At 33.2% G+C, this 57,671-nt stretch carries 54 protein-coding genes, 7 tRNA genes and 1 other annotated feature (1 of these 62 running past the window's edge); of the genes, 22 read left to right on the forward strand and 39 right to left on the reverse strand.

Features of this window, described 5'->3' with window-relative positions:
• Positions 1–236: CatA-like O-acetyltransferase (locus AC5LAX_RS07100; RefSeq protein WP_493263816.1), on the forward strand; the 236-nt coding region annotated here is incomplete at its 5' end.
• A 37-nt stretch (positions 237–273) separates the two neighbouring features.
• Here AC5LAX_RS07100 and pheT read toward each other — a convergent pair.
• Both pheT and pheS read right to left on the reverse strand, forming a co-directional pair.
• Positions 274–2,709, reverse strand: a complete 2,436-nt coding sequence (pheT, locus tag AC5LAX_RS07105; protein ID WP_288909569.1) for a phenylalanine--tRNA ligase subunit beta — start codon at positions 2,707–2,709, stop codon at positions 274–276.
• Positions 2,710–2,730: 21 nt separating this feature from the next.
• Entirely contained in the window at positions 2,731–3,756 is a 1,026-nt protein-coding gene (pheS, locus tag AC5LAX_RS07110) for a phenylalanine--tRNA ligase subunit alpha (RefSeq protein WP_018998581.1), read from the reverse strand.
• A 47-nt stretch (positions 3,757–3,803) separates the two neighbouring features.
• Positions 3,804–4,002, reverse strand: a binding site (T-box leader).
• A 325-nt stretch (positions 4,003–4,327) separates the two neighbouring features.
• Between pheS and AC5LAX_RS07115 the strand changes: the two genes are divergently transcribed.
• The 3 genes from AC5LAX_RS07115 (at position 4,328) to AC5LAX_RS07125 (ending at position 7,433) form a co-directional block, all read left to right on the forward strand.
• Entirely contained in the window at positions 4,328–5,299 is a 972-nt protein-coding gene (locus AC5LAX_RS07115; protein WP_117585056.1) for an L-lactate dehydrogenase, read from the forward strand.
• A gap of 137 nt (positions 5,300–5,436) precedes the next feature.
• The gene (locus AC5LAX_RS07120) at positions 5,437–6,669 is read left to right on the forward strand and encodes an MFS transporter (protein ID WP_288909568.1); all 1,233 of its coding nucleotides are present in this window, start codon (positions 5,437–5,439) and stop codon (positions 6,667–6,669) included.
• Positions 6,670–6,728: 59 nt separating this feature from the next.
• The gene (locus AC5LAX_RS07125) at positions 6,729–7,433 is read left to right on the forward strand and encodes a GntR family transcriptional regulator (RefSeq protein ID WP_008538976.1); all 705 of its coding nucleotides are present in this window, start codon (positions 6,729–6,731) and stop codon (positions 7,431–7,433) included.
• Between the two features lie 35 nt (positions 7,434–7,468).
• Here AC5LAX_RS07125 and AC5LAX_RS07130 read toward each other — a convergent pair whose 3' ends face one another.
• The 11 genes from AC5LAX_RS07130 to dnaG all read right to left on the reverse strand — a co-directional run bounded on the left by AC5LAX_RS07130 (position 7,469) and on the right by dnaG (position 16,325).
• Positions 7,469–8,104: a sugar O-acetyltransferase gene (locus tag AC5LAX_RS07130; RefSeq protein WP_008538975.1), complete on the reverse strand. Its 636-nt coding sequence runs from the start codon at positions 8,102–8,104 to the stop codon at positions 7,469–7,471.
• Between the two features lie 36 nt (positions 8,105–8,140).
• Positions 8,141–8,791 (reverse strand): thiamine phosphate synthase, encoded by a 651-nt coding sequence (gene thiE, locus AC5LAX_RS07135; RefSeq protein WP_288909567.1) that lies wholly within the window; start codon positions 8,789–8,791, stop codon positions 8,141–8,143.
• Positions 8,792–8,827: 36 nt separating this feature from the next.
• Entirely contained in the window at positions 8,828–9,946 is a 1,119-nt protein-coding gene (locus tag AC5LAX_RS07140; RefSeq protein ID WP_118035676.1) for a Nif3-like dinuclear metal center hexameric protein, read from the reverse strand.
• Positions 9,943–10,632, reverse strand: coding sequence for a tRNA (adenine(22)-N(1))-methyltransferase (locus AC5LAX_RS07145; protein WP_239472805.1), 690 nt, complete (start codon positions 10,630–10,632; stop codon positions 9,943–9,945). The genes AC5LAX_RS07140 and AC5LAX_RS07145 overlap by 4 nt, the downstream gene beginning before the upstream one ends.
• A 94-nt stretch (positions 10,633–10,726) precedes the next feature.
• Positions 10,727–12,112 (reverse strand): N-acetylglucosamine-specific PTS transporter subunit IIBC, encoded by a 1,386-nt coding sequence (gene nagE, locus AC5LAX_RS07150; protein ID WP_018998576.1) that lies wholly within the window; start codon positions 12,110–12,112, stop codon positions 10,727–10,729.
• A gap of 136 nt (positions 12,113–12,248) precedes the next feature.
• Positions 12,249–12,653, reverse strand: a complete 405-nt coding sequence (locus AC5LAX_RS07155) for a divergent PAP2 family protein (protein WP_008538969.1) — start codon at positions 12,651–12,653, stop codon at positions 12,249–12,251.
• 254 nt (positions 12,654–12,907) lie between these two features.
• Positions 12,908–12,982: transfer RNA gene (locus AC5LAX_RS07160), tRNA-Ile, on the reverse strand.
• A 9-nt stretch (positions 12,983–12,991) separates the two neighbouring features.
• Positions 12,992–13,067 (reverse strand) — tRNA-Asn (locus AC5LAX_RS07165).
• Positions 13,068–13,089: 22 nt separating this feature from the next.
• Positions 13,090–13,165 (reverse strand) — tRNA-Asn (locus AC5LAX_RS07170).
• A gap of 138 nt (positions 13,166–13,303) precedes the next feature.
• Complete coding sequence (rpoD, locus tag AC5LAX_RS07175) at positions 13,304–14,443, reverse strand: RNA polymerase sigma factor RpoD (RefSeq protein WP_018998572.1); 1,140 nt, start codon at positions 14,441–14,443, stop codon at positions 13,304–13,306.
• Positions 14,444–14,510: 67 nt separating this feature from the next.
• Positions 14,511–16,325, reverse strand: a complete 1,815-nt coding sequence (gene dnaG, locus AC5LAX_RS07180; protein WP_167624694.1) for a DNA primase — start codon at positions 16,323–16,325, stop codon at positions 14,511–14,513.
• A gap of 266 nt (positions 16,326–16,591) precedes the next feature.
• Here dnaG and AC5LAX_RS07185 point away from each other — a divergent pair, with 266 nt between their 5' ends.
• Positions 16,592–17,719, forward strand: coding sequence for an acyltransferase (locus tag AC5LAX_RS07185; protein WP_288909566.1), 1,128 nt, complete (start codon positions 16,592–16,594; stop codon positions 17,717–17,719).
• A gap of 38 nt (positions 17,720–17,757) precedes the next feature.
• On the opposite strand, the gene brnQ is transcribed toward AC5LAX_RS07185, so the two are convergent.
• The 5 genes from brnQ to cobU all read right to left on the reverse strand — a co-directional run bounded on the left by brnQ (position 17,758) and on the right by cobU (position 25,070).
• Positions 17,758–19,101: a branched-chain amino acid transport system II carrier protein gene (gene brnQ, locus AC5LAX_RS07190; RefSeq protein WP_118204545.1), complete on the reverse strand. Its 1,344-nt coding sequence runs from the start codon at positions 19,099–19,101 to the stop codon at positions 17,758–17,760.
• Positions 19,102–19,141: 40 nt separating this feature from the next.
• Positions 19,142–22,909, reverse strand: a complete 3,768-nt coding sequence (locus AC5LAX_RS07195) for a PolC-type DNA polymerase III (RefSeq protein WP_270517939.1) — start codon at positions 22,907–22,909, stop codon at positions 19,142–19,144.
• 15 nt (positions 22,910–22,924) lie between these two features.
• Positions 22,925–23,563: a histidine phosphatase family protein gene (locus AC5LAX_RS07200; protein WP_266286599.1), complete on the reverse strand. Its 639-nt coding sequence runs from the start codon at positions 23,561–23,563 to the stop codon at positions 22,925–22,927.
• Positions 23,564–23,599: 36 nt separating this feature from the next.
• Complete coding sequence (gene cobS / locus AC5LAX_RS07205; RefSeq protein WP_018998567.1) at positions 23,600–24,394, reverse strand: adenosylcobinamide-GDP ribazoletransferase; 795 nt, start codon at positions 24,392–24,394, stop codon at positions 23,600–23,602.
• Between the two features lie 127 nt (positions 24,395–24,521).
• On the reverse strand, positions 24,522–25,070 hold the full coding sequence (gene cobU, locus AC5LAX_RS07210; RefSeq protein WP_115150952.1) for a bifunctional adenosylcobinamide kinase/adenosylcobinamide-phosphate guanylyltransferase: 549 nt from the start codon (positions 25,068–25,070) through the stop codon (positions 24,522–24,524).
• A gap of 93 nt (positions 25,071–25,163) precedes the next feature.
• On the opposite strand from cobU, the gene AC5LAX_RS07215 reads away from it, so the two are divergent.
• Positions 25,164–26,099 carry a bifunctional riboflavin kinase/FAD synthetase gene (locus AC5LAX_RS07215; protein ID WP_008538958.1) on the forward strand — a complete coding sequence of 312 codons (936 nt, stop codon included), beginning with the start codon at positions 25,164–25,166 and terminating at the stop codon, positions 26,097–26,099.
• Here AC5LAX_RS07215 and AC5LAX_RS07220 read toward each other — a convergent pair.
• Positions 26,081–26,704, reverse strand: a complete 624-nt coding sequence (locus AC5LAX_RS07220; RefSeq protein ID WP_008538957.1) for a hypothetical protein — start codon at positions 26,702–26,704, stop codon at positions 26,081–26,083. The two genes, AC5LAX_RS07215 and AC5LAX_RS07220, sit on opposite strands and share 19 nt — an antisense overlap.
• A gap of 237 nt (positions 26,705–26,941) precedes the next feature.
• Here AC5LAX_RS07220 and greA point away from each other — a divergent pair, with 237 nt between their 5' ends.
• Positions 26,942–27,418, forward strand: a complete 477-nt coding sequence (gene greA, locus AC5LAX_RS07225; protein ID WP_008538956.1) for a transcription elongation factor GreA — start codon at positions 26,942–26,944, stop codon at positions 27,416–27,418.
• Between the two features lie 65 nt (positions 27,419–27,483).
• Positions 27,484–28,926, forward strand: coding sequence for a lysine--tRNA ligase (gene lysS / locus AC5LAX_RS07230; protein WP_370763773.1), 1,443 nt, complete (start codon positions 27,484–27,486; stop codon positions 28,924–28,926).
• A 58-nt stretch (positions 28,927–28,984) separates the two neighbouring features.
• Here lysS and AC5LAX_RS07235 read toward each other — a convergent pair whose 3' ends face one another.
• On the reverse strand, positions 28,985–29,581 hold the full coding sequence (locus AC5LAX_RS07235) for a sugar O-acetyltransferase (protein ID WP_118035687.1): 597 nt from the start codon (positions 29,579–29,581) through the stop codon (positions 28,985–28,987).
• 118 nt (positions 29,582–29,699) lie between these two features.
• Between AC5LAX_RS07235 and AC5LAX_RS07240 the strand changes: the two genes are divergently transcribed.
• Positions 29,700–30,593 carry an AraC family transcriptional regulator gene (locus AC5LAX_RS07240; protein ID WP_288909565.1) on the forward strand — a complete coding sequence of 298 codons (894 nt, stop codon included), beginning with the start codon at positions 29,700–29,702 and terminating at the stop codon, positions 30,591–30,593.
• A gap of 30 nt (positions 30,594–30,623) precedes the next feature.
• Here AC5LAX_RS07240 and AC5LAX_RS07245 read toward each other — a convergent pair whose 3' ends face one another.
• From AC5LAX_RS07245 to AC5LAX_RS07255, 3 genes are all read right to left on the reverse strand, one after another.
• A complete protein-coding gene (locus AC5LAX_RS07245; protein WP_008538948.1) occupies positions 30,624–31,241 on the reverse strand; it encodes a LysE family translocator in 618 nt (205 codons plus the stop codon).
• A gap of 75 nt (positions 31,242–31,316) precedes the next feature.
• Positions 31,317–31,715 carry a GNAT family N-acetyltransferase gene (locus AC5LAX_RS07250; protein WP_008538947.1) on the reverse strand — a complete coding sequence of 133 codons (399 nt, stop codon included), beginning with the start codon at positions 31,713–31,715 and terminating at the stop codon, positions 31,317–31,319.
• A 1-nt stretch (position 31,716) separates the two neighbouring features.
• On the reverse strand, positions 31,717–32,346 hold the full coding sequence (locus AC5LAX_RS07255) for a hypothetical protein (protein ID WP_022228298.1): 630 nt from the start codon (positions 32,344–32,346) through the stop codon (positions 31,717–31,719).
• Positions 32,347–32,471: 125 nt separating this feature from the next.
• Between AC5LAX_RS07255 and speD the strand changes: the two genes are divergently transcribed.
• The gene (gene speD, locus AC5LAX_RS07260; RefSeq protein WP_008538945.1) at positions 32,472–32,939 is read left to right on the forward strand and encodes an adenosylmethionine decarboxylase; all 468 of its coding nucleotides are present in this window, start codon (positions 32,472–32,474) and stop codon (positions 32,937–32,939) included.
• A gap of 9 nt (positions 32,940–32,948) precedes the next feature.
• Here speD and hydF read toward each other — a convergent pair whose 3' ends face one another.
• From hydF to AC5LAX_RS07290, 6 genes are read right to left on the reverse strand one after another with little or no spacing between them, the layout of a single operon-like run.
• On the reverse strand, positions 32,949–34,142 hold the full coding sequence (hydF, locus tag AC5LAX_RS07265) for a [FeFe] hydrogenase H-cluster maturation GTPase HydF (protein WP_288909564.1): 1,194 nt from the start codon (positions 34,140–34,142) through the stop codon (positions 32,949–32,951).
• 20 nt (positions 34,143–34,162) lie between these two features.
• Complete coding sequence (gene hydG, locus AC5LAX_RS07270) at positions 34,163–35,581, reverse strand: [FeFe] hydrogenase H-cluster radical SAM maturase HydG (RefSeq protein WP_288909563.1); 1,419 nt, start codon at positions 35,579–35,581, stop codon at positions 34,163–34,165.
• 31 nt (positions 35,582–35,612) lie between these two features.
• Complete coding sequence (gene hydE, locus AC5LAX_RS07275; RefSeq protein WP_288909562.1) at positions 35,613–36,686, reverse strand: [FeFe] hydrogenase H-cluster radical SAM maturase HydE; 1,074 nt, start codon at positions 36,684–36,686, stop codon at positions 35,613–35,615.
• Positions 36,687–36,705: 19 nt separating this feature from the next.
• Positions 36,706–38,448 carry an NADH-dependent [FeFe] hydrogenase, group A6 gene (locus tag AC5LAX_RS07280; protein WP_288909561.1) on the reverse strand — a complete coding sequence of 581 codons (1,743 nt, stop codon included), beginning with the start codon at positions 38,446–38,448 and terminating at the stop codon, positions 36,706–36,708.
• A 16-nt stretch (positions 38,449–38,464) separates the two neighbouring features.
• Entirely contained in the window at positions 38,465–39,706 is a 1,242-nt protein-coding gene (locus AC5LAX_RS07285; RefSeq protein WP_008538938.1) for a complex I 51 kDa subunit family protein, read from the reverse strand.
• 17 nt (positions 39,707–39,723) lie between these two features.
• A complete protein-coding gene (locus tag AC5LAX_RS07290; protein WP_288909560.1) occupies positions 39,724–40,224 on the reverse strand; it encodes an NADH-quinone oxidoreductase subunit NuoE family protein in 501 nt (166 codons plus the stop codon).
• Between the two features lie 241 nt (positions 40,225–40,465).
• Between AC5LAX_RS07290 and AC5LAX_RS07295 the strand changes: the two genes are divergently transcribed.
• The 3 genes from AC5LAX_RS07295 to AC5LAX_RS07305 are packed head-to-tail and all read left to right on the forward strand — an operon-like array spanning position 40,466 to position 43,974.
• Positions 40,466–42,388, forward strand: coding sequence for a hypothetical protein (locus AC5LAX_RS07295; protein ID WP_288909559.1), 1,923 nt, complete (start codon positions 40,466–40,468; stop codon positions 42,386–42,388).
• Entirely contained in the window at positions 42,372–43,238 is an 867-nt protein-coding gene (locus tag AC5LAX_RS07300) for a hypothetical protein (RefSeq protein WP_288909558.1), read from the forward strand. The genes AC5LAX_RS07295 and AC5LAX_RS07300 overlap by 17 nt, the downstream gene beginning before the upstream one ends.
• A gap of 1 nt (position 43,239) precedes the next feature.
• Positions 43,240–43,974 (forward strand): DUF6339 family protein, encoded by a 735-nt coding sequence (locus tag AC5LAX_RS07305; RefSeq protein ID WP_288909557.1) that lies wholly within the window; start codon positions 43,240–43,242, stop codon positions 43,972–43,974.
• A gap of 56 nt (positions 43,975–44,030) precedes the next feature.
• Here AC5LAX_RS07305 and argH read toward each other — a convergent pair whose 3' ends face one another.
• From argH to AC5LAX_RS07355, 10 genes are all read right to left on the reverse strand, one after another.
• Positions 44,031–45,455 carry an argininosuccinate lyase gene (gene argH, locus AC5LAX_RS07310; protein ID WP_018998544.1) on the reverse strand — a complete coding sequence of 475 codons (1,425 nt, stop codon included), beginning with the start codon at positions 45,453–45,455 and terminating at the stop codon, positions 44,031–44,033.
• Positions 45,455–46,669, reverse strand: a complete 1,215-nt coding sequence (locus tag AC5LAX_RS07315; protein WP_288909556.1) for an argininosuccinate synthase — start codon at positions 46,667–46,669, stop codon at positions 45,455–45,457. The genes argH and AC5LAX_RS07315 overlap by 1 nt, the downstream gene beginning before the upstream one ends.
• Before the next feature lie 77 nt (positions 46,670–46,746).
• On the reverse strand, positions 46,747–47,676 hold the full coding sequence (gene argF / locus AC5LAX_RS07320) for an ornithine carbamoyltransferase (RefSeq protein ID WP_008538911.1): 930 nt from the start codon (positions 47,674–47,676) through the stop codon (positions 46,747–46,749).
• A 23-nt stretch (positions 47,677–47,699) separates the two neighbouring features.
• Entirely contained in the window at positions 47,700–48,896 is a 1,197-nt protein-coding gene (locus AC5LAX_RS07325; protein ID WP_008538910.1) for an aspartate aminotransferase family protein, read from the reverse strand.
• Positions 48,897–48,917: 21 nt separating this feature from the next.
• Complete coding sequence (gene argB / locus AC5LAX_RS07330) at positions 48,918–49,820, reverse strand: acetylglutamate kinase (RefSeq protein ID WP_008538909.1); 903 nt, start codon at positions 49,818–49,820, stop codon at positions 48,918–48,920.
• Positions 49,820–51,025, reverse strand: coding sequence for a bifunctional glutamate N-acetyltransferase/amino-acid acetyltransferase ArgJ (gene argJ, locus AC5LAX_RS07335; protein ID WP_278402286.1), 1,206 nt, complete (start codon positions 51,023–51,025; stop codon positions 49,820–49,822). The genes argB and argJ overlap by 1 nt, the downstream gene beginning before the upstream one ends.
• A 27-nt stretch (positions 51,026–51,052) precedes the next feature.
• Positions 51,053–52,090, reverse strand: coding sequence for an N-acetyl-gamma-glutamyl-phosphate reductase (gene argC / locus AC5LAX_RS07340; RefSeq protein ID WP_008538907.1), 1,038 nt, complete (start codon positions 52,088–52,090; stop codon positions 51,053–51,055).
• A gap of 239 nt (positions 52,091–52,329) precedes the next feature.
• Positions 52,330–52,914 (reverse strand): hypothetical protein, encoded by a 585-nt coding sequence (locus AC5LAX_RS07345; protein ID WP_018998538.1) that lies wholly within the window; start codon positions 52,912–52,914, stop codon positions 52,330–52,332.
• A gap of 111 nt (positions 52,915–53,025) precedes the next feature.
• A complete protein-coding gene (locus tag AC5LAX_RS07350) occupies positions 53,026–53,946 on the reverse strand; it encodes a SufB/SufD family protein (protein ID WP_008538904.1) in 921 nt (306 codons plus the stop codon).
• 11 nt (positions 53,947–53,957) lie between these two features.
• Positions 53,958–54,677, reverse strand: coding sequence for an ABC transporter ATP-binding protein (locus AC5LAX_RS07355; protein WP_015562946.1), 720 nt, complete (start codon positions 54,675–54,677; stop codon positions 53,958–53,960).
• Positions 54,678–55,060: 383 nt separating this feature from the next.
• Here AC5LAX_RS07355 and AC5LAX_RS07360 point away from each other — a divergent pair.
• The 9 genes from AC5LAX_RS07360 to rplA all read left to right on the forward strand — a co-directional run.
• Positions 55,061–55,136: transfer RNA gene (locus AC5LAX_RS07360), tRNA-Thr, on the forward strand.
• Between the two features lie 15 nt (positions 55,137–55,151).
• A tRNA-Met gene (locus tag AC5LAX_RS07365) sits at positions 55,152–55,227 on the forward strand.
• Positions 55,228–55,238: 11 nt separating this feature from the next.
• Positions 55,239–55,314 (forward strand) — tRNA-Thr (locus AC5LAX_RS07370).
• A gap of 13 nt (positions 55,315–55,327) precedes the next feature.
• Positions 55,328–55,404 (forward strand) — tRNA-Met (locus AC5LAX_RS07375).
• A 237-nt stretch (positions 55,405–55,641) separates the two neighbouring features.
• Positions 55,642–55,791 (forward strand): 50S ribosomal protein L33, encoded by a 150-nt coding sequence (gene rpmG / locus AC5LAX_RS07380; protein ID WP_008538901.1) that lies wholly within the window; start codon positions 55,642–55,644, stop codon positions 55,789–55,791.
• A 35-nt stretch (positions 55,792–55,826) separates the two neighbouring features.
• A complete protein-coding gene (gene secE / locus AC5LAX_RS07385) occupies positions 55,827–56,045 on the forward strand; it encodes a preprotein translocase subunit SecE (RefSeq protein WP_008538900.1) in 219 nt (72 codons plus the stop codon).
• A 32-nt stretch (positions 56,046–56,077) separates the two neighbouring features.
• Positions 56,078–56,605: a transcription termination/antitermination protein NusG gene (gene nusG, locus AC5LAX_RS07390; protein WP_015562944.1), complete on the forward strand. Its 528-nt coding sequence runs from the start codon at positions 56,078–56,080 to the stop codon at positions 56,603–56,605.
• 62 nt (positions 56,606–56,667) lie between these two features.
• Entirely contained in the window at positions 56,668–57,093 is a 426-nt protein-coding gene (rplK, locus tag AC5LAX_RS07395) for a 50S ribosomal protein L11 (RefSeq protein ID WP_008538898.1), read from the forward strand.
• Between the two features lie 75 nt (positions 57,094–57,168).
• Positions 57,169–57,671: the 5' portion of a 50S ribosomal protein L1 gene (rplA, locus tag AC5LAX_RS07400; RefSeq protein ID WP_008538897.1), read on the forward strand. Its footprint extends 202 nt past the window's final position; only the first 503 of its 705 coding nucleotides appear in the window; its start codon is at positions 57,169–57,171; the stop codon falls past the right edge of the window.

The following is a 57,671-nucleotide window of genomic DNA, read 5'->3' on the forward strand; positions in this document are numbered from 1 at the left end:
GATATAGTAAGACCTGCTATTTTAGTAGGCAAGTATCGTTTGTATCCAAGAATCCCCTGCATTTAGGCATGGGGAGTATGTCAACTATTTTCACTATAGGAAAGTATTTTGAACAAGGTGAAAAAATATTATTGCCATTAGCTATTCAAGTACATCATGGAGTATGTGATGGTTTTCATTTATCAAGATTTATAAATGATTTGCAAGAATGGTTAGATAAAACAGATGAAATATAAAAAAAGGCACTACAATTGTAGTGCCTTTTTATTTTTATTAGCCACGAAGATTTGCATTGAAATCTTTTTGAAGTTTAACTACGATTTTTTCGATTGCTGGGTCAATTTCAGCATCAGTTAATGTTTTATCATTGGATTGGAAAGTCAAGGAGAATGCTAAGCTTTTTTTGCCTTCTTCAACTTGTTTACCAGTGTAAACATCAAATAAAGTGATTTGAGTGAGGTTTTGACCTGCAGCTTTAGTCATAGCTTTTTCGATATCAGCAGCATTTACATCAATATCTACGAGCATTGCAAGGTCACGGCTAGTTGCTGGATATTTTGGTAATGCTTTATATTTTAAGTCTTTAGCCATGTATTTCATAACAGTAGTAGCGTCAAGTTCAAAGATATATACAGGTTTTGTAATACCATAAGCAGAAAGTACAGCAGGATGAACTTCACCAACTGTTGCGATTACATCGCGACCTTTTTTGAAGAGAGCAGTTTTGCCTGGGTGCATAGCGTAGTGTGTACCAGCTTCAACTGTATAACGAGTTACACGAAGGTTTGCAAATAATTCTTCGATAATGCCTTTAGCATCGTAGAAGTCTACCATATCATTTGTTTGGTTCCAGCCCTGAGCATTGCGACGACCAGTGATAGCACCTGCAATTTTCACAACTTCATCTGGAAGTTCTGTTACAGGAAGTGCTTTAGGGAAGAATACAGAACCTACTTCAAATAAAGCTACATCATCATTTTTACGAGCAAGATTGCGAGCAAGATTATCAAAAATACTGCTGAGCAATGTTGTACGAACGAGAGGATATTCGTCAGAAAGTGGGTTCATGATAGGTACAGCTTTACGAAGTGGGCTATCTTGTGGAATGTTTAATTTATTGAATGTTTCTTCGTTAGTTAAAGCAAAGGAAATTGTTTCATAAAGTCCTTGGCTAGATAAGGAAGATTTTACTTTATCAATAAATGTTTGTTTTGCAGATTGAGTTCCCTGCATAGAAACGCCATTTGGAAGAGTGGATTTAATTTTATCAAAACCATGTAAACGAGCAATTTCTTCGGAAATATCAGCCATGCAAGTTACATCATTTCTCCAAGATGGAACTTTAACAGTGATTTCATCATTTTCATCTTTTGTAACATCAAAACCAACACTTGTAATGATATTAAGCATAACATCTTTAGCGATATTAGTGCCGAGATGATTATTGATTTGTTCTGGTGTGAAAGTAACATAATTAGCTTGTTTTGGATTTGGATATACATCTACAATTCCTTCGCAAACAGTGCAAGCACCCATTTCTTGAAGTAATTGAGCTGCTCTGTCGAGGGCTTTAATAGTAGTTTCGCTATCAACACCACGTTCAAAACGACCAGAAGCTTCAGAAGAAAGACCGCAAGCACGAGCAGTTCTGCGGATACATGGACCATAGAAATCAGCAGATTCTAATACTACAGTAGTAGTAGTGTCTGTGATTTCTGTTTCGAAACCACCCATGATACCAGCAAGACCAGCAGCTTTTTCGCTATCAGCGATAACGAGCATTTCACCTTTTGCTTTGCGAGAAGTATCATCAAGAGTATGAAGTTCTTCACCTTCAATAGCACGACGAGCAATTAATTTTTTGCCTGTGATTTTATCATAATCATAAGCATGCATAGGATGACCAAGTTCAATCATAACGAAGTTTGTAACGTCAACTACATTATTGATGGAACGAATGCCAGCACCTTCAAGACGTTGTTGCATCCATTCAGGAGATGGGCCGATTTTTACATTTTTAAGCATACGTGTAGAGAAACGAGAGCATAAATCAGGGTCTGCGATTTCTACAGAGAAGATATCGTTTAATTTAGTATTATCATCTTCATTAACTTTGATTTCAGGGAAATGTGGTTTGTTGCCAGTGATAGCAGCAATTTCGCGAACAAGACCGAAAACACTGAAGCAGTCTGCACGGTTAGCTGTAAGTTCAAATTCCAATACAACATCATTTAAACCTAATACATCTTTAGCAGGAATACCTACAGGAGTATCACTAGGTAAAATGAAGATACCAGTTTTTTGTTCTTCAGGTAATTTTTCAAGGTCGAGTTTTAATTCTTGAGCGGAGCAAAGCATACCATTAGAAGCTACGCCACGAAGTTTACCTTTGGAGATTTTCATGCCGTTTGGCAAATGAGCACCTACCATAGCTACAGGAACAACTTGTCCTTCTGCTACATTTTGAGCACCTGTTACAATGATGATATTTTCAGCAAGACCAACATTCATAGTGCAGATTTGTAAGTGGTCAGAGTTTTGATGTGGTTCAAGTTTTTCGATGCGACCAGTTACAACTTTTTCTAAACCTTCGCCAGGGTCTACAACATTTTCTACAGGAATACCAGCCATTGTGAGTTTATCAGCAAGCTGCTCTGGAGTTTCAGTAAAATCTATATAATCTTTAAGCCATTTAATAGAAACTTGCATTAAATATAATCCTCCTTAATATTAGAACTGACGTAAGAAACGTACATCATTATCATAGAATAAACGTAAATCATCAATGCCATAAGCGAGCATAGCAATACGTTCAACACCCATACCGAAAGCAAAACCGCTAACTTGTTTAGGGTCATAACCACTCATTTCAAGTACATGAGGATGAACCATACCTGCACCTAAGATTTCAAGCCAGCCAGTGCCTTTACATACACGGCAACCTTTACCTTTACACATAACGCAAGAGATATCTACTTCAGCACTTGGTTCAGTGAATGGGAAGAAGCTTGGACGGAAGCGAACTTTTACATCTTCACCGAAGATTTGTTGTAAGAAAGTAACAAGTGTGCCTTTGAGGTCAGCAAAGCTGATGTTTTTATCAATGCAAAGACCTTCAACTTGAGTAAACATAGGGGAATGTGTAGCATCATAATCATCACGGCGATATACATGACCTGGAGCAATGATGCGAATTGGGCTATTTGGTTCATGAGCTTGCATTGTGCGAGCCTGTACAGGAGAAGTCTGACTTCTAAGTAAGATATCTTCTGTGATATAGAAAGAGTCTTGCATATCACGAGCTGGGTGATCTTTTGGAAGATTTAAAGCTTCAAAGTTGAAATAATCAGATTCAATCTGAGGACCTTCAGCGATAGAATAGCCCATGCTAGTGAAGATATTTTTTATATTGTTTAAGGTAACAGTTAAAGGATGAAGATGTCCTAAGCTTTGACGACGACCAGGAAGCGTAACATCAATTTTTTCTGTAGCTAAACGATTTGCAAGTTCAGCTGCTTTTAATTCTTCTTGTTTAGCTGCGATTGCAGTTTCTAATTCTTTACGAGTTGTATTTACCATTTGACCAACTACAGGACGTTGTTCAGGGCTTAATTTACCCATACCACGTAAAATGCTAGTCAAAGAGCCTTTTTTACCAAGATATTTTACACGCACATCATTTAGTGCATTGAGATTAGAAGCACTATTAATATCATTAATCGCTTCTTGTTGTAAACTTTTGAGTTCTTGTTCCATGATTTCACTCCTACAAAATTTTAACAAAAATAAAAGCTCTCACCCCATGAAGGGGCGAAAGCTTGTTTCGCGGTACCACCCTAATTGATACTTAAAAGCATTAACGCTGCCAGACGCTATGACTACTTATTTTCACCATAGAAGCTCCAAAGTGAACTTCAATTAAATTTTCTTTTATTGTTCTCAGCCTAGACAATATTTTCTGTAAAAGAAATCTTAATTTACTCTCTTTATCATCGCTTAGTTATATTACAATTTTACAGTGAAAAGTATATCATAAAAATTTATTAAAAACAAGATTGAGCAAATATTGAAGATTTTTATAAAAAAATAATTTTAATTTATATTATTTTTATGTATTTTAGAGTCGATTTTGCGAATTATGGCATTTATAAAAAACAAATTAGAGATATAAAATACAATAAAGTATATGAAAACTAGCATTATTGTAAAAATCTCTAAAAAATAGAATGGATTTTGAAACGGAAAAATAATAGCGATAGAATATAGTCAAAGATAAAACGTTAGAAAAATAAGAATATTTATAAATTATAAAAGAGGTGCGGGAATTATGTTTGATGAAGGTAAAATCGTTATTATTGGTGCTAGTAATGTTGGTACAGCAGTGTTGAATAAAATTGTAGATTTCGGTTTAGCATCAGAAGTTGTATTAATTGATATTAACGAGAAAAAATGCATGGGTGAATCTTTGGATACAAGTCATGCTACAGCTTGCATTAGCAGTCATAATATCTATATTCATGAAGGTGATTATGAAGATTGCAAAGATGCTAGTATGATTATTATCACAGCTGGTCCAAGTATAAAACCAGGAGAAACACCTGATAGATTAATTTTAACTAAGACAAATTGTAAAATCATGGATAATGTAATGTCGCAAATCGTTCGTTATACAAAAGACGCAATTATTTTAGTAGTAACTAATCCTTTAGATGTGGCTACTTATTATGTATCTGCTAATTTTGATTATCCAAGAGAAAAGATAATTGGTACAGGCACTTTATTAGAAACTTTCCGTTTACGTAGAATTTTGGCTGATTATTATCATTTAGACCCAAAACTTGTACATGGCTATGTATTAGGTGAACATGGCAATTCTGGTTTTGTGGCATGGAGCACAGTGGACATTGCAAGTTTAGGTTTAGGTAATATGGATGAATTTTTTAATCGTGATTATAAATTAAATAAAGGTATGATTGAACAAAAAATCATGCAAGTCGTATATGATGTAATTAATTTAAAAGGTTGTACAAATACAGGTATTGCTATGGTAGCTTGCCGTTTTATTAAAGCTATAAAATATAATGAATATACAATTTTACCAATGTCATCTATTTTAACTGGTGAATATGGCATTCATGATGTGGCTTTGAGCTTGCCTTGTATGCTTAACAACACAGGAATTATCAAGAAATTTACACCAAAATTAACTGATGAAGAAGTAGGTAAAATGATAGCTTCTGCTAAAAGTGTAAAATTTGCTATGAAAGCTATTGAGAAAAAGACAGAAGCTGTAGCTTAAATATAATTAGATAATTTATAGATATTTATTTTAATAGCGAGGTTTTTATTTAAGTAGAAAATCTCGCTATTTTTATAAGTTTAAATTTTAAAGATAAGGTCGTGTTTTAATTGTTATGATAAGAAAGGAATAGTATTATGAATACTTTGACCAATGTAAAAAAATCACAAGGAATAATGATGTTTATTATCTTGTTATTATCTTATATAGTATTTGCATCAAATTGGGTGGCTGGTTCAAATTTATCCGAAAAGATTGTATATCATTATTTTAATGGTGAACAAGTATCGCCGATAGTTTCAGAAGTTATAAATTATACGATAACGATTGCTCGAATTTTTGCAAACTTAGTTGCAGCGTATATTTTATTGAAATTAAATCCGCGAAAGGCAAGTATTGTAGCATTAGTATTACTTTGTTTTTCTTTTGTTGCTGTATTTGCTACAAATTATTGGCTATATACTATTGCGCGTATGATTATGGCATTAGGCGGTTCTATGATAATGGTATATATGAATACTGTAGTAGCTAGATTTATAGCTAATGATGAAAAAATTATAGCAAGTGCGCTAGTTACAGCTTCGTATAATATTGGTGCAGGTTTAGTGGCTATTATTTTCTTTTTATATAAAGATGTAGTTATCAGTGATTGGCAACATACAATGTATGTATTTAGCTTATTTAGTATTTTGCTTTTAGTTTTATGGACTATGTTGGCAAAGGATTTTTCACCTAATGATGAGAATACACATCATCAAGAGGAATATAAATATAAAGATGCATTGACAGATAAATTTGTATATTGTTTTTCCATGGGTTTTGGCGGTTTTTTATTTTTATATGTAATGTCTTTAGTATCTATACCTGTAAAATTAGTTGCACATGTCAATAATGGTTTTAATGCTGAATTTATGATATTGGCAATTACTATGGGTGGTATAGTGGGGACTTTATTTAGTATTTTAATTGGCAAAGTACCTTTTGAGCGTAAGCCGTTTTTATTAGTTCATGGTATTATGATGATTATTGCTATGGCTTTAGGTTTGTATATGGCGTATATAAATCCAGGATTAGCATACTTTTTATTTGCGATTGGCGGATTTGTGATGTTTTCTCAGTATTCTGTGTATCTGAATTTTCCTCATGAATTGCCAAATATGAACCCACGTAAACTAACTATTATGTTTGGTGTGTTTTGGGCATTGGGCTATACTATTTATACTGTATTGAATTTTATTTGGAGCATTATACTTTCGTATTATGGTTGGGATTTATCCATGGTATTTTATATTGTATGTAGTTGCATATATATAATTTTTGTATTTACATTCCCTGCTTTAAAAGTTCAGACGAAAAGGGCAATTTCTTAAGCTTAGATGAGCTTTATATAGTATAATTAAGGAAATTATGCTTGTGGTGGTGAAAATATATGGATAAATTAGATATTGAAGCATGTAAAAAAGAAAATCCTTTTATCGTATTAGCTGACGTTATTTATAAACATTTAAAAAATGATATTATGCAGGGTTTATTATTGCCAGGTGATAAGATTGTTGAGTCAAAGATTGCACAGCAATTAGATGTGAGTAGAACACCTGTAAATATAGCTCTTAATAGAGCTTTAAAAGATGGTTGGCTTGAGCGACGCAGTAAAAGGTTTTTGACGGTGCGAAAGATAAGTCCACAAGAATGTTTTTATCTATATGAAGCTCGTAAATTTTTGGAAGGACAAGCTGCTTATTTGGCAGCTAAACGCATAACGAAAGCAGAACTTATGGGTTTAAAGGAAATTTTGCTAAACTTTCGCAAGGGCAATGATGAACCAATTGATGATGAATTATTTTGTAAAAATGATGAGCGATTTCATGATTTAATCGTTAAGGCTGCACATAATGATTATATTTCAGAGATGTATAAACGTATAAAACCTGATTTGCAACGATATAGATATCATTATAAACAGTTGATTATTGAACGAAATACAAATGAAAATGTCTATATGTATCATTATTCTATTTATTTAGCACTTAAAAGCAGATTGTCTGTAGTAGCTAAAGATGAGATAGAGTCAGATATTTCTAGTATGCATGGAATGATTTTTGCAGGAAATATCTTGGCTAAATTTAATTTATAAAAAAAGCCTTAGGAAAACCTAAGGCTTTTGTCATTTTATTTAAAATCATTTACTAAAACATCTTTGCGGAAATATTTTTTATCATATTCGCCGATTTCACGAATTACTTTACATGGAGAACCATAAGCTAAGCTATTAGCTGGAATATCTTTAGTTACGATACTACCTGCACCGATTACACAGTTATCACCGATTGTAACACCAGGCATAACCATTACTCCAGCGCCAAGCCATACACGGTTACCGATATGAATTGGCAAGGAGAATTGAGTACCACCAAGGCGATATTCAGGGTCTAGTGGGTGACCTGTTACACAAAGTAATACATTTGGACCACACATAACATCATCGCCGATGAATACTTCACAGTCATCTACAACTTGGAAATTAAAGTTTGCATAGAAATTTTTACCGATATGAGTGTTGCAACCATAAGCAAAATGTGCAGGTGGTTCAAGATAGATACCTTTTCCTACAGAACCTAATAATTCTTTGAGAATTTTAGTTCTTGTTTCCATATCACTAGGACGAGTATTATTGAAATCGAACATCATTTCTTTAGCATTTACACGTTGTTTTTCAATAATTTTTTCGTATTCTTGGTCAACAGGGTCTTTGTGACCATATTCACGATAAAGTAATCCAGATTTCATTTGTTCTTCTAAACGCATAGAATCATCTCCCGCTCGTTAATTTACTATATTAAATTATAATTTATTCTGTAATGTTTTTTCAATAGATTTTATTTTATTTACGATATCATCAGCACTGACAATTTCAGATACAATAGCGAATGTTTTAGCACCATGAGAAGCTACTTCGCAAATATTATGTTCTTTGATACCACCGATAGCTACAAATGGATGTTTAGCATATTTACTAGCATAATCTACATAGGAAAAACCAACAGGTACAGCATCTTTTTTTGTCTGTGTAGCATAGACAGGGCCTACACCGATATAGTCAATAATATCACCAAGTTCATTTGCTTTTTGAAGTTGAGCTTCTTCATGAGTGGAAAGACCTAAGATTTTATCTTCGCCGATTAATTGACGAACTACTCGAGGTGGCAAATCTGTCTGACCGATATGCACGCCATCAGCATTTACAGCCATAGCAAGGTCTACAAAATCATCAATGATAAATATAGCACCAGCTTCTTTAGTCATCTTTACTAATTGCATACATTCTTGATAGCGTTCAAGTGCAGGTTTTTCTTTTTCACGATATTGAATAAATTTAATGCCAGCTTCGAGCATTTTGCCTACAACTTCAATATTATTGCGACCGTTAGACATTGCTTCAGCAGTTATAGTATAGATGGGATTGTTGATAAAATGTTCCATTCCTTTACGCATGGAAAGACCTCTTTTCTAAATATAGAATTTTATTTTTTATTTTATAGTAGTGAAAACATCTGTTGCGTCATTATCAGCAGTGATTGTTATTTGCCATTTTTGTTTAATATTTTCTTCTTGCAAATATTGAGCCAAAGTTTCAACTATAGGTAATTCTGTGCCAAAATGACCTGCATCAATGATATTTATACCTAATTCTTGAGCATGTTGTGCTTCGTGATATTTAACATCACCAGTTATATAAGTGTCAGCACCTTGCATAGCAGCTTTATCTAAAAATTCAACACCAGCACCAGAGCAAAGGGCTACTTTTTTTACTAATTTGTCATTTCCTTTTACATAGCGGAAAGTATCACCAGGAAGACTTTGTTTTATGCGTTGAGCAAATTCATCAAGTGTAATAGGATTAGCGAGTTTACCAATGCGTCCAAGTCCATTTTCGTGATAAACATTTTCTGTAGGAATGATATCCCAAGCAGGAACTTCATAAGGGTGAGCTTTTAACATAGCTTTAATCACACGATTTTTTATTTTGCTAGGTAAAATGGTTTCTATGCGAACTTCTTGCACATTGGATAATTTATTTTGTTGACCGATAAAAGGATTGGAATTTTCAAGAGGTTTGAAATATCCTGTGCCATTATAAGTGAAGGAGCAATCACTATAATTATCGATAGCACCTGCTCCCGCTTTAGCTAAAGCTTCACGAACAGCATCAGCATAATCGCTAGGAACATTGACTCCTAATTTTAAAATTTCTTCACGGTAAGAAATAGTAAGTGGTTTTACTTCTGTGAGTTGAAGTTTTTGAGCTAAAACATCATTTACACCACCATAGGTAGTATCTAAATTTGTATGAGCAGCAAAGATAGCGATATTGTTACTGAGAATTTTTTGAAGCATTCTGCCAAGAGGTTTATCAGTAGCAATTTTTTTTATACCTTTGAATAAAAATGGGTGGTGAGAAATTATCATATTATAATTTTCACAGATAGCTTTATCAATTACTTTTTCTGTAACATCTAAGCAAGTCAAAATTTTAGTGATTTCTTGAGCAGGATTACCTATCAAAAGACCTACATTATCCCAATTTTCAGCGAGGTAACGTGGGGCAAGTCTATCCATAGCTTCAACTACAACTTGACATTTAATCATAATAATTCCTCCAAAGCTTTTACATAAGTTTGTAATTGATGATAATGTGCAGTATTTTTAGCAGTCTCAGATTTTGCCATGCCGTTTAAACTGCGATTGGCTTTGGCGATAAATTCAGCAATCATTTCTTTAAATAAAGTAGGTCTAGTGCGATTTAATACAGGCCCTATTTCAAGCTCAAGTTCAGTAGGTAAAGCTTGTTTTCCAGGTTTAGCATAAATTATTTGATAAATGCGACCATCTTCTTTTGCTATAGCTTCATTTTCGATATGCCAATCTATGCTGTAAAGATATTTTCTAAGAGCAGTAAATCCTTGTTGTGGTTGTAAAATTAAACCTTTTAAAGAATTTACAATTTCAGGGCAATCTTGTAATAATTGAACCATTAGATTTCCGCCCATACCACAAAATATAGCAATATCTACTTCGTTAGGTTGAAGAATTTCTAAACCACTACCTAAACGAATATCGATTTTATTCATCAATGAAGCATTGCGTACAGAACGTTTGGCTGCTAAATAAGGGCCTTCGTTTACATCACCAGCGATTGCTTTACAACATCTTCCAGTTTTTACTAATTCTATAGGTAAATAACCATGGTCAGTGCCAATATCAGCAATGATACTACCATGAGGTACGAACTTTGTTACTGTTTGTAATCTAGCACCTAAAGACAAAAAAATCATCTCCTTAAAATAAATTGATTAAATATATGATATCATGATAATAGATACAAAAAAAGCTGGTTCTATATTGAACCAGCTTTTTATTAATATTTAATTATTTTTTAGCGATTTTTTTCATATCGTCAGCAACAGCTTCAGCTTTTGTACCAACAATTACTTGAACGCTATTTCCTTTTTTGATAACACCAGCAGCACCTAGAGCTTTAAGACCAGCTTCATCGATTTTATCAATATCTTTAACATTTAAACGTAAACGAGTGATGCAAGAGCTGATAGTAGTTAAGTTATCAGCACCACCTAATTTATCGATAAAGGATTGAGCTAATTCATCTGGGTTAGCATTTTCAATAGCTTCGTTGTCAGATTCATTTTCAAAACGACCAGGAGTTGGAAGGTCGAAGTGAACGATTGCCCATCTGAAAACGATGAAGTAAATGATACCAAATACTAAACCGATTGGAATGATTAAGATAGGTTTAGTTGCAAGACCATAGTTTAATACATAGTCGATAAGACCAGCAGAGAAACCAAAGCCATGTAAAATACCAAACATATTAGCAACTGCAAGAGCAATACCTGTCATAACAGCATGGAATGCATAAAGAACAGGAGCTAAGAACATGAAAGTGAATTCTACAGGTTCAGTGATACCAGTTAAGAAAGCTGTGAAAGCGATGGAGAACATCATACCAGCAACTTTTGATTTATTTTCTGGTTTTGCAGCACTGTACATTGCAAGTGCGATAGCAGGAACACCGAACATAAAGATAAAGTAGAAACCAGCCATGAATACACCAGCAGTTGGGTCACCAGCGAAGAAACGATTTAAATCGCCTGTTGCAGTAACGCCTGTTTCTGGATTAGTGTAAGAACCAAATACGAACCAAACAAGGGAGTTGAGAATGTGATGAAGACCAACAGGAATAAGTAAACGGTTTAATACACCATAGACAAAGGCACCAGCAGCACCAGCACCAACAATCCATTCACCGATGCTATGAATAAAGTTTTGAATAGGACCCCAAATAATACCAAAAATAAGAGCTAAAACAACGAATGTTGCAGCAGTAACGATCGGAACGAAACGTCTGCCTGAAAAGAAACCTAAGAATTCTGGTAATTTAATATTGTAGAATTTATTGTAAAGTATACCAGAAATAATACCAACAATAACCCCAGCGAGAACACCCATATTTAAATCTTTATCGATAGCTTTGAGTGCTTCTGTTAATACTAAATAGCCAATAACCCCAGCAAGACCTGCCGCACCATTGTTATCTTTAGCTAAGCCAACAGCGATACCAACGGCAAAAATAAGTGCTAAGTTATTGAAAACAGCACCACCTGCTTGAGTAATAAATGGAATGTCGAAGACATCAGGTGCTCCTAAACGAAGTAAAAGAGCGGCAGCAGGAAGAACGGCAACAGGAAGCATTAACGCTTTACCTACAGCTTGAAGTTTGGAAAACCAACTGGACATAATAGTATCTCCTCCTATAAAATTTTAGCATAAAAGTTCGAATTTTCTCAATAAAAAGAAATTTATAGTATATAAAAACAAACTTTTACTTGCCCATAATATACTATAAATTTTATTTCACGTCAATATTACAACTTCAGAAAAAATTATAGAGAATGTATCCTGTAAGGATACCAATAATAGCGCCACTGATGACTTGGAAATAAGTATGACCTTCTTTTTCATGGAGGTCTGCCTTCCCTGTTAAGTGATTTAAAATAGAGGCATGTTTACCAATAGAGCGACGTAGATGAGTTGCATCAATCATAATGATAAAAGCAATAGTTACAGCTAAGATGAATAATGGAGAATTAAAATTATCATAAAAGCCGATATAAGTTGTAGTGGTAATTATAGTAGCCGTATGTACACTAGGAAAACCACCGTTACTGAAAGATAATTTCAAATCCAAAGTAGAATAGTAAATGTAATTAGTTATAAATTTTATGATAACTGCTACAAGCCAACCAATAAAAGGAACAAAAATCATACAAGACTGCATAAAATCACCTGGGTTTCTAAAAATAATTTAAGATAATTAAATTATAGCAAAGATTTAATTTAAACAAAATCATATTTATGTAAAATCAAAGATTAGGTATAAATATTAATTTTAAAATAGTTTAAGTAAATAAAAAAAGATAGATAAAAACGAAAAAATTTTCACCTATCTTTTGTTTACATTATTGAATTTTTAGTAAAAAAGGCAACAAAAAAACTTCCATATTTCTATGGAAGCTTATCATCTTTATTAAGTGGTGGGCCCACCTGGATTCGAACCAGGGACCAACCGGTTATGAGCCGGGGGCTCTACCGCTGAGCTATAGGCCCAAATAAAAATGGCTCCTTGAGTAGGACTCGAACCTACGACCGATCGGTTAACAGCCGATTGCTCTACCAACTGAGCTATCAAGGAATCTTACAATCTTGTTAGAAAATGGCTCCTCGAGTAGGACTCGAACCTACGACCGATCGGTTAACAGCCGATTGCTCTACCAACTGAGCTATCGAGGAATGTCTCATCACCAACGGAAATTATTATAATACATTATTAACTATATTGTCAACACTTTTTTTATATTTTTTTATAAACTTTTTTAAAAAATTTATAAAGCCTATTTATATAAGCAATAAATAGGCTTTAAACAAAGCTTATTCTAAGAAATCTTTTAATTTTTTACTACGGCTAGGATGACGAAGTTTGCGAAGTGCTTTTGCTTCAATTTGGCGAATACGTTCACGTGTTACACCAAAATTTTGACCTACTTCTTCTAAAGTACGAGCACGACCATCATCTAAACCAAAGCGAAGGCGAAGAACTTTTTCTTCACGTTCAGTTAAAGTATCAAGAACATCTTCTAATTGTTCTTTTAAAAGTACAAAAGATGCTGCTTCAGCAGGAGCTGGTGCATCATGGTCTTCGATGAAATCTCCAAGATGAGAATCTTCTTCTTCACCGATAGGTGTTTCCAAAGATACTGGTTCTTGAGCTATTTTCATGATTTCACGTACACGATCTACACTTACGTCCATTTCTTTTGCTATTTCTTCAGGGCTTGGTTCACGTCCTAAGGATTGGAGAAGTTGACGAGATACGCGAATTAATTTATTGATGGTTTCAACCATGTGGACAGGAATACGAATAGTACGAGCTTGGTCGGCAATAGCACGAGTAATGGCTTGACGAATCCACCATGTAGCATAAGTACTAAATTTGTAGCCTTTGTTGTAATCGAATTTTTCAACAGCTTTTATTAAGCCTAAGTTACCTTCTTGGATTAAGTCCAAAAAGAGCATGCCACGACCAACATAACGTTTAGCAATACTTACAACAAGACGTAAGTTTGCTTCTGCTAGGCGTTTTTGAGCTTCAAGATCTCCATCTTCCATGCGTTTTGCTAATTTTATTTCTTCATCAGCAGATAATAATGGAACACGACCAATTTCTTTAAGATACATTCTAACAGGGTCATCGATATTTATACCTTCAGGTATGCTAAGGTCAATATCAATATCATCTTCATCATCTTTGAGATTAGAATCATCATCTGGTCCTATATCATTACCATTATCAATGATGTCAATGCCACGTTTGGTGAATGTATCGTATAATTCGTCTATTTCATCTGGTGACATGTCAACTGATTGAAGGGATTCCATAATTTCATTGTAAGTTAAAACGCCAGTTTTTTTACCTTTATCTAATAACTTACTGATTGCGTCTAAGCTGGCAGCAGCTGCTGCTGCATTAGTATCTTTAACGGCTTTTACATTTTTTTTGGATTGAGCCATTATTACATGCCTCCTCTTAATTTATTATTATAGGTATAGGGCTTATGTCTCCAGATTTATAGGAGCTCTACGAGGATAAATTATCCATTTCCATTCGTATTTGTTGACTAATTTTTAATTCTTCTAAAAATCTACTGTCGCCATTTCGTTGTAATTCATCTGCTAAAAGGCGATGTTTTTCATAATTACTATTTAGATAATAACGACGTAAAAGTTTTAGACAATCTTCAGTGAGTTGAATGTCATCATCAGTTGTAGATTCTTCAACTAAACAATGTGAAAGTTCACTATAAGCGGTATCACTTAGTTTCTCAGCAGCATCAATATCTGTAAAAGGCTGATTATTAGCAAGTGTATTTGCTAAATATTTTAGAATTTCTCCATGAATTTTATTAGGAAATTCTTCAGCTGGTATAAGATTTAGAACATAATCTAAAATACTAGCTTCATGCCAAATTTTTTTGATGATACATCTTCCTGCCATGGTCAAAGCATCTTTTTTTTCAGAGAATGCTTTGCGTGAATTTATTCCAGGAAGATTATCTGTAGAGACATCATATGCATTAAAATTTCTTTGCGAATTTTGTCGTTGCAAATCACTGCGAATAACGCCTTCATCTATACCCAAAACATTTGATATACGAATAATATATTCATTGCGTTCGACAGTGTTTGTAATATTAGCTAAAAGTGGCATTAATTGGTTTACTGCTAAAAGCTTTCCTTCTAAAGTATTGCGGTCTGTTGATTTTAATACATATTGCAATTGATATTCCATTAGCGGAAGAGCTTTATCAATTAATGCATAAAATTCTTTGCTACCATGATGGCGTAAAAATTCATCTGGGTCTTTGCCATCAGGAATGGTGATTACTTTAACATTGGCACCATTACTGCTAGCGATAGCTAAAGCTCGCATAGTAGCAGCTTGCCCAGCATTGTCACTATCATAGCAAAAATATATATTTGGTGAATAGCGAAGAATTTTTCTACATTGTTGAGCAGTAAATGCAGTACCCAATGACGCTACAGCATTAGTAATATTATGACTATGTAATGCGATAGCATCCATATAACCTTCAACAACAATACTGAAGTTATTTTCTTTTATTGATTTTTGTGCATGATCTAAACCAAATAGCAAATGTCTTTTATTGAAAATAAGTGTTTCTGGTGAATTTAAATATTTGGGAGAATCATTTGGATTGATAATTCTGCCACCAAAGCCACAGATTTGACCATGTTCATTCATGATAGGAATGATTATGCGATTGCGAAAACGGTCATAGACTTTACCAGAATCTTTTATAGTGATTAGACCTGCTTTAGCAAGTAACTCTTTAGTAATGCCTCGTTTAGTAAAAGAGGTAAATAGTTTATCCCAAAGGTTAGGAGCAAAGCCAAGTTTAAATTTCGTAATTATATCTGAATTTATTTGGCGAGAAGAAAAGTATGCTCTACCAGCTTCTCCAAGAGAGGTACGAGTTAAACAATTATGAAAAAAAGAACCCGCCAGTTCATGTATTTTAAACAATGAATCTTTTTGTTGTTCTTGTTTGAGTTCGTCAGCACTTTTTTTCGTAGTCGGTATAGGAATATTCAATCTTTGGGCTTGTAGTTTTATGGCTTCATAATAAGAAATATTCTCTATAAGAGATATAAATTTAAATAGATTACCACCAGCATGACAACCAAAGCAATAAAAAAATCCCTGTTGGGGAACTACGGAAAATGAAGGTGTTTTTTCATTGTGAAAGGGGCAACAACCCCAATAGCGATTACCTCGTTTTTTGAGATGAACGTAACTTGAGATGACAGATAAGATATCTGAAGAAGAACGCACTTGTTCAACAAAATCATCGTGCAAGTTTTGTGTACGCATATAAACTCACCTTTCAATAAAACTATTTAATTATAGATGATTTTTGCCATAACGTAAATACATTCTACACATAATTATAAAAATCCTGCTTTATTTTTTTATTTTATTTAAAATTTTTTCGTATTTACATTTTAGGGACTTTATCTATACTATTCAATACGTATGGTTAAATATCCTGCTTTATTAGTGTATTATGTAGTAGTTATTGTATTTTGAAGATGGATTTGCTATGATGAATAAAAATAAATAATAAAAGAGGTATTCATGTGAGTATAAAAAAAGAGAGAGTGCCAGCTATTGAATATATGCGTGGAATATCCATGCTAGGCGTAGTTGGTATACATGTGGGTTCACAATACTTGATGAATAATCCCACTCCTAATTTACAATTATTGGCTTTGTATGAAATTGTAACGAGATTTTCAGTACCGATTTTTTTCTTTATCTCTGCTTTTGGCTTATTTTATAATTTAGATTTACAGGAAAAATTTAATTATAAAAATTTTATGAAGCGAAGATTTAAAACAGTGTTAATCCCTTATCTTATATGGTCTATTTTTTATATTTTGCATTATACAATAACAAATCAAACGTTGTATTTACTTCATCCATTGAATTTGATTGGCATTTTATTTTTTGGTTTAGCATGTTATCAATTATATTTTATGATATTATTGGTTTGGTTTTATGCTTTAATGCCACTGTGGATTTTTATTGTAAAAAGATTAAATATTGTATTATTAGTAGTTTTATTCGTTTTTCAAATGGCAGTAGATTATTATTCAAGCTTTTTGATGAACCCATATGGCATTCAAAATGAAATAGTTAAAGCTATTTTTATGTATCGTTTAAATTATTGGGTAATACATTATGTATTTATCTTTTTATTAGGTGGATATGTATCTGTACATTATGATGAATTTAAAATCTTCATGAGAGATAATTTGAATAAATTAAGAGCTTTTGGTTTTATAAGCTTGATTGGGTTATTAGCATATTATTATTATTGTATTTATTACAATGGTTATTCTCCAGAAGGCGCAATAAATACTGCTCATCAATTATCTCCAGCTGGTCTTGTTTATACTTTAGGTGCTAGCTTATATTTATTTGCAGAATTTCAATATGGATTTTTAGCTAAGATAGGAACAAGTTTATTTTCTTTATTAGGTAGACATTCATATTTTGTATATTTAGCCCATCCTGTGGCAATCACTTATTTAGCTTTATTTATGGCAAAATTTAATATAGTTATGACAGCTGTTAATTCTATGATTTTTTATGTATTAGTAGTATTGTTTACTTTAATTGTAGCTATAATATTTAGAAAGCTTGGCAATACGAAATATCCAAAATTAAATGAATTGACAATAGGCGTTTATCCTAAAAAATAAGAAAAGCGGTAACACAAATAAGTGTTACCGCATTTTTTTTAATCTTTTTTGATAAGAGAAATAATAACGCCAATGATAAGACCGATAATGGAAGGAACAATCCAGCCCATACCCATATCAAAAAATGGCAAAGTATTTTTATATACTTCAATAATAGCGCTGATAGTAGCTGTGTTATTTAGTCCAAAAGGTAGAGCATTTAACATATCACCGATAGCTGCAAATAAAGTGAAAAGTGTAGTTACAGAATATACATAACGGTGATAGCCAAAAATTGCACTGATAAATGCTAAGATGATAAGTGTTATAGCTAATGGATATAATAACATGAGAATTGGAATAGCTAAGAAAATGATACTAGTTAAACCAACATTAGCGATTAAGAAAGAAACAATAGTGAAGATAAAAGCATATGTTCTGTAGCTAAAAGAGTTAGGATATAATTCACTAAATGTAGTGGAACAAGCAGTGATAAGACCGATGGAAGTTTTTAGGCAAGCTATAGTAACGGTAAGAGCTAACAGAATATGACCAAATGAACCAAAATAATAAGTGGAAATTTGAGCAAGAGCAATACCACCATTAGCAGATAAAGCAAATTGTCCTAGACTGCAAGCACCAATATAAGCTAAGAAACTGTAGATAATGCCCATGAGAATTAAAACAACGATACCTGCTTTTAATGTACCATAAGCTACATCTTTTGGATTTTTTAATCCTAGATTGTGCAATGTATGAATAACGATGATACCAAAAGCAAGAGAAGCTAAAGCGTCCATAGTGTTGTAGCCTTCAGTGAAACCTTTAAAGAAAGCTTCTTGTTGATATGCTTCCTGTACAGGCATAGCATCAGGTGAACCCATTGGATTGATTAAAGCAGTTACCATTAAAATTGCAATAAATACTAAAAAGAGTGGATTTAAAATCTTACCAATCCATGTGAGAATTTTACCTGGTTTTAAAGCAAATGCTAATGCTAAAACAAAGAAAATAAGTGAAAAGATTGCTAAATAAATTGTTTGCATGGAAGCATCAACATGGCTAGATAAACCTATTTCATAAGAAACTGCTGCTGTACGTGGAATTGCAAAAGCAGGCCCAATTGTGAGATATAAAAGTACAGTAACAAAATGAGCATAAGGTTTATTAATGCGACTAGCTAAATCAAAAAGACCTTCACTACGAGAAATACCCATAGCGACAATACCTAAAAATGGAAGACCGATAGCAGTGAGCATAAAGCCGATATTAGCTAGAAAAATATTACTGCCGGCTTCTTGTCCTAGATGTACAGGAAATATTAAATTTCCTGCACCAAAGAACATACCAAATAGCATAGATCCAACTAAAATATTTTGGGAAAGTGAAAGTGTTCGTTTCATGATAAATCCTTTCTGATGAGTTTTTATTTAATTTTTGATTTTAACTGAATAAGGAAATTTGGTCACTTTCTTGTAGACCATCTAAGCAACCATGTTCACGCAAGCGTTCAACAATTGGTGTAGATAAACTAGCACGTTTTTTGAGGTCATCAATAGAAGTGAATTCGCCTTCAAGGCGAGCTTGAACGATATTATTTGCAGCCATAGTACTGATACCAGTAAGGGCAGTAAATGGCGGTAATAGAGATTTTTCATGTAAGATGAATTTATCAGCATTTGATTTATAAAGGTCTACTTTTTCTACAGAAAAACCACGAAGATACATTTCCCAAGCAAGTTCTAAAACGACTTGGAAGCCTTTATCTTTTACAGATAGTTTTTTCTGTTTTTCAAGTTCAATAATTTCGTCTAGTTTATCGCGAACAGCTAATTTACCTTTAGAAATAATATCTGCATCAAATTCAGCAGCACGAATGGAGAAATAAGCAGCATAAAAGGCAAGAGGATAGTGAACTTTGCAAAAGGCTATGCGATATGCCATCATAACATAAGCTGTGGCATGAGCACGTGGGAAGAGATATTTTATTTTTAGACAAGAGTCAATATACCATTGAGGTATACCGCCATCTTTCATGACTTTAATATCATCTTCGCTAAGCCCTTTTCCTTTACGCACTTTTTCCATAGTTTTAAAGGAAAATAATGGGTCAATACCACTGTGAATTAAATGCATCATGATGTCATCACGACAAGAAATCGCATCGGAAACAGTGCAAGTTCCTGAAGTGATTAAATCTTGAGCATTTTCAAGCCACACATTAGTACCATGAGAAAATCCACTGATGCGCACTAAATCACTGAATTTTTTAGGTTTAGTGTCATCAAGCATTTGACGTGTAAATGGTGTTCTAAATTCGGGAATACCAAATGTGCCAGATGTAGCACCGAGTTCTTCTGGTGTTACACCGAGTGCTTCTGTAGAAGAGAATATACTCATAGTAGCTGGGTCATCAAAAGGAATAGTTCTAGGGTCGCGATGAGTTATATTTTCGAGCATTTTTATTACTGTAGGATCATCGTGCCCGAGTATATCTAATTTTACTAGACGGCTACTGATAGAGTGGTAATCAAAATGTGTAGTTATCGTATTTGTCGTAGTATCGTCAGCAGGTCTTTGAATTGGTGTGAAATGATGTACGTCCATATTACGAGGGATAACCATGATACCGCCAGGGTGTTGCCCTGTGGTGCGTTTTACACCAGTGCAACCATTTACAAGACTGTTGATATAAGCATCGCGCTTTTTAATGCCTTTTTCGTCAAAGAATTTTTTTACATAACCATAAGCAGTTTTATCAGCTACAGTGGCGATAGTTCCTGCACGGAAAACATTATCTTTGCCGAATAATTCTTCAGTGTATTTATGAGCTACTGGTTGATAATCACCGGAGAAATTCAAGTCGATATCAGGAACTTTATCGCCGTCAAATCCCATGAATACAGCAAATGGTATATCATGACCATCTTTAATCATTTTAGTTCCGCAATGAGGGCAATCTTTATCTGGCATATCAAAACCACAACCATAAGTACCATCTTCAATAAATTCGCTGTGGCGACAATGAGGACAGCGCCAATGTGGTGGTAGTGGATTTACTTCTGTTATATTTGTCATAGTAGCGACAAAAGAAGAACCAACTGAACCCCTAGAGCCAACAAGATAGCCATCATCAAGTGATTTTTTTACGAGTTTATGAGCGATTAAATAAAGCACGGCAAAACCATGACCAATGATGGAATTTAATTCTAATTCTAAGCGGTCTTGTACTACTTTAGGCAGATTTTCACCGTATAATTCACGAGCTTTGGCATATGACATATCGTGAATTTCTTGGTCAGCTCCTGGTATCATAGGTGAATATAATTCATCAGGAATAGGCTTGAAGACTTCTACCATATCTGCTATTTTGCGTGGGTTGGTAACGACTGCTTCATAGGCTAATTCTTCGCCTAAATAACTAAATTCTTTGAGCATTTCATCAGTTGTGCGAAGATATAATGGCGGTTGTTTTTCCGCATCTTCAAAACCTTTGCCTTTCATTAAAATAGCACGATAAATACTATCTTTGGCATTTAAGAAATGAACATCACAAGTCGCTATGAGCATTTTATTTAATTTTTTGGCAAGCTCAGCAACTTTTAAATTGATTTTTATTAAGTCTTCATCAGTTTGTACATCAGGGAAATTTTCGTTGCGGATTAAAAAGGCATTATTGCCGATTGGTTGAATTTCAAGATAATCATAAAAACTAGCTATTTCTAATAATTTTTCATCGCTTTCATTATTTACAATAGCTCTGATTAATTCACCTGCTTCACAAGCCGAACCGATGATTACGCCTTCACGCAATTCAGAGATGATTTTTTTCGGTAATCTAGGTCTTGCTTTGTAGAGATATTTCAAATGAGATAAGGAGACCATTCGATAAATATTTCTAAGACCGATAGAATTTTTGGCTAACATGATAATGTGATTAGCTCTGCGCTGTTGATAATCATCGCCTGTCAGATATCCTTCAATACCATAAATTACTTTTATTTTATTATCTTTGGCAGCTTTCATCGCTTCTGGGAAGGCTTGGACTACACCATGGTCAGTGATAGCGATAGCAGGCCAGCCCCAACGAGCGGCAGTAGATATCAATTCTTTTGCAGATACAACAGCGTCCATATTGCTCATATGTGTATGTGCATGTAGTTCTACGCGTTTTTCGATAGCTCTATCTTCTCTTTTTGGTAATTCAGACAAACAGATATTAAGTGGCATCATTACATAATCATTGAGATAAGAGTCAAAACGGATAGAGCCTTTTATTTTGACAATATCAGCTTTTTTTAGAGCAGACATTACTTCTTCAAAGTCATCTTTATTTTTTAAGAATACTTTACAAGAAATACCGTCAGATTCATCTGCTAGGTCAAAAGTTAAAAGATTAGTTCCTGTATTGAATTCACGATTATTGATATTGAAAATACGACCGCGTAAAACGATATTTTTCATTTCGCCATCAATGCTAGTGATTTCAATATGTTCTTCAGGAATGTTATCAATCATTAATTTGCGTTCACTTTTGCGACGGAATTTTGGTGCAGGATTATCTGCATTATTAGCAGGTGGTGGCGGTGTATTATTTTTGCTGACTGTATGGTTTTGTGTTTTAGCTTGTTGTTGAAGTTGACGAAGATAAGATTCAGGGTCAAAATCAGCTAAAGTATTATTTATTGCAGGTTGTTGTTGACTATCAATGCGACAGATAACATGACAAGGGCAATGTACCATAGCTTGAACAGCTTGAGATATAGTTTCTTCAATATTATGAGAGCGTAAAATATCTTCAATATGGTCGCCTTTAAAATCTATCATGATTTTATTGCCATCAACGCTATGACTAGCTTGGTTTAAAATAGAAAATAAAGTAGGGTTACCATTAGCTGCATTTTGAACAATGATAGACCAATGGCGGGCTACTTCTTGTGGCAAGTCCACAATATCTTGATAAAAAATTACAGTGGGAATATTGCATTTTTGCGAGATATATGATGAAGCTTTAGCTAATAATTCATCAGGTATACCATTGTAAGTTTGCATGAGGATTTCCCATGAATTGTTATTTACATCAATTTCTACATGTTTAATAGTAGCTTCTTGCATGATTTTTTGTTCTTGAGCTGTTCCGGGCATAGAAGCAAGAAGCTGACGAAATTTATCGCCACCATTTTGAGGTAAAATAAGATATTTTTTTGTCATAATAAACCTCGTTAATTAAGAAAAACGACCTAATTTTGGCAATTGTGTAAGGCTAAGATGTGCTGTGCTATTTAATAACTCAACATTGATTTTATCGCCATAAAAAGTAACGATATTTACAGCTGTGTTATCTTGTCTTAAAGTCCAAATATAGCGAAGTGGCATATGCAAAGCATAAGCAAGTAAAGTGCGTAAAATTCCACCATGAGCAGTGATGGCAATAGTTTCATCAGGGTGTTTGTTTACAATATCTAATAGAGCTTCAACGCCACGTTTTTGCACTTGAGAGAAAGATTCTCCTTCAGGCATAGTCAAAACATCTGGAGTAGAAAACATAGTTTCGATTTCATTAGGCCATTTTTCATGAATTTCATCATAAGTTAAACCTTCCCAAGAGCCGAAAGAAACTTCGCAAAGGCGTTTATCTTTGATGATTGGCACATTAAATTTTTTAGCGATTATTTCTCCAGTGATATAAGCTCGTTTTAGATTACTGCTATATACTCTATCTATATGAGTAACAGGAAAATTTTCAGCTAGTTTTTCAGCTTGTGAAATTCCTTCCTGAGATAATTCAATATCAGATTGTCCCTGAAATTTTCCAGAACTATTCCAAAGTGTTCTACCATGACGAATTAAAATAAGCTTAGTCAAAGAAAATCCTCCTTAATTTTTAACTTGAAAATTAAATCATATAAAAGATTGTGCTAAGACAAAAACAAATAGAACTACTAATTCACCTATTTCTGCAGTAGCACCATATACATCACCTGTTAAACCTCCGATTAGATTTGCAACATAGCGATTGAACAAATACATAACGATTATAGTAAAGATAAGAGCAATAACGCCAATAGTGCCTAGAAGTAATGAAATGATAAATGTGAAAAGAAGAGCAAAAGCCATACTTTTTTTAGAAGAATATTCATGAAAAGCTTTGCCAAGACCTTCTTTGCGAGCATAAGGAAATAAGACTACAGCAATGCTCATGCAACAACGAGCGATAATCGGCATTAAGAATAAAGCAAATAAGCTGTTGAAAAATTGAGCATGAGTAATATAAATATTTTGATTTACCATTAAATCAGTAAACATACTATATTTGCCAATTAAGACTAGAATTAAACAAGTAGCACCATGAGCACCTACGCGACTATCCTTCATGATTTCTAAGATACGTTCGCGTTTTCTTCCTGATAAAATACCGTCCATAGTATCAGTGAAGCCATCGCAATGGAGAGCTCCTGTTAAAAAGATATTGCAAAATAGAAGGATAAAACCTATGAGATGTGCTGATAGATAAATATTAAAACTAGGCAATAAATAATATATCACATAACCCACTAGAACATATATTATACCTAAAATTGCACCAATTAAAGGGAAAAATTTAACACTGCCACCACAAGCTTTTTCAGACCAATCAAGATTTTTCTTAATAGTGATGCGTGTTAAAAATTGTAGACCCAATAAAAAATTATTCACTAAAAAATACCTCCTTAAAAATAATATGTTCGTTTCTTTATGAAAAATTTTTATTCATTCAAAAGAAACGAACTGACGAGAATAATTTATATAATAGATGAAAAAACATAAAATATAAATATAAAAATTATTTTATTTTTACAGGAATACCAGAAACAACGAGATAAACTTCAGTGGAAGCTTTAGCGATTTGTTGATTGCAAAGTCCTGCTAAATCGCGATATTTTCTAGCAAGAGCATTTTCGGGAACTATGCCAGAACCGACTTCATTAGTTACAAATACACATGTTTTATCTGTATTTTGTGCTTGTACTGCTTCAATTAGAGCTGACATCATATCCTTAGCTCCAGCAGATAATTGTTCCATAGAGTATGCTTGTGTTTGTTCACTGCAAAGATAATTGCTTAAATAAAGTGTCAAACAATCAAATAGAATTATATCGTGATGACAAAAAGCTTTATGGATAGCTTTTTCAGCGTGAAATGGTGCTTCAAAAGTTTGCCATGAACTAGGACGGCGTTGTTGATGTAATTTCACGCGATAAGCCATCTCATCATCATAGATTTGTGAGGTGGCGATATAGGCGATATCTTGACCGTGAGTTTTTACATAATCTTCGGCAAAACTGCTTTTGCCACAGCGAGCACCACCAGTTATTAAAATTATTTTGCCCATAACAAGGCTCCTTTGCGTATAGATTTATTTTTTAGATGAAGTATGTTATTCTAAATTATATATAAATTTTAAGTAGTAAAGAGGTAGAATTGTATGCAAGTTTTTTCCTCGCTTTTGGATATAAAAAATTTAAATTTGCAAGGTAAAAATTTGGCTGTTGCTTTAGGGACTTTTGATGGTGTACATATAGGTCATCAAAATGTCATAATGCAAGCTGTCAAATTGGCTAAAGAAAATCAAGGATTAAGTGCTGTATTTACCTTTAGTAATCACCCGTTATCTGTGATTGCTCCAAAGCGTAAACCTTTGATTATCAATGATACTTTAGCCAAGATTAGAGATATTGAAGCTTTAGGTGTAGATTTTTTATTTAATATTGAATTTAATCTAGAACTTTGTCAGATGGAACCAGAAGCTTTCGTTAAAATGTTGAAAGATTATTTATCTCCTAAATTTTTAGTTACAGGTCCTAATTATAGTTTTGGGGTAAAAGGATTAGGAACACCGGATTTATTAAAAGAACTTGGAGAAAAATATGGTTTTAAAGCATATATGCAACATTTTATTTATTGCCATAATAATATGGTAAGTAGCACTGTCATTCGTAAAGCATTAGCTGAAGGTGATTTAGATTGTGCAAATAAAATGTTAGGTAAGCCATTTAGCATAGATGAAGAAGTAATTCATGGAAAAAAACGTGGTCGTTTATTAGGTTTTCCAACTGCTAATTTAGCCATAAAAGCAGAACGTGCTATGGTGCCAAATGGTGTCTATGTTGTTGAGGCTTATGTGGAAGGGAAAAAATATCAAGCTGTAGCTAGCGTAGGTACAAATCCAACATTTGAAGATATCAGCCGTCGCGTGGAAGTAAATATTTTTGATTTTCAACAAACTATCTATGGACAAATCATACGTGTTGATTTTCTAAAAATGCTTCGTAGGGAAATAAAATTTACTTCTGTTGATGCATTATTAAATCAAATGAAAAAAGATGTAAAACAAGCTAAAGCTTATTTTGTGAAGGAATAATTATAATTTATTTGGAATTTATCTTTAGCAGGAGTACTAACAGCAGAAGTATCGATTTGTTTATCTGCCATTAAAGGATTTTCTGTTTCGTCAGTGGCATCATCAGGAAGATATTCAGTTGTATCTATAGGTAATTCAACTGGTAAATTAGTTATGCGGAAGCTTTCTAAATATTTATCTGTAGGTTCGACTTGAATGATGAGTTTTTCTTTAGCCTCATTTTTATAAATATAGCAAGTATTGCCTTCAAACATTTGTCTGTCTGCTTTACCAAATACTTGTTCTATTTTATAGGAAGTCATGCCAGTTTTTAATTTGTCGTTGTGATTATAAGTATCATCAACAATAATCATATCAACTATTTTTTTAGTATCATTATTTATGCCAATTTTGTTATTATTTTTATAAACATAATATGTGATTTTTTGACCCCAAAGATAGTTTTGTTCATCATAACGAGGCGTACCAAATTGAGCAATCATATCTTCATAATTATCACCTAAAGCTAAGTTGTTGTAGTGCAAATTATTTTTTGTAGGAGCAAAGGTCATACCCATAGAAAGGATACTAAAACAAAGGCAGAGAATAATTAGATAAAGTCGCATAATAAAACTCCTTTTCATTATAAATTTTTACAAGTAAAAGACAAATTTTTCTATGATATGTATAGTATAAATGTCTCAAAAACTACTGTCAAAAATTGACAAAATACCGTAAAACCTATATAATATTTGCTGATTGCAAAAAGGTAGTGTCAGGCGTTAGCTTGGCACTTCTTCTATTATTTTTAACTATTGTATGATTTTGTATAATGAATTGTATGACTGAAAGGAAGCATTAAAATGGCAGATAAGCGAGTAGTTTTGACCGAAGAAGGCTTAAAGAAGCTAGAAGAAAAACTTGAATATTTAAAAAGTGTCCGTCGTTTAGAAGTTGCTGACCGTTTGAAAGCAGCTATCGCACTAGGCGACCTTAGTGAAAACTCTGAATATGATGATGCTAAAAACGAACAGGCTTTCATTGAAGGTGAAATTCTCACTTTAGAAAGCCAGATTAGAAATAGTGAAATCATCAAAGCTGATGATAGCAATAAAGATGTAGTACATCTTGGTAATACTGTAGTAATCAAAGATATGGAATATGATGAAGATGAAACATATACAATCGTAGGTTCTACAGAAGCAGATACTACAGAAGGTAAAATCTCCAATGAATCTCCTGTTGGTATGGCTATCTTAGGAAAAACTGTAGGAACAGTAGTTCAAGTAAAAGTGCCAGCTGGTACTTTAGAATATAAAATTGTAGAAATTAAAAAATAAGAAGAGGAGGACTTTCGTTGGCAAAACAGCATATAGAAGAAAAACAACAAGATATCAATGAACTTATGCAGGTGCGTCGTGATAAGATGCAAGCTTTCATAGATAAAGGTATTGAACCATTTGGTCGTAGTTATGATGTAACTCATCATGCTCAAGAACTTTTAGACCAATTTGAAACTTTAGGAGAAGAAACTGTAGTGCGTGTAGCTGGTCGTTTAATGGCTGTTCGTGGTCATGGTAAAGCTAGCTTCACTGTTGTTTCTGACCTTAGCGGAAAAATTCAGGCATATTTCCGTCTTGATAACCTTGGCGAAGAAAAATATGGTGAATTTAAATTATTAGATATCGGTGATATCATCGGTGTGGAAGGTACTTTATTCAAAACACATCGTGGCGAAATCACTATCAAAGTATCTGATTTCTCTATTTTAGCGAAGTCCCTTCGTCCATTACCAGAAAAATTCCATGGCTTAAAAGATGTAGAAACTCGTTATCGTCAACGTTATTTAGATTTAATCGTAAATCCAGATGTACGTCAGACTTTCATCACACGTACAAAAATCATTAAATCTATTCGTAACTATTTAGATAGTCGTAACTTCTTAGAAGTTGAAACACCTGTATTAAGCCCAATCGCTGGTGGTGCAAATGCTCGTCCATTCATCACTCATCATAATGCACTTGATATTGATATGTATCTTCGTATCGCTACAGAATTATATTTAAAACGTCTTGTAGTTGGTGGTTTTGAACGTGTTTATGAAATTGGTCGTATTTTCCGTAATGAAGGTATTGACGTAAGACATAATCCGGAATTCACATCTATCGAAGTATATCAAGCATATGCAGACTTCAATGAATTAATGGACTTAGCAGAAGGTATCATTAAACAAGCTGCAATGGATGCTTGTGGCACAACTAAAATTACTTATGAAGGTACAGAAATTGACTTAAGTAATTTCCGTCGTGTTACAATGAATGATATTGTTTTAGAAACTACAGGCAAAGACTTCAGCAAAGTTCAGACTTTAGAAGAAGCACAAGCAATTGCACAAGAATTAGCTGTTCCTTGTGAAGGTAAACATTCTATTGGCGAAATCTTATATGAAGTATTCGATGAAAAAGTAGAATCTACTTTAATTCAGCCAACTATTGTAACACAATATCCAACAGAAGTTTCTCCACTTTCAAAACGCAATAAAGAAAATCCTGCATTCACTGACCGTTTTGAAATGTTTATTTATGGTCGTGAACTTGCAAATGCTTTCTCCGAGTTAAATGATCCAATTGATCAGGAACAACGTTTCATTGATCAACAAAAAGCTCGTGAAGGTGGCGATGACGAAGCTCATATGATGGACCATGATTATATCACAGCTCTTGAATATGGTCTTCCACCAACATGTGGTCTTGGTATCGGTATTGACCGTTTAGTAATGTTCTTAACAGACAGCTCTTCTATTCGTGATGTACTCTTATTCCCAACAATGAAACCAATTGAAAATTAATTAAAAATTAATTATAAGATAAGAAAACCAGTAGATTATATATCTACTGGTTTTTTGTTTAATTTTTATTATTGATTTTACGGATAACTTTACATGGATTGCCAACAGCTAATGAATTAGGTGGTATTGATTTATTAACTACACTTCCAGCGCCAATTACTGAATTTTTACCGATAGTCACTCCTGGTAAAATTATAACACCACCACCAATCCAAACATTATCTTCTATTGTTACAGGTAAAGCATACGTATTGAAAAATGCGTGTGGATTATTATAAGACCAATTATCAAGTAGACGGTCACTAATATTTACAGGATGAGTAGCTGTATAAATTTGAACATTAGAAGCGATTAAAACATTATTGCCAATAGTTATTTTATTACAATCAACAAAGGTACAATTAATATTGATAATTACATTATTGCCAATAGAAATATGTTGACCATAATCACAATAGAAAGGTACATCAATTTTTACATTGTTACCTATTTTGGCAAATAATTCAGATAGAATATTGTCTTTTTGTATGGTATCTTCAAATTTAGTCTGATTGTATTGTTTGGTGAGTCTGCGAGCTTTAGTAATAATAGAAACTAATTCATCATCAATACAATTAAATTGTTTACCTTGTAAGCATTTAGATAATTCACTCATGAAAATATAACCTCCTGTTATTTTTCTTTATTATAATAAATGGAGGTTTTTATTTGTGTTATTATATAATTAAAATATATAAATATCTTGCAAATTTTATAAAGTGAGTGAATTGAAAATGAGAGATTTATTAATAGATAAAAATAAACAAGAATTAAAGCAACATGGTAATGTAGAATTTCCTTTTAGAATAGGATATGAAGATATTTGGCAATATTATAATGGAAAATTTGCTTGTCATTGGCATAAAGAAGTAGAGTTTACATATGTATATCAAGGTAAGATGAGATATCAGGTCAATGATAAAATTTATGAATTAAAGAAAGGGCAATGTCTATTTATCAATGCGAATACTTTTCATAGAGGTGAACATATCAATAAAGAAGAATGTAAATATTTTGCAATGACTTTTAATATACATTTTTTAGCTAATGAGGAAGAATTAATTTATAAAAAATATGTATTGCCTGTTATTTACAGTAAAAATTTATCATCTTTTGTGTGTTTACCAGAAAATAAATTAGAAAAGAAAATAATAAAACAAGTAAAGTATATTGATAAATGTTACCGAAAACAGAATTTATTTTATGAATTAGAGATAAAGGAACATCTGTTAAAATTATGGCAAATTTTATGGGAAGCTTTTGAAAGTGAAATTGAAATAGATATAGATAGAAATTATTATAAACAATTAATAAAAATAAAGCAGATAACGCAATTTATACATAAACATTATGCAGAAAAGATAACTTTGCAAAATATAGCTGATAATTTACATATATCTATAAGTGATTGCAGTCATAGTTTTAAAAAGTTTATGAAAGAAAGTATATTTGAGTATATCTTGCATTATCGTATTCAACAAAGTCTTTATTTATTACAAGATAAAGAATTATCAATTTTACAGATATCTTTAAAAGTTGGATTTAGTAATACTAGTTATTATAGTAAATTATTTAAAAAGTATATGAAAATGACACCTAAAGAATATAGAAAGCTCTTGAAAAATTAGAGGTATTTCTAAAATCAAGAGCTTTTTAAATTAACTTATGATTAGGGCTAAGCTGATAAAGAGTAAAACAATACCTTGAATATAGCCCATTATTTTGTTGAAGTTTTTTACGTTTAAAATATAGTCACGAACTTTGCCAGCGCAGATAGCGACTAGGGAAAATATTATAAGTGTTTGTAAGCCAAAGATAAATCCTAAAAATGCAATTTGAAGGCTGACGCTATCAGAATTTAAATTGACAAATTGAGGTAAGAAAGCTAAGAAAAATAATAATACTTTAGGATTTAAAACATTCATGATGAGCCCACGACGATATAATTTAAAAAAGGAAGTACTATTATTTACAGCGTTTAATTTTAAATTGCCTTGAGCATGGAATGCTCCCCAAGCAAGATATAATAAATAAGCAGCACCAATATATTTTAAGGTGGCAAAGGCAAGTGGTGATTGTTGAATGATAGCAGCAACACCGATGATTACAAGCGTTGTATGAAAGATAAGGCCAGTCGTTAAGCCTAAGGCTAAGCTAATACCAGCTTTAGTGCCATCAGCTAGACTTTTAGCAAGTAAATACATGATATCTGGTCCAGGTGCTAAAGTCAGAAGCACGGAAGCTATCAAAAAATATAAAAGAGTAGTTAATTCCATAGATAAACACCTCGATATGTATAAAATAAAACCGCACTTAAGTTAATAAATGCGGTTTTGTATTAGTATTATAAATTAACGAGCTAATACTTTAGCACCATCTAATACATTAAATCCTAATTTGGAGAAGAAGGAAGCATGGAAATCATCTGGAGCAAAAGCAAAAAGATAAGGATAATTTTCGTATTTAGCTTTTACTTGAGCAATTAATTCATCATTGATGCCTTTACCACGATAGTTTGGTGCAACAACGAGATAGCGAATATAAGCTGTCATTTTGCCATCATCAACTACAGTGATAAGTGCAGCAAGTTCATTTGTATCTTTATCCCATGCAGAAACTACAGTGCCTGCATTGTTGATAGCTTCAACTAATGTTTCTTCGTATTTAGCATCAGGATTACCAGATACTGTGAAGAAATCTAAAAGAGTTTTAGCATCAAAATTTTTTTCTTGAGAGTAAGTGATATTCATATTATAATTCACCTTTCTTTATTTTTATTGATTGTTTTAATAGCGATTTTAGTTCAGCTTTTTTATTGAGATTTGATGAAGCATCTTTAGCAAGTTCTGTTAACATTCCCCATGTAGAGATTTCATCAAAATATTGACGTCTATCAGAGATTTTAAATGTTTTATTCAATGGGCGATAATATACCCAAAGATTTACTGATATATAACTATTTAAAAGCGGAGAACCATCTAAACGAGAGATGGAATGATAATAATGTTGATACATAGTAGGGATAGTATAACCAACTACGACATCAGCATCTAATAAATCAGCTGTATCTTTTAGTGTATCAAGATTTTGATTATAAGTAAAGTTGGATTGTTTTATCGCAGCATAAATACTGTTTTCATCAATATATTCAACTGCTTGTAAGGTATCATTTAGAGGAACATGCATTTCTTGGGTTAAATTGTTATAGAGTAATTGATTGACATCTGGATAACGTTGACTACTGGAAAGCGTAGGTAAAATAGCCACTTTCAATGTCTGTTTTTGGGGTGTTTCTTGTTTGATAATGTCTTGAGCAAAACCTATTTGCATAAAGCAAAGATAACAGCAAAAGCATATTAAAGTCATAACTTTTTTTAACATAAAAATCACTCCTTAAAGCTAATATATTCTATAATTATTATATATTATTAATCGATTGATATATATAATAATTTTTATAGCTATGATATAATATTAGTAAATTTTAAGGCAGGGAGAGAAGCGATGTGAAGATTTTAGCTAGACAATTAACTGTAGATATGTACGATTGTAAAAATAAAGATTTAAGTAATTATGAAGATTTGCGTGAGTCCTTGGACATGGCGATGAATATGGCTGGATATACACCGATAGAAGTTCGTGCTCAATTATGGAATGAAGAACAAGCTATTGTATTTATTTTACTTCAAGAAGGTCATGCAGTAGTGCGTACGTATCCAAAATTAAAATATGTTGCTAGCGATGTATTTATTTGCCAAGAAGATGGTAAACCTGAAAAAGCAATTAAGGCTTTGAAAAAATTAATGAAGCCAGAAAAAATAAGAATGACTTATTTAAAACGTGGCGATTTTGGTACGGTCAAAGATGTTAAACCACGTATAAAAATTCGTATTGCACCACTTAGACCACTTCGCAGTATAAAAAATAAAGGTGCTAAAGTTATTAAAACTGTAGCACGCAGAATAAAATTATAATTTATGAAATTAAAAATCAGAAAATACATGTAAGGTTCTATTTAAAATGCCGTGAATGTAGGCAATAGTAGTACCATAATTGCTCATGGGTATATTTTGCTCATGAGCTTTTTTTAATCTTGATTGCATTTCCGCTTGATTGAGCATACAGCCACCGCAGTGAATGATTAATTTATATTTAGATAAGTCATCAGGAAATTCTGTGCCAGAGGTAAAAATAAATTCTGGGTTGGCTTTAGTATAATTTTTTATCCAATTAGGTAATTTCACAGTGCCAATATCATCACATTGGCGGTGATGTGTACAGCCTTCAGCAATTAAAATTTTATCATCATCTTTGATAGTATCTAAGATTTTAACAGCATTTACTTGTCGCTTTAAATCTCCTTTATAGCGAGAAAAGAGAATTGAAAAAGAAGTTAATTCTATATCTTGAGGAACGATTTTATTTACCTTGCCAAAAACTTGGCTGTCTGTGATGATGAGTTTTGGTTTAGTTTTTAGATTGGCTAAAGTATGTTCTAAATTATCATCTTGAGTCATGATGGCAGTAGCACCAATATCGAGTAATTCACGGATTACTTGTTGTTGTGGTAAAATAAGTCGCCCTTTAGGAGCTGCTTTATCAATAGGAATTACCAACACTACAGTATCTTTGGGATTTACGATATCTTTTAAGATAAATTTTTCTTGTTTAGTTTTGGCTACTTGTACAAGTTTAGATTTTAATTCTTCAATACCTGTTTTTTCTTTGGCACTGATATATACATATTGTTTAATATTTTCATTTTGTGGTTTGAAATCAGGCACTAAATCGACTTTATTATAAGCTACGATATAGGGAATGTTTTTATCAGTGATTAATTTTAAAATATCTCGGTCAAAATCGGTAAAATCTAAAGTAGCGTCAATGACTAAAATAGCGATATCAGTTTTATTTAAAATTTGTTTAGTTTTTTCTATACGCAATTTGCCAAGTTCGCCAATATCGTCAAGACCAGCTGTATCAATGATATTTACAGGGCCAAGTGGTAAAAGTTCCATGGCTTTATGCACTGGGTCTGTTGTCGTTCCTTTGACTGGAGAAACTACAGCGATATTTTGATTAGTTAAGGCATTCATAATGCTAGATTTACCAGCATTACGAATACCAAAAAAAGCGATATGGGTGCGATTGGCAAGTGGAGTTTGATTTAAGTCCATAATATACACCTTATTTTTTATTAAAATCTGAAATCACGTTGACCTTCAGCGATTAAATGAAGTTGTTTAGTTACGATATCGCGAACTTTATCGCTTTTAATTTGCGCTAATTGTTCATGAATTAATTTATCTCCCACTTGTTTTGTATCATTACTAGCATAATCGCAAAGATATTCTTTAAGTGTCATTAAAGCGTTAGGTAAACAGCAATTGGAGATTTGACCACTTTTGCATAAGCTCATAAATCTATCTCCTGTTCTACCTTCACGATAGCAAGCTGTACAGAAGCTAGGTACAAAACCTAATTTCATAAGCCAATTTACGACTTCATCTAAGGAGCGATTATCGCTTACATCAAATTGGCTGGAATTTTCTTCGGGAGCTTCTTTTTCGGCATAGCCACCAACGCTAGTGCGAGAGCCACCACTGATTTGAGAGATACCAAGTTGCAATACTTTTTCACGACAAGCTTGGCTTTCACGAGTGGAAACAATCATGCCAGTATAAGGAACAGCAATGCGGATACAAGCTACGATTTTGGCAAAAGTATCATCATCAATACCATTATCAAAAGTAGATGGATCGATATCATCAGCACGACGGATACGAGGAACGCTGATAGTATGAGGACCTACGCCAAAGCGTGCTTCAAGATGTTCTGCGTGCATGAGTAGACCTGCAAATTCATAGCGATATTTTTCTAAGCCAAATAATACACCACAGCCAACATCATCAATGCCACCTTCCATAGCTCTATCCATAGCTTCTGTATGATAAGCATAATTATGTTTTGGCCCTGTTGGGTGAAGTTGTTCATAGCTTTCTTTATGGTAAGTTTCTTGGAATAAAATATAAGTGCCGATACCTGCTTCTTTTAATTTGCGATAATTTTCAACAGTTGTAGCAGCGATATTGACATTAACACGGCGAATAGCGCCATTTTTATGTTTTATGCTATAAATAGTTTTGATGCTTTCAAGTACATATTCGATAGGATTATTTACTGGGTCTTCGCCTGTTTCTAAAGCAAGGCGTTTGTGTCCCATATCTTGAAGGGCGATGACTTCGCGTTTGATATCTTCTTGAGTTAATTTTTTTCTAGCGATATGTTTATTTTTAGCATGATAAGGGCAATATACACAGCCATTAACACAGTAATTAGAAAGATAAAGTGGCGCGAATAGAACAATTCTATCGCCATAAAAATCATCTTTAATTTTTTTTGCTAGAGCGAAAATTTCTTCATTGAGTTCAGGAATATCACAAGCTAAAAGCACAGAAGCTTCGCGGTGAGAAAGACCTTTTTCAAGTTTTGCTTTAGCTAAAATTTCAGTGATTAAAGCTTTATCATGTTTATGTTCATCAGCATAAGCAAGAGTAGATAAAATTTCTTCATGATTGATAAATTCTTCTGCTTTAGAGGATTTTGGATTGTACAAATCTATCAACTTCTTTCTTTAGAAATATATATTAAGACATTAAGCTATCGCCTCTACTAGAGGTTACATGATAGCCATGTTCTTGCAAGGCATTTGTTAATTTTATGATACCTTCTAAAGATTCGCCACCTGTTATTTTTTTATTATTATATAAAGTATAAAGTGAACGAATATTTAAAGGTGAAATATTAGGCATGATGACATTAGCGCCAGCTTCAAGACCTTTTATAGTTCCATTCGGAGCTAATGTGGCAAGTGCAGTTGTTGCTGGCAATAAAACTTTAGGCAGTAATAAACGAATTATAGCCAAGATGACTAAAGTCAAATCAACGCTACCTGCTGTTTTATCTTTAAACGGTGTTTGCTCATGCGGAATAAAAGGGCCAGTGCCTATCATATGAGGACGAAAATCACTTAAAAATTCTAAGTCATTCAATAAATCAGCTAAAGTTTGATATGGCGAGCCAATCATCATACCGGCTCCCACTTGATAGCCAATATCTTTTAAATTTTTTAGGCAGTTTAAGCGATTATTTAAATCCATTTTTGCTGGGTGAAGTTTTTGATAATGTGAAATATTAGCTGTTTCATGACGAAGTAAATATCTATCTGCTCCAGCGTCAAAATATTTTTGATAGCTTGCTTTTGTTTTTTCACCGATGGATAAAGTGATAGCACATTCGGGATATTTATTTTTTATCTCTTTAATTATTTGTATCATTTTATCATCAGAAAAATACATATCTTCCCCTCCTTGTAAGACAAAGGTGCGAAGATTATTTTTATAGCCTATTTCACAAGATAATAATATTTCTTCTAAGGATAGGCGATAGCGAGTAGCTTTATGATTAGAACAGCGAATACCGCAATAATAGCAATCATTTTTGCAGTAATTGGTAAATTCAATAAGACCGCGCAAAAAGACATTATGTCCGTATGATTTTTCGCGAACAAAGCGAGCCGCTGCAAATAGATATTTGCTAAGCGGCCCTGCATAGGCTTCTTGAGATAATTCATCAAGAAGTTTTTTTATTTTTGATTTATTAAATTGGGGATTGATGACTAAATCATCAATGATGTTTAATGAATTTAATTTAGTTTCCATAATGAATTATTTCAATAAATTATTTTTCAAAATCAAATTGTTTTTTACGTGCTTGGTAATGAGTATGCAATAATTTATGAGAAATTTCACTACCTGGTTTTTCAAGAAAATCTTTATAGAGTTGTTTTAAATATGGATTTTCATGAGATTTACGATATTTAGTATTTTTATCTATCTGATAGATGGATTCCATGCGTTTTTTATTTACTTCCATAGTTGTTCCGATAGGTTGACCACCGCCACCTAAGCAACCACCTGGGCAAGCCATTACTTCGATGAAATCATATTTACATTCGCCAGCACGCAATTTATCCATGAGGATTTTGGCATTATTTAAAGTATGAGCTACAGCGATGTTGATAGTTTTATCGCCAATATTGATTTGAGCTTCTTTGATACCATCAAAACCGCGAACAGGAGTGTATTCAACATTTTTCATTTCTTCTCCTGTGAGCCATTCGTAAGTAGTGCGAAGTGCAGCTTCCATAACGCCACCAGTAGCACCAAAGATTGCAGCAGCACCTGTAGCAGTACCCATAGGATTATCAAATTCACTTTCAGGGAGATTTTCAAAATCAATACCGATATATTTAATGAGTTTGATTAATTCACGAGTTGTCAATACTGCGTCAGTATCAGGACGACCATCATGAGCCATTTCAGGACGAGTGATTTCATATTTTTTGGCAATACATGGCATGATTGCTACAGTGAAAATATTTTTAGGGTCGAGATTTTCTTGTTTTGCATAATGTGTTTTAGTGATAGCGGAGAAAATCTGCATAGGAGATTTTGTAGTAGATAAATGGTCTAAAAGGTCAGGATAATGTTTTTCCATATAATTTACCCAACCAGGACAGCAAGAAGTAGCCATTGGCATTTTTTTGCCAGATTTTATGCGTTCGATTAATTCATTAGCTTCTTCTGTGATAGTGAGGTCAGCACCATAGTTTGTATCAAATACTTTATCAAAACCAATCATGCGAAGTGCTGTAACCATTTTTTTAGTTACAATAGAGCCTTTTGGCATACCAAATTCATCGCCTAAAGCTATACGCACACTTGGAGCTGTTTGAACGATAACAGTTTTATTAGGGTCAAAGATGGCATCAAGAACACGGTCAGTATCATCTTTTTCTACTAATGCACCTACAGGGCAAGCAAGGCTACATTGTCCGCAAAGCACGCATTTTGTATTATCAAATTCAGCATCAAATGGAGTTGTTACATGAATATTTGTACTGCGTCCAGCAAAACCTAAAACTTCAATACCTTGAATTTCTTTACAAGCACGGATACAACGACCACATTTTACGCATTTTTCAGGGTCATGCACTAAGCTTGGATTAGCACCACGTTTTTCGATATGTTGACCAACATGAGGAATGTTTGGACGAAGAACATTGAAACGACTGCAAAGTTTTTGAAGTACGCAGTTACCATTACGAGGGCAAGTCAAGCAATTTTCTTCATGGTCAGCCATGATTAATTGCAAAATACCACGTTGAGTATCGCGTACAACTTTTGTATCAGTGAATACTTCCATACCTTCCCAACATTCAGTAGAACAAGCTGCAAGTAAACGGCGTTGACCGACAACTTCTACAGAACATATACGACAACGTGCTTTGATGCGTTGGTCAGGGTGATAGCATAAATGAGGAATATCTATATGAAGCATTTGAGCTGCTTGTAAAATTTTAGTGCCTTTTTTTACACTTATAGGCATATTATTTATTTTAAGATTGATTAACTCTTCCATTAACTTCCAATGCCTCCTAGTTTTTTATTTTAAAGGTATCAGGAAAAATTTTCATAGCGGATTTTAAAGCATTTTGTGCTGTTTCTCCTAAACCACAAAGTGAAGACATAGGCATAACTTTGGCAAAAGTTTGCATAGTTTCTAGGTCTTCTTGTGTATGAGTTTGAGCTTTGATTTTATCTAAGAACATTTTGATATGGCGGTTACCTTCTCGACATGGAGTGCATTGACCACAACTTTCATGTAAGAAGAAATCTTGAGTATAACGTAAGAAATCTATTACAGAAGTACGTTCATCGATTACAAGAATAGAACCAGAGCCGATGACTAAATCATGTTCTTTGAAATCTTCATAAGTATAAGGAACATCTAAAATGCTATCATCAGCTATTTTTCCAGAAGCGCCACCGAATTGAATGAGGCGAATTTTGCGATCACCTTGAATACCACCAGCTAAATCATAAATGATTTCACGGATTGTAGTACCGAATGGAATTTCATATACACCAGGTTTTTTTACGTTACCGCCAACACTTACAAGTTTTGTACCTAAAGATTCACCTACACCGTATTTCATGTAAGTTTTAGCACTATCGCGAAGTAAATGAGGTACGATAGATAAACTTTCTACGTTATTCATGCAAGTAGGGCGAGCGAATAAACCACTTTGTTTCATAAATGGTGGTTTCATGCGAGGGCGACCAGCTTTACCTTCCATAGAGCGGATAAGAGCAGTACCTTCACCACAAACGTATGCACCAGCACCAGAATAGAGATGGATTTTATAATTCCAACCAGTGCCTAAAATATTTTCACCTAAGAAACCATTTTCTTCAGCTTGTTTGATAGCATTTAAAAGGCGAGGGCGGAATCTACTATATTCTGAACGCATATAAATATAACCATCTTCAGCATTTACTGCCCAACCAGCAATGATGATGGCTTCAATTAGATTGAAAGGGTCATTTTTTATTAATTCACGATCTTTAAAAGTACAAGTTTCCCCTTCATCAGCGTTACAAATTACACAATGATGAGGACGTTCTACAGCACGAGCTTGAGACCATTTACGTCCCATAGGATATGCTGCACCACCGCGACCTTTGATTTTTGCTTCAGTTAATAAACTAGCAATATCTTCTTTATCCATAGTAATTGCTTTTTTCAAAGCAGAAAAACCACCGATATTCATATATGATTCAATGGAAAATACATCATATTTACCAAAATTTTCAGTTATGTATTTTACACTACTCATGAAAATACCTCCGTTTCTTAGATGAATTTTTGTAATAAATCTCTAATTTTTTCTTCGCTGTCTAAATGACCGTATACTATGCCGTTTATTTTCACTGCTGGAGCAACATCACAAGCACCAAAGCAAGATACTTTTTCTAAAGTGAATTTACCATCATAAGTTACAGTATCAAAATCAATATTTAAAAGACGACGCAATGTATCAATTAAGAATTCATTATTATTTACTTTGCAAGCGATGCTATCGCATACTTCAATTGGGTAACGTCCACGAGGTTTATCAGATAAAGTATCGTAGAAAGTTATGCAGTCATAAATGACAGAAAGTTTTACGTTAGGAAGTTTTTCTACAATATAGTAAGCTACAATTTTAGGAATATAATGTTGGGGAATTTGTTCTTGAACTTCTACTAGAATACCAACAATTTGAGTGTAATCATAATCGTGAGTTTGTAAGATATTATCAATTTTTTCTTTGAGTTCATCTGTTAGCTCAAATTTTGTGCTATCCTCAATCATGTCATCAACCTACCTTTATATAATATATACAGATAATAATTTTACTTAACTGACTAAATAAAATTTATGTTAGTAATATATTAACATAATTTAGATTTAGAGTGAATATAAAAAAGTGTAAACTTTACAATAAAGATTTTATACAATATATAAGTAAAATAATAGATACTATAATATTATTATAGACAATAGAAAAATTTTTATTAAAATATAGATAGAATTAAATAATGGAGGAAATATAATGAAAATAGGATGGAATTTTCCAAGTAATGATAATGGATGTGTTAATGGTGTTAGTGAAGCGGGTATTGAAACTTTTAGAGGAGATGTATTTAAATCATTAGCAAAAGAAATATGTCAAAATTCATTAGATGCTCGTTTAGATGATAATAAACCAGTAAGAATAGAATTTTATTTGAGTAATATAGATATACAAGATATACCTGATTTTGAAAGATTACAAGAAGTTTTTATTTTATCTAAAAAATATTGGGAAGATAATAAAAAGGCTAATGCTTTTTATAAAAAAGCTGTAGAAATACTTATGTCAAAAAAAATAAGATTATTGCGAATAAGTGATTTTAATACAACAGGAATAACTGGTTCAAGAGAGAAAAAATCCTCTAATTGGATTGATTTAGTGAAGTCTTCTGGCGTATCAAATAAAACAGGAACAGCTGGTGGTAGTTATGGTATAGGTAAAAATGCGCCATTTGCAAGTTCTGAATTAAGAATTGTTTATTATAGAACATTAGATAAAGATAATATACGAGCATATCAAGGAGTAGCTAAACTAGCTTCTTTTGAAGAAGAAAGATTAGATAAGGATAATATTTGGGGGAGTCTTTCTAAAAAAAAGAAAAAAATAATGACTCAAGGTATAGGTTTTTATGGAAATATAGAAAATAATTTACCAGTTTTTGAAGATTTTTCTTTGGATAATTTTAAAAGGACGGAAATAGGTACAGATTTATATATTTTAGGTTTTGTAAAAGATGATGATTGGAAGAATGAGATGATAAAATCTGTATTTAGTAGTTATTTATTAAGTATTTATAATGGCGATTTAGAAATAATAATAGAAAATATATTGATAAATAAAACAAATTTAGAAGATTTAGTACAAGAATATGCAGATGATTTAACTAAAGATTATTATCAGGTTTTATGTTCACCTAATACAGTACATAAAGAAAAAGAATTTGCAGGATTAGGAAATATAACATTAGATATTTTAATAGGAAAAGACTTAAATAAACGAAAGGTTTTAATGGCTAGAGGAAATGGAATGAAAATATTTGATAAAAATCGTATTTCTTCTACTATGCAATTTGCAGGGATTTGCATTTTAAAAGATAGAAAAGTTGATGAATACTTTCGTTCAATGGAAACACAACAACATGATAAATGGGAACCGAATAGACATGATAATAAAAAAGAAGCTGAAAAGATAGTAAAAGAATTATATAAATTTATAAAAGATGAAATAAAAGATTTAGGAAGAAATACAATTTTAGATGAAATGGATGCTGTAGGAGCTAGTGAATATTTACCAGATGAAGTTATAGAGGTAAAAACTAAAGAACAAAACAAAAAAGAAAGTTTATTAAATAAGACGAGTAGTGTATCTAGTTTGAAAAAAATAGAAGTAATAACTTCAAATAAAGAAGGTACACAAATTATTGATGAAGCAAATTTAAATAATGGAAATATTAATGTTGAAGGAGAAATAAATGATAATGGTGATTTAGTAGCTAGAAAAAAACATAATAAGAGTAATAAACAAACAGATTTTAATGTTTATGAATATTTTGGAATACCTTCTAACGAAGGTGATAGTTTATTAGAAAATCCTTCAAAAATAGAGCCATTGAGTTTTAGATTATTTCTTTATGATAAAAATAATAAAGAATATAAATTGAGTTTTGTTCCAAAAAGGAGTTCATGTAATTCATACATTAAAATTTATTTAATGGGTGAACAAGGTAGTATACCAGCTTCAGTAAGTACAGCATATGATAGTAAGAAAAATAAAATGTCATGTAAAAATAATAATATATATATTGGTGATTTAATAGCAAATCAAAAATACACAATTATATATTCTATTGATAATGATGAGTTATGTTCAATGGAGGTATCAATTCATGGATATAATAAATAAACTATATCCTTATCCAGTTTTATGGAAAAATAATGATGATTATATTAATTCTTCATTTGATTGTGATATCAATATAGAAAAAAATTTTGATATTATAACAATAAAAGCAAAGTTTAAGTTAAGGAATAAAGAGATTAATAATTTGATAGAGGAGCAAAAAGCTGAATATTTATTGCATATAGAAGCACCAGCAACTTCATATCGTTTGATAAAGTCTTCAATACAAAATGAATTTTCCTTTGATATAGAAGATGGTCATTTATTAGGGGAAATATCTTTATGTCCGTTTATTGTTGTACGAGAGAAAATAGCAGATTATTATAATTCTAAATTTAATACAGATTATGAAGGTGTAACTTTTAATTTAGATATTGGCAATATTTTAGCTATTGGAACACAATGTAAATTCTCTATTGAAAAGGATACAGAAGACCTTGCAGATGTGCCATCTATTTTTATTGTTTATAAGCGAGAAGATGATGATAAAATAGATATGAAAGTAGAAATAAATTCTGATAAGATACGAATTGGTTTAAATAGAGATGTTTATGAGAATTATAATCATGCAGTGGCATTACAGTCGTCTATGTTGAATATAGTAAATACAGCAATAATATTTCCAACATTGGTGTATGTTTTTGAACAATTAAGAGAAGGATTAGAGGATTATAAAGATTACCGTTGGTTTAGAGCAATAGAAAAACTTTTAAATAAAGAGTCAATATATTTAAATACTGAAACAATGGATAGTATTATATCAATTGATTTAGCACAAAAAATAATGCACATGCCAATAGCGAAAACATTGTTAACTATAAAAAATATAGATGCGAATATAGAGGATGAATAAAGTGAAATTATATTTTATGAAAGAAAATGCTTTGGCATATTTTAAAGGAAATATTAAAAATAATTTGTATTATTACAAAGATGATAATGCAGATTGGATAAAAACTATTTATCCAGATAATCCATTACAAGAATTTAAAATCAAAGTAAATGATTTTAATATGAATATGACAAAAGATAAACCATCAGATACAGATTATTATAATGTTAAAATTTTATATGATAATTTAAAAAATATATCTGATGCACAAGCTACAGATGAACGATTATGGGTAGGATTAGCACATGATTATCTTTTTAAATATATGCAGTATAGATTTAATTTGAAAAATGATGTATTCAATGAAGATAAAATAAAAAGAAATTTCTTTTTTACATATGGAAAGAAAAGGAGTTTAATACATCATCCAATTGCTAGACTTTGGTGGGTAGGTAGATTAACTTATGATAAGACTGCTCAAAATCCATATTATGCAATTGAATACTTAAAAAAAGATTTTCCAACTAAAGTTCTTACATTATTTTCCAGTAATTTTTCTAATAATCCTAAAATAGCAAGAGTATTTTTAGATAGTATAAGGATTATCGAAGAAGATGGAAGAACTGTAACTCGTGAACAGTATCATGAATTAATAAGATATGTAAATATTTTAGGTGGTACAATAATATTAGATTATTTACCAAAAGAATATTTGCAAAGAAAAATAATAAATCATTATTACAAACAAAATAAGTGAAAAGAAAAAGCACGTAAATACAATTTGTATTTGCGTGCTTTCTATATTTAAAGATATTAAAGTTTAATTTGTTTATCTTTGTAGATATCTAATTGAGCTTGTTCTTGAGTTAAGATTTTATCAGCAAGAGCAAGTTGCATATCTACTTGGCTATAAGATGTTCCACCATAGGAATTGCGGTTTTTAACGCAAGTTTCTGGTGCAATAGCTTCATAGATATCTTCTTCAAATAAATCAGACATCTGTTTGAATTCGTCCATAGTTAAATCTTCAAGCCATTTGTTATTTTCAATGCAGTAATGAACAGCATGACCAGATACACTATGAGCTTTTCTAAATGGCATACCTTTTTTTACAAGATAATCAGCAAGGTCAGTAGCATTAGAGAAGTCTTCACGAACAGCTTTAAGCATTACATCTTTTCTAACTTTCATGCCACGGATTAATTGAGCATATACAGCAAGACTGAATTTGATAGTATCAATAGCGTCAAATAAACCTTCTTTGTCTTCTTGTAAATCTTTATTATAAGCAAGAGGTAAACCTTTTACAGTTGTGAGCATAGCCATCAAATGACCAATTACACGACCTGTTTTACCGCGAACAAGTTCGGATACGTCAGGATTTTTTTTCTGTGGCATCATACTAGAACCAGTGCAATGAGCGTCGTCTAATTCTACGAAAGAGAATTCACGAGAGCACCAGAAGATGATTTCTTCGCTGATACGGCTTAAGTGAATCATGAGAATAGAAGCTGCGGATAAAAATTCCATGATGTAATCTCTATCACTTACAGCATCTAAGCTGTTTGCATAAATAGCATCAAAATTGAGCTGTTTAGCAACAAATTCACGATCAATAGGGAAAGTTGTACCAGCAAGAGCACCAGCACCAAGTGGCATAATATCACAGCGTTCATAAACACCTTTGAAACGGGAGAAGTCACGGCTGAGCATGGAGAAATATGCCATCATATGATGAGAGAATAAAATAGGCTGTGCACGTTGAAGGTGAGTATAACCAGGCATGATTACATCTTTGTATTTTGTAGCTGTTTCAGTTAAAGCAGTCTGTAATTCTTTGATTAAATTAATAACTTCAACTGTTTCACGACGTACATACATATGGGTATCAAGTGCTACTTGGTCATTACGGCTTCTAGCAGTGTGAAGACGACCGCCAGCTTCACCGATAGCTTCTGTAAGACGTTTTTCAATATTCATATGAATATCTTCAAGGTCAACAGAAAAATTAAAATCACCTTGTTCAATTTTAGCTAAAATATTTTTTAAGCCGGAGATGATATTATTTTTATCTTCTTCAGTCAAAATACCAACTTTGCAAAGCATGGTAGCATGAGCTATGCTACCAGCTATATCTTCATGATACATGCGTTTGTCAAAGTTAATAGAAGCCTGAAATTCATTGATCATTTCATCTGTAGATTTGGCGAATCTACCGCCCCACATTTGTTCAGCCATTATTTTAAACCTGCTTGTTCTTTCATTAATGCACGAACTTTGAGTGGAAGACCAAAGAGGTTGATGAATCCAGTAGCATCTGCTTGGTTGTAAACATCGTCTTCTTCAAATGTTACGAATTCTTGGCTATAGAGGGAGTATGGAGATTTTGCACCAGCTGGGCAAATATTACCTTTATAAAGTTTAAGTTTAACAGTACCAGTAACTGTTTCTTGAGTTGCATCAACGAATGCTGCAAGAGCTTCACGAAGTTGGGAGAACCACATACCATCATAAACAAGTTCAGCATATTTGATAGCAACTGTTTCTTTGTAATGGAGAGTTTGACGGTCAAGGCAAAGATATTCAAGTTCTTGATGAGCTGCATATAAGATAGCTCCGCCTGGGTTTTCATATACGCCACGGGATTTCATACCAACAAGACGGTTTTCTACGATATCTGTGATACCTACACCATTTTTAGCACCGATTTCATTTAATTTTTCAAGAAGTGCAACAGGAGCAAGTTTTTCGCCATTTACAGAAACAGGAATACCTTTTTCAAAGTCAATTGTGACATATTCAGCTTCATCAGGAGCATTTTCAGGAGCTTTGCTGATTAAGTACATGCTATTTTTTGGAGCGTTCCAAGGATCTTCAAGGTCAGAACCTTCATGGCTTAAGTGCCAGATATTTCTATCCATGGAATAAGTTTTGTTTTCTGTAGCGATTGGAATACCATGTTTTTCAGCATAAGCAATTTCTTGTTCACGAGAACGAAGTTCCCATTCACGCCATGGAGCGATTAATTTGATGTTTGGAGCAAGAGCTTTTACAGAAAGTTCGAAACGAACTTGGTCATTACCTTTACCAGTAGCACCATGAGCAATAGCATCAGCGCCTTCTTCTTTAGCGATTTCAACAAGACGTTTTGCGATAAGTGGACGAGCAAAGGAAGTACCTAAAAGATATTTACCTTCATAAACAGCGCTAGCTTTTAAAGTTGGGAATACATAGTTTTCTACGAAGTCTTCTGTTAAATGTTCAATATAAACTTTAGAAGCACCAGATTTTAAAGCTTTGTCATGAACAACATTTAATTCGTCACCCTGTCCGATATCAGCACAAACAGCGATAACTTCGCAACCATTATAGTTTTCTTTGAGCCATGGAATGATAACGGAAGTATCAAGACCACCAGAGTAAGCAAGGACTACTTTTTTAATATTTTCCATTTAAATTACAACTCCTTAAATTACGATTTTTAAATAGTCATATTTATGTATGGCTATTAGATATATTAACAGATTTATCAGCCCATTAAAAGAGCCATAATTGCTTTTTGTGTGTGAAGACGATTTTCTGCTTCATCAAAAATAACATTTGCATTCTTTTCAAGAACATCTTCAGCGATTTCTTCACCGCGATGAGCAGGAAGACAATGCATTACGATAGCGCGTTTATCAGCTACGCTGAGAAGTTCATTATTGATTTGATAATCTTTGAAGATTTTTACACGTTCATCATGTTCAGCTTCTTGTCCCATGCTTGCCCAAACATCAGTATATAAAATATCTGCATCTTTAGCAGCTTCAAATGGGTCATTTAAGATTTCAATAGTAGAACCAGATTGTGCAGCATCAAGTTTAGCATTAGCTACTACTTGAGCATTTGGTTCATAGCCTTTTGGACTAGCACTAGCAAAGTTCATACCAACTTTAGCACAAGCATACATTAAGGAATGAGTCATATTGTTACCATCGCCGATATAAGCCATTTTCAAGCCTTTTAAATCTTTGCCTTTATGTTCTTGAGCAGTTAAAAGGTCTGTGAGTGCTTGGCAAGGGTGAAGTAAGTCTGTGAGTGCGTTGATTACAGGAATGCTAGCATATTGAGCGAATTCTTCAACAATCTCATGACCGAAAGTACGAATCATTACACCATCAAGATAACGAGAAAGAACACGAGCAGTATCTTTAATTGGTTCGCCACGACCGATTTGAAGGTCGCGGTTGGATAAGAATAATGCTTGTCCGCCTAATTGATACATACCAACTTCAAAGGAAACACGAGTACGAGTAGAAGATTTTTCAAAAATCATACCGAGAGTTTTACCTTTTAAAATGTGATGTTCAATACCAGCTTTTTGTTTAGCTTTTAATTCATGAGCTAAATTTAAAATTTCCATAACTTCATCAGAAGTTAAATCATGTATAGATAATAAATCTTTGCCTTTTAGCATGAATATTTCCTCCTCGTTAAGTTTTAAGCGTATTTTGGTAATACTTTATCTAAAACAGAAATTAATTCGTCAACATGAGCTTTTGTTATATTAAGTGGTGGTACAAAGCGAAGTACATTGCCAGCAGTGCAGTTGATGATTGCACCATAATCTAAACATTCGTTGGCAATTTCACGGCCAGGACGAGTAAGTTCCATGCCTAAAATTAAACCACGTCCACGAACTTCTTTGATTAAATTTGGATACTTTGCTTTGTATTCTTCAAATTTAGATTGAAGATAAGCACCGATTTCTTTGGCATTTTCCATGAGATTGCCATCAATTAAAGCGTCTAAAACAACGCAAGCAGCTGCACAAGCAAGAGGATTACCACCGAATGTAGAACCATGGTCTCCAGCGTGGAAGGCACTAGCAACTTTGTCTGTAGCCATGAAAGCACCGATTGGTACACCACCAGCTAAGCCTTTAGCGAGTGTTACAATATCTGGTTTTACACCAAATTGTTGACAACCGAAGAATGTACCAGTACGACCCATACCGCATTGAACTTCATCGAAGATTAAAACGGCATTGTATTTGTCGCATAAAGCACGTACTTTTGGTAAATAATCTGGATCAGGAACATGAACGCCACCTTCACCTTGGATAGCTTCAAGCATTACAGCACAAGTTTTATCACTCATTTTTGCTTCAAGTGCTTGAATATCATTGTATGGTACATAGTCAAAACCAGCAGGTAATGGACCAAAGCCATGATGATAATGATCTTGACCTGTAGCAGTCAATGTAGCAAGTGTACGTCCATGGAAACTATGAAGCGCAGAGATTATTTGAATTTTTTCAGGGTCAATATTAGTTGCGTATTTACGAGCAAGTTTGATAGCCCCTTCATTAGCTTCTGCACCGGAATTTCCGAAGAAGACTTTATCCATGCCACTTAATTTTTTGAGTTTTTCTGCTGCTTCAACTTGAACTTCAGTGTAATAAAGGTTGGAGCAATGTATCATTTTGCTAGCTTGTTGAGAAACTGCATCAACGAGTGGTTTATAATTATGACCAACTACATTTACAGCAATGCCAGCTAAAAAGTCGATATATTTTTTACCTTTTGTATCATAAACATATGGACCATCGCCATGGTCTAAAACTATATTATAACGAGCAAAGACAGGCAAATAATCGCTTTTGTCTTTTGCGAATATTTCTTCATTAGTTAACATATAAATTCTCCTTTTGTCGAATTAACGAACTACTTCTGTACCGATACCTTGAGAAGTAAATAATTCGAGAATTAAAGAATGAGCTTCGCGACCATCAATGATACAAGCTTTGCCAGTACCGCTATCGAGAGCATGGAGACATGCTTCTACTTTTGGTATCATGCCACCACCGATACTGCCATCATTGATGAGTTTTTTAGCTTCGCTTTGAGTGAGTGTAGAGATAAAGGAAGATTTATCTTCAAAATCGCGATAAATTCCTTTAGTATCAGTTAAGAGTAAAAGTTTTTCAGCTTGAAGTGCACCAGCAACTTCAGCAGCTACATAATCAGCATTGATATTAAATGATTCATCTGCATGACCTGCACCGATTGGAGCGATTACAGGAACATAATCATTATCTAGTAAATCATTGATTAAAGCTGTATTGATTTTTTCTACTTCACCAACATAACCGATATCTACTTGTTCAACAGCGTCTGTACCATTATGTACTTCTGCTAATTTTTTATGAGCGATGATTAAATCTGAATCTTTACCACTTAAACCAACAGCACGAATGCCGAGGCGATTTAAACGGTTTACGATTTCAGAATTGATTTTACCAGCAAGTACCATTTCAGCGATTTGCACAGTTTCTTTATCAGTAACGCGAAGACCGCTTACAAATTCAGTTACTTTGCCGAATTTTTTTAAGAAAGATGTGATATCAGGACCGCCACCATGAACGATTACAGGGCGAATACCAACATATTTCATAAGTACGATATCTTTCATTACTTGTTCTTTTAAAGTATCGTTTATCATGGCATTACCACCGTATTTGATAACGATAGTTTTGCCATAGAATTCTTGAATATATGGAAGGGCTTCTACTAGAATAGAAGCCTTATCTTCTGCGGAAAAATTATTTAAATTACTCATCAGGTGTGATACTCCCCATTGATTTTTACATATTCGTAAGAAAGGTCACAACTCCAAACTGTAGCATCTTCTTGACCCATGTTTAATTCAATATCGATAACGATATCTTTTTGTTTCATAACATGAGCGAGAGCTTTTTCATCATAAGTTGCACCAGTACCATTAGCAAAAATAGTAATGCCGCCGAATTTTACAACAGTTTTTTCAGGAACCATATCTGCACCAGAGTAACCAACAGCACAGATTACACGTCCCCAGTTAGGGTCTTCACCGAAGAATGCAGTTTTTACAAGTGGAGAATTAGCAATTGCCATACCTACAGTTTTAGCATCAGCAAAAGATTTTGCACCTTTTACATTGATTGTTAAGAATTTGCTAGCACCTTCACCATCAGCTGCAATTTGTTTTGCAAGTTCTGTGCAAAGCATCATGAGTTTATCAAAGAAGATTTGATAATCAGCGTTTTCTTCTGTGATTTTTGCATTATTTGCTTCGCCATTAGCGAGTACGATTACCATATCATTTGTACTCATATCACCATCAACGGAAATCATGTTGAAGGATTTTTCTACGCAACCAGATACAGCTTTTTGTAAAAGAGCTTGGTCGATAGCAATATCAGTAGTAATATAGCAAAGCATTGTAGCCATATTAGGACGAATCATACCAGAACCTTTTGCGATAGCGCCCATGCGAACTGTTTTACCAGATAATTCAAATTCGCAAGTTACACTTTTGCTGTGAGTATCAGTAGTGATGATAGCTCTACCAGCATTATCACTGCCATCAGCAGATAAATTAGCTACAGCATCTTTGATACCAGCTTCAAGTTTATCCATTGGCAAATTAACACCGATAACACCAGTGGAACCAACGATTACATCATTAGCATTAACACCGAGCTCATCAGCTGCGATTTGTGCCATTTTGTGAGCATCATCTAAACCTTGTTGACCTGTGCATGCATTAGCACAACCAGCATTAGCTACGATTGCATGAGCAGTTCCTGTAGCAACAACTTCTTTAGATACATAAACTGGAGCAGCAGCTACTTTATTTTGAGTGAATGTACCCGCTACAACAGCTTGAGTTTTTGTATAGATAACAGCAACGTCTAAGTTACCGCTTTTTTTTATGCCAGCTTTAACGCCTGCTGCAGTGAAACCTTTGGCAAACGTTACACCTTGAGTATCTTTTTTTATCATAAAATATACCTCCGAGTTATCGAAATATCATGGATAAATTGGAGTGAAATCCAATCCTGTTTTTTCATCAAAACCGCAAGCAATATTAAAGTTTTGAATAGCTTGACCTGCGGCGCCTTTTACTAAATTATCAATAGCGGAAAGGACGATAATGCGACCTGTTCTAAGGTCAATATGCCAACCGATATCGCAGAAGTTAGAACCACGAACTTCTTTAGTAGATGGATAAGCACCTCTACCTAATAAGCGAATGAAATATTCATCGCCATACATATCAGTGTATGCTTTATCTATCATTTCTGGAGTAACCCATTGTTTGATATTAGCATAGCAAGTGCTTAAAATTCCTCTAGACATTGGTACTAGATGAGGTGTGAAGTTCAAAGTAACTTTACGATGACATAAATGACCTAAAGCCTGTTCGATTTCAGGTGTATGACGATGTGTAGCTACGCCATAAGCTTTGAAATTATCATAAAGCTCAGGGTAATGTGTCATTTGTTTAGCTGAACGACCAGAACCAGAAGTACCAGATTTAGCATCAACAATAATAGTATTTGGTTCAATAAATTCATTTTTTACAAGTGGTGCTAAAGCTAAGATACTAGCAGTAGTATAGCAACCAGCATTACCAATAATTTTAGCATTTTTAATATCTTCGCGATAAAGTTCAGCTAAACCATAAACGCGAGGTGCGTCTTTATGTGTATGAGCTACTTTATACCATGCTTCATAGATATCTGTATCATCAAAGCGATAATCAGCACCTAAATCAATAATGCGAACATTAGTATCGGCTAAAGCTTTACCTACTTCCATAGCATGACCATGAGGAAGACCAATAAATACAAAATCGCTATCGTTTGCGATAGTATCCATATCTTTCATACTGATTAATTCTTGGTCATATAATCCTCGTAAGTGAGGATATACTTCAGAAATTTTTTTACCAGTATAACTTTCTGAAGTTATATGCACTACTTGAACTTGGGGATGGTTGTACAGTAAACGTAAAAGTTCTGCACCAGCATATCCAGTAGCACCAATAATACTTACTCTAATCATGATATCCTCCATTTTTAAAAGTTAAATATTAACGCTTCAATATAATTAAAGATATGCAGTGTTAACATGTAAATAAATTATAACACAAAATAAAAAAAACGCTAACAAAATAAGGTGGTTATAATTATACAACTCAATCGTATAAAATTTCAATAGTTTTTTAAAAAATTTTTAATAAAAAATGGTATATATAAACTAAAAGAATATATATACCATAAATTAATATTTATAAACTATGTTTATTTTTGGCTTTGAATAGTTAAAGTACGGAAGAACTTATGCATAAACATTGAATAATTTTCTAAATTATCATCTTCAGTATCTCCGCCGATTATTTGATAAGAACAAATCCAATGATTGTCTTTAGCATCATAAACATCAGCAAACATAACTACACGGCTATCATTAGCAAATGTGAAAATTACATAAGCATCAGCATAATTTTTAATATTTTCTTTATAGATAGCTAGTGCTTCACGATTGGACAAAGTAGTGATATCAGTACCTGTAGTAGCTTTTATATTTTGGATTACATCTTTATCAGATAATAAAGTATAAGTAACTTCATCTTCTTTAGCTACTTTGAAGATAACGTCTGTCAACATATCAGGAGTGATTAATTCTGGAGCATTAGGTAATTTAGCTTTACGTTCAATGCTTAATGCGGAAGGTTTGTAGCTTGGTGTATAAATAGCCAATGTATGGATATTTTTTAAATTATAATCTTCATCCATCATGGTGATTTTCTCATTAGCAGCAAAGGCTGTAGATATACTAAAGAGCATAATTGCTAATAATGAAAATATAGTAATTAGTTTTTTCATGAAAAAGCCTCCTAAATAAATCTTAATCAATAAATAATATTCGTTTTAAAAATTTTATTTCCTGCAAAAAAAGACTCCAAACGATATATTTTGTTTGGAGTCTTTTATATTTTATTTTAAGAAACCGTTTATGATTTGATTTTCAGCTTCTTTTTCAGTTAAGCCTAAGCTCATTAATTTTATTAATTGTTCTCCTGCAATTTTACCGATAGCTGCTTCATGAATTAAATTTGATTCAGGGTGATTTGCTTTGATTTCAGGAATTGCAGAAATTGTAGCATCGTCCATGATGATAGCATCACATTCAGAATGACCATGGCATTTGTTATTACCATAGATTTTAGCAATGAAGATTTGTTTTGATTTTTCTTGAGCTACAGCTCGAGAGATGATATTAGAGTGGGAATTTTCTCCATCTAAATTTACTTCAAAATCACTTTCTGCATATTGATTGCCATGTGTTAAAAGTTTTTCTTTTACAATTAAAGTGGAATTTTTACCAACAGTTCCTTTAGTAATTCTTTTTGTAGAATTAATACCACGAATTTGAGTTGTTTCCATTTCCATATAGGAATTTTCGTCCATTTCAACAATGGTAGTAGGGTTCATGATGCGTTTACCATCACCATCGCCAGAACCATAATGTTTTTCTAAATATTTTACTTTAGAATTTTTACCTATATAAAAAGCATGAATACCATCATGTTCAGAGTCTGCATTGCCACAGTTATGGATACCACAGCCAGCGACAATGGTTACATCACAATCATCACCGATGAAAAAGTCATTATACACTAATTCATTAACGCCAGATTTATCCATGATTACAGGAATGTAACAAACTTCTTTTTTTGTTCCTGGAGCAATGCGGATATCAATGCCATCTTTATCTTCTTTTTTAGTTATAGTTATATTTTTACTAGAAGCTCTATCAACAGCTTTACTATTTAAACGGATATTATAAGCACCTTGTGGTTTATCTTTAATACCAGCTACTTTTTCTAATAAATCTTTTTCTAGATTATCTAACATGAGGAGTCCTCCTATTTTTTATAGAAATCACAAACACCAGCAACTTCCATAAGTTGAGGCATGATTTCTTCTTTTGTGCCAATTTGTTTAATGGAGCCATTTGCAACTAATACAATTTGGTCAGCTATATTTAAGATGCGTTCTTGATGGGAAATAATCATAATGGATTGTTGTTGTTCATGTAATTTTTCAAAAACACTGATGAGTTTTTGGAAACTCCATAAATCAATGCCAGCTTCTGGTTCATCAAAAACAGCCAATTTTGTTTGTTTTCGGGCCAAAATAGTAGCGATTTCAATGCGTTTGATTTCGCCACCAGATAGGGAAGTATCTACTTCACGATTTACATAATCAGCAGCGCAAAGACCTACTTCAGAAAGATAAGTGCAAGCGCCACTAGTAGATAATTTTTCTCCAGCTGCTAGGCTGAGTAAATCTTTAACACCAATTCCTTTGAAGCGAACTGGTTGTTGGAAGGCAAAACTAATACCAGCTAAAGCTCGTTTAGTAATATCCCAATCAGTTATATCTTCACCATTAAAGAAGATTTTTCCGCTAGTTGGTTTTTCAATGCCCATGATGATTTTGGCTAATGTAGATTTACCACCACCATTTGGACCTGTGATTACTGTAAATTTTTTATCATCAATAACTAAATTGATATCTTTAAGAATTTGTTTTGTTTTATTTCCATCATTAACAGAAAATGATAGATTTTTTAATTCTAACATTAATCTAACTCCAATCTAATATATTTATGTAATTTATATATATTAAATACATAATATATGATACCTATTATACAATTTTTATTATGTATTAGCAAAATAAATTAAATCAAAAATATTTGTTAAATCGTGATTGATTATAAAAGAGTTTATATGGCTAGTCAATGAAGAATATAGCTTTTTTGAAGAAAAAAATAAAGATTTTTGGAAATAAAATCAATAAAAAAGATATCCTTAATTAATATATATAAGCATAATTTTTATACTTGAAAACAACTTTTTTAAACTTTTTTAAACTTTTTTTCAAAAAAGGGGTTTACAAATGAATTATCTTATGATAACATTATTACCTGTCAGCACGGTGCTGACAAATGAAAGCGAGAAACGCTGGTGTAGCTCAATTGGCAGAGCAGCTGACTTGTAATCAGCAGGTTGGGGGTTCGATTCCTCTCGCCAGCTCCATATTCTTTACCAAATCGCGGGGTGGAGCAGTTGGTAGCTCGTCGGGCTCATAACCCGAAGGCCAGAGGTTCAAGTCCTCTCCCCGCAACCAAAACCGATTCTGCTGGTGTAGCTCAGTCGGTAGAGCGTATCCTTGGTAAGGATAAGGTCACCGGTTCAATCCCGGTCATCAGCTCCAGAAAATATAATATGGCGGCGTAGCTCAGTTGGCTAGAGCATGCGGTTCATACCCGCAGTGTCCGGAGTTCGAATCTCTGCGCCGCCACCAATTAAAACAACAACCCCTTAATAGGGGCTTTATTTATGTTGGTAGCCTTTGAATATACCATATAAATATTCAATGAAAAATGATAATATTTTCAGTGTCAGGCGTTTTTGGTAGTTCAATTTCGCCTGAAGTCGTGTTATTTATTTGACACATGTTTTTAATTGTGATAAATTATATAGGCGACGTTTATAAGACGAACGAATATTATACTAAATGATGTAAAGAGGGGTGCATGAGATGCGCAATGCTGTTACTTTAGCCTGCACTGAATGCAAACAGCGCAACTATCAGACTAATAAAAACAAAAAAAATAATCCTGATAGAATTGAAATGAAAAAGTATTGCAAATTCTGTAAAAAACATACTTTACACAGAGAAACAAAATAAGGTTTTCCTTTGTAGTAGTGTGAGGAAGTGAAGAAATGGCACAGAATGAAAATACTCCAGTAAATCAGGAAAAATCCGGAATAATAGGATTTTTATCTGGTGTAAAAAGTGAGTTAAAAAAAGTTGTTTGGCCTACTCGCAGAGAACTGGTTTCTTATACAGGAGTAGTTTTCGTTGCAGTGGCATTTGTTTGTGCTTTAATTTGGATATGTGATACTGTTTTTGCCCGTATATTTGATCTCATTTTACGATAATTACAGGAGGTGGAGATGTCTTGTCCCTTGGCATGGAATTAGAAAAGAAATGGTATGTTATACATACATATTCCGGTTATGAAAACAAAGTAAAAGCCAATCTTGAAAGAAAAATCCACTCCATGGGCATGGAAGACAAAATCTTCAATGTAATCGTGCCTGTAGAAAAAGAGACTGAAAAGAGAAATGGCAAAGAAAAAGTAGTAGAAAGAAAAATTTTTCCAGGTTATGTCTTACTTGAAATGATAGTTGATGAACGTTCTTGGTATATTGTAAGAAATACACCAGGCGTTACAGGATTTGTAGGTTCAAATACAAAACCTGTTCCATTAACTGAAGAAGAAGCAAATAGAATTTTAAAAGCAATGGGCATGGATAAACCAACAGAACTTGATGTTGAAGTGGGAGACCAAGTAAACATTACTTCTGGTGCTTTTGAAAATTTTGTTGCAACTATAACAGAAATTGATTATAGTAAGAGTAAGATTAAAGGCGTTGTTGATATGTTTGGTCGTGAAACTGCAATTGAAGCAGATTTCGATCAGATAGAAAAAATATAAATCAGCAAATTCAAATATAACATATAGTTATATTCCATAATCCTAAGGAGGTGTAAATAACAATGGCAAAAAAAGTTGTTAAACTTGTAAAATTGCAAGTTCTCGCTGGTAAAGCTACTCCTGCTCCTCCAGTTGGTCCTGCTTTAGGTCAGGCTGGTGTAAATATCATGGCTTTCGTTAAAGAATTCAACGAAAGAACTGCTAAACAGGGCGGTTTAATTATTCCAGTAGAAATTACAGTTTTTGAAGATAGATCCTTTACTTTTGTTACAAAAACTCCACCAGCAGCTGTGTTATTAAAGAAAGCAGCTGGCATTGAAAAAGCATCTGGTGAACCTAATAAAAAGAAAGTGGCTAAATTACCACGTGCTGAAGCAATGAAAATTGCTGAAAGCAAAATGCAAGACCTCAATGCTGCAGATATCGAAGCTGCAACTCGCATGATCGAAGGTACTGCACGCAGCATGGGTATCGAAATCGTTGACTAATTTTATTAGTTGATGTAAGATACTTGACTGTGGGAGGCTTATACCGTTAAAACCACAAAGGAGAGAATTTTAATAATGGCTAAATTTGGTAAAAAATACCAGGACGCAGCTAAATTAGTTGAAGCTGGTAAAGCATATGATTTAGCAGAAGCTATTGAAGTAGTTAAAAAAACTGCTACTGCTAAATTTGATGAAAGTGTTGATGTAGCTGTTCGTTTAGGTGTTAACCCTAAATATGCAGATCAGCAAGTTCGCGGTGCCGTTGTATTACCACATGGTACTGGTAAATCTAAAAGAGTTTTAGTTTTTGCTAAAGGCGATAAAGTTGCTGAAGCAGAAGCTGCTGGAGCTGACTTCGTTGGTTCTGATGAACTCGTTGCAAAAATCAAAGAGGGCTGGTGTGACTTCGATGTTACAGTAGCAACTCCTGATATGATGGGTGTTGTAGGTCGTTTAGGTAAAATCCTTGGTCCTCGTGGCTTAATGCCAAACCCTAAACTTGGTACTGTTACAATGGATTTAACAAAAGCTGTTAATGAAATTAAAGCAGGTAAAGTTGAATATAGAACAGATAAAGC

It is taken from the genome of Megamonas sp., assembly GCF_986095205.1.

Bases quoted from the DNA above. Each gene is read 5' to 3' on its own strand.
- AC5LAX_RS07280 (WP_288909561.1), bottom strand. From the start codon at position 38,448: ATGGAAGAGTTAATCAATCTTAAAATAAATAATATGCCTATAAGTGTA.
- pheT (WP_288909569.1), bottom strand. From the start codon at position 2,709: ATGCAAGTTTCTATTAAATGGCTTAAAGATTATATAGATTTTACTGAA.
- rplK (WP_008538898.1), top strand. From the start codon at position 56,668: ATGGCAAAAAAAGTTGTTAAACTTGTAAAATTGCAAGTTCTCGCTGGT.
- AC5LAX_RS07155 (WP_008538969.1), bottom strand. From the start codon at position 12,653: ATGCAGTCTTGTATGATTTTTGTTCCTTTTATTGGTTGGCTTGTAGCA.
- AC5LAX_RS07240 (WP_288909565.1), top strand. From the start codon at position 29,700: ATGAGAGATTTATTAATAGATAAAAATAAACAAGAATTAAAGCAACAT.
- AC5LAX_RS07250 (WP_008538947.1), bottom strand. From the start codon at position 31,715: ATGAATATCACTTACTCTCAAGAAAAAAATTTTGATGCTAAAACTCTT.
- AC5LAX_RS07145 (WP_239472805.1), bottom strand. From the start codon at position 10,632: ATGATTTTTTTGTCTTTAGGTGCTAGATTACAAACAGTAACAAAGTTC.
- argJ (WP_278402286.1), bottom strand. From the start codon at position 51,025: ATGATAAAAAAAGATACTCAAGGTGTAACGTTTGCCAAAGGTTTCACT.
- greA (WP_008538956.1), top strand. From the start codon at position 26,942: ATGGCAGATAAGCGAGTAGTTTTGACCGAAGAAGGCTTAAAGAAGCTA.
- brnQ (WP_118204545.1), bottom strand. From the start codon at position 19,101: ATGAAACGAACACTTTCACTTTCCCAAAATATTTTAGTTGGATCTATG.
- nusG (WP_015562944.1), top strand. From the start codon at position 56,078: ATGGAATTAGAAAAGAAATGGTATGTTATACATACATATTCCGGTTAT.
- AC5LAX_RS07325 (WP_008538910.1), bottom strand. From the start codon at position 48,896: ATGTTAACTAATGAAGAAATATTCGCAAAAGACAAAAGCGATTATTTG.
- AC5LAX_RS07350 (WP_008538904.1), bottom strand. From the start codon at position 53,946: ATGTTAGATAATCTAGAAAAAGATTTATTAGAAAAAGTAGCTGGTATT.
- AC5LAX_RS07215 (WP_008538958.1), top strand. From the start codon at position 25,164: ATGCAAGTTTTTTCCTCGCTTTTGGATATAAAAAATTTAAATTTGCAA.
- AC5LAX_RS07355 (WP_015562946.1), bottom strand. From the start codon at position 54,677: ATGTTAGAATTAAAAAATCTATCATTTTCTGTTAATGATGGAAATAAA.
- secE (WP_008538900.1), top strand. From the start codon at position 55,827: ATGGCACAGAATGAAAATACTCCAGTAAATCAGGAAAAATCCGGAATA.
- argC (WP_008538907.1), bottom strand. From the start codon at position 52,090: ATGATTAGAGTAAGTATTATTGGTGCTACTGGATATGCTGGTGCAGAA.
- AC5LAX_RS07285 (WP_008538938.1), bottom strand. From the start codon at position 39,706: ATGAGTAGTGTAAAATACATAACTGAAAATTTTGGTAAATATGATGTA.
- nagE (WP_018998576.1), bottom strand. From the start codon at position 12,112: ATGTCCAGTTGGTTTTCCAAACTTCAAGCTGTAGGTAAAGCGTTAATG.
- AC5LAX_RS07290 (WP_288909560.1), bottom strand. From the start codon at position 40,224: ATGATTGAGGATAGCACAAAATTTGAGCTAACAGATGAACTCAAAGAA.
- cobU (WP_115150952.1), bottom strand. From the start codon at position 25,070: ATGGGCAAAATAATTTTAATAACTGGTGGTGCTCGCTGTGGCAAAAGC.
- AC5LAX_RS07220 (WP_008538957.1), bottom strand. From the start codon at position 26,704: ATGCGACTTTATCTAATTATTCTCTGCCTTTGTTTTAGTATCCTTTCT.
- argB (WP_008538909.1), bottom strand. From the start codon at position 49,820: ATGAGTAATTTAAATAATTTTTCCGCAGAAGATAAGGCTTCTATTCTA.
- AC5LAX_RS07140 (WP_118035676.1), bottom strand. From the start codon at position 9,946: ATGATTAAATGTCAAGTTGTAGTTGAAGCTATGGATAGACTTGCCCCA.
- AC5LAX_RS07315 (WP_288909556.1), bottom strand. From the start codon at position 46,669: ATGGAAAATATTAAAAAAGTAGTCCTTGCTTACTCTGGTGGTCTTGAT.
- AC5LAX_RS07125 (WP_008538976.1), top strand. From the start codon at position 6,729: ATGGATAAATTAGATATTGAAGCATGTAAAAAAGAAAATCCTTTTATC.
- rpoD (WP_018998572.1), bottom strand. From the start codon at position 14,443: ATGGCTCAATCCAAAAAAAATGTAAAAGCCGTTAAAGATACTAATGCA.
- argF (WP_008538911.1), bottom strand. From the start codon at position 47,676: ATGCTAAAAGGCAAAGATTTATTATCTATACATGATTTAACTTCTGAT.
- lysS (WP_370763773.1), top strand. From the start codon at position 27,484: ATGCAGGTGCGTCGTGATAAGATGCAAGCTTTCATAGATAAAGGTATT.
- thiE (WP_288909567.1), bottom strand. From the start codon at position 8,791: ATGCGTAAAGGAATGGAACATTTTATCAACAATCCCATCTATACTATA.
- argH (WP_018998544.1), bottom strand. From the start codon at position 45,455: ATGGCTGAACAAATGTGGGGCGGTAGATTCGCCAAATCTACAGATGAA.
- AC5LAX_RS07245 (WP_008538948.1), bottom strand. From the start codon at position 31,241: ATGGAATTAACTACTCTTTTATATTTTTTGATAGCTTCCGTGCTTCTG.
- AC5LAX_RS07195 (WP_270517939.1), bottom strand. From the start codon at position 22,909: ATGACAAAAAAATATCTTATTTTACCTCAAAATGGTGGCGATAAATTT.
- pheS (WP_018998581.1), bottom strand. From the start codon at position 3,756: ATGGAACAAGAACTCAAAAGTTTACAACAAGAAGCGATTAATGATATT.
- AC5LAX_RS07130 (WP_008538975.1), bottom strand. From the start codon at position 8,104: ATGCGTTTAGAAGAACAAATGAAATCTGGATTACTTTATCGTGAATAT.
- AC5LAX_RS07300 (WP_288909558.1), top strand. From the start codon at position 42,372: ATGGATATAATAAATAAACTATATCCTTATCCAGTTTTATGGAAAAAT.
- hydE (WP_288909562.1), bottom strand. From the start codon at position 36,686: ATGGAAACTAAATTAAATTCATTAAACATCATTGATGATTTAGTCATC.
- AC5LAX_RS07115 (WP_117585056.1), top strand. From the start codon at position 4,328: ATGTTTGATGAAGGTAAAATCGTTATTATTGGTGCTAGTAATGTTGGT.
- AC5LAX_RS07295 (WP_288909559.1), top strand. From the start codon at position 40,466: ATGAAAATAGGATGGAATTTTCCAAGTAATGATAATGGATGTGTTAAT.
- dnaG (WP_167624694.1), bottom strand. From the start codon at position 16,325: ATGCGTACACAAAACTTGCACGATGATTTTGTTGAACAAGTGCGTTCT.
- rpmG (WP_008538901.1), top strand. From the start codon at position 55,642: ATGCGCAATGCTGTTACTTTAGCCTGCACTGAATGCAAACAGCGCAAC.
- AC5LAX_RS07235 (WP_118035687.1), bottom strand. From the start codon at position 29,581: ATGAGTGAATTATCTAAATGCTTACAAGGTAAACAATTTAATTGTATT.
- hydF (WP_288909564.1), bottom strand. From the start codon at position 34,142: ATGGACTTAAATCAAACTCCACTTGCCAATCGCACCCATATCGCTTTT.
- AC5LAX_RS07255 (WP_022228298.1), bottom strand. From the start codon at position 32,346: ATGTTAAAAAAAGTTATGACTTTAATATGCTTTTGCTGTTATCTTTGC.
- AC5LAX_RS07120 (WP_288909568.1), top strand. From the start codon at position 5,437: ATGAATACTTTGACCAATGTAAAAAAATCACAAGGAATAATGATGTTT.
- AC5LAX_RS07345 (WP_018998538.1), bottom strand. From the start codon at position 52,914: ATGAAAAAACTAATTACTATATTTTCATTATTAGCAATTATGCTCTTT.